Origin of the sequence: Oceanisphaera sp. W20_SRM_FM3 (genome assembly GCF_052119705.1) — a bacterium.
Lineage (GTDB): Bacteria > Pseudomonadota > Gammaproteobacteria > Enterobacterales > Aeromonadaceae > Oceanimonas.
Map to the genome: position 1 here is coordinate 115,344 of NZ_JBGQOP010000006.1, position 46,620 is coordinate 161,963.

At 50.0% G+C, this 46,620-nt stretch carries 45 protein-coding genes, 2 tRNA genes and 1 other annotated feature (1 of these 48 cut by a window edge); of the genes, 24 read left to right on the forward strand and 23 right to left on the reverse strand.

Going from position 1 to position 46,620, the window contains the following annotated elements; translation table 11 throughout:
• The 4 genes from hisC to ACEN2G_RS05355 form a co-directional block, all read right to left on the reverse strand.
• Nucleotides 1–231, reverse strand: the 5' end (the start) of a protein-coding gene (gene hisC, locus ACEN2G_RS05340) for a histidinol-phosphate transaminase (protein ID WP_442020439.1). 873 nt of this gene lie to the left of the window's left edge; 231 of the gene's 1,104 nt are visible here — the first part of the coding sequence; it begins with the start codon at nucleotides 229–231; the stop codon falls past the left edge of the window.
• Entirely contained in the window at nucleotides 228–1,535 is a 1,308-nt protein-coding gene (gene hisD, locus ACEN2G_RS05345; protein ID WP_442020440.1) for a histidinol dehydrogenase, read from the reverse strand. The genes hisC and hisD overlap by 4 nt, the downstream gene beginning before the upstream one ends.
• Nucleotides 1,536–1,537: 2 nt before the next feature.
• Nucleotides 1,538–2,440 carry an ATP phosphoribosyltransferase gene (hisG, locus tag ACEN2G_RS05350; protein WP_442020441.1) on the reverse strand — a complete coding sequence of 301 codons (903 nt, stop codon included), beginning with the start codon at nucleotides 2,438–2,440 and terminating at the stop codon, nucleotides 1,538–1,540.
• An 86-nt stretch (nucleotides 2,441–2,526) separates the two neighbouring features.
• Nucleotides 2,527–2,647, reverse strand: a sequence feature (His leader region).
• Between the two features lie 346 nt (nucleotides 2,648–2,993).
• Complete coding sequence (locus tag ACEN2G_RS05355) at nucleotides 2,994–4,037, reverse strand: TAXI family TRAP transporter solute-binding subunit (RefSeq protein ID WP_442020442.1); 1,044 nt, start codon at nucleotides 4,035–4,037, stop codon at nucleotides 2,994–2,996.
• Between the two features lie 314 nt (nucleotides 4,038–4,351).
• On the opposite strand from ACEN2G_RS05355, the gene ACEN2G_RS05360 reads away from it, so the two are divergent.
• A complete protein-coding gene (locus ACEN2G_RS05360) occupies nucleotides 4,352–5,068 on the forward strand; it encodes a ZIP family metal transporter (RefSeq protein ID WP_442020443.1) in 717 nt (238 codons plus the stop codon).
• A 140-nt stretch (nucleotides 5,069–5,208) separates the two neighbouring features.
• On the opposite strand, the gene ACEN2G_RS05365 is transcribed toward ACEN2G_RS05360, so the two are convergent.
• Nucleotides 5,209–7,050 (reverse strand): monovalent cation:proton antiporter-2 (CPA2) family protein, encoded by a 1,842-nt coding sequence (locus ACEN2G_RS05365; RefSeq protein ID WP_442020444.1) that lies wholly within the window; start codon nucleotides 7,048–7,050, stop codon nucleotides 5,209–5,211.
• A 255-nt stretch (nucleotides 7,051–7,305) separates the two neighbouring features.
• Between ACEN2G_RS05365 and ACEN2G_RS05370 the strand changes: the two genes are divergently transcribed.
• The 4 genes from ACEN2G_RS05370 (at nucleotide 7,306) to rnd (ending at nucleotide 13,158) form a co-directional block, all read left to right on the forward strand.
• Entirely contained in the window at nucleotides 7,306–9,216 is a 1,911-nt protein-coding gene (locus ACEN2G_RS05370) for an ATP-dependent DNA helicase (protein WP_442020485.1), read from the forward strand.
• Nucleotide 9,217: 1 nt separating this feature from the next.
• Nucleotides 9,218–9,943: a tRNA (adenosine(37)-N6)-threonylcarbamoyltransferase complex dimerization subunit type 1 TsaB gene (tsaB, locus tag ACEN2G_RS05375; RefSeq protein ID WP_442020445.1), complete on the forward strand. Its 726-nt coding sequence runs from the start codon at nucleotides 9,218–9,220 to the stop codon at nucleotides 9,941–9,943.
• Nucleotides 9,944–10,274: 331 nt separating this feature from the next.
• Nucleotides 10,275–11,996, forward strand: a complete 1,722-nt coding sequence (gene fadD, locus ACEN2G_RS05380; RefSeq protein WP_442020446.1) for a long-chain-fatty-acid--CoA ligase FadD — start codon at nucleotides 10,275–10,277, stop codon at nucleotides 11,994–11,996.
• Between the two features lie 67 nt (nucleotides 11,997–12,063).
• Entirely contained in the window at nucleotides 12,064–13,158 is a 1,095-nt protein-coding gene (gene rnd, locus ACEN2G_RS05385) for a ribonuclease D (RefSeq protein ID WP_442020447.1), read from the forward strand.
• Nucleotides 13,159–13,301: 143 nt separating this feature from the next.
• On the opposite strand, the gene minE is transcribed toward rnd, so the two are convergent.
• The 3 genes from minE to minC are packed head-to-tail and all read right to left on the reverse strand — an operon-like array spanning nucleotide 13,302 to nucleotide 15,118.
• Nucleotides 13,302–13,586 (reverse strand): cell division topological specificity factor MinE, encoded by a 285-nt coding sequence (minE, locus tag ACEN2G_RS05390; protein WP_442020448.1) that lies wholly within the window; start codon nucleotides 13,584–13,586, stop codon nucleotides 13,302–13,304.
• 3 nt (nucleotides 13,587–13,589) lie between these two features.
• Nucleotides 13,590–14,402 (reverse strand): septum site-determining protein MinD, encoded by an 813-nt coding sequence (gene minD / locus ACEN2G_RS05395; RefSeq protein ID WP_442020449.1) that lies wholly within the window; start codon nucleotides 14,400–14,402, stop codon nucleotides 13,590–13,592.
• A gap of 23 nt (nucleotides 14,403–14,425) precedes the next feature.
• The gene (gene minC / locus ACEN2G_RS05400; RefSeq protein ID WP_442020450.1) at nucleotides 14,426–15,118 is read right to left on the reverse strand and encodes a septum site-determining protein MinC; all 693 of its coding nucleotides are present in this window, start codon (nucleotides 15,116–15,118) and stop codon (nucleotides 14,426–14,428) included.
• A gap of 105 nt (nucleotides 15,119–15,223) precedes the next feature.
• On the opposite strand from minC, the gene ACEN2G_RS05405 reads away from it, so the two are divergent.
• The 3 genes from ACEN2G_RS05405 to ACEN2G_RS05415 all read left to right on the forward strand — a co-directional run bounded on the left by ACEN2G_RS05405 (nucleotide 15,224) and on the right by ACEN2G_RS05415 (nucleotide 16,833).
• Nucleotides 15,224–15,505: a YcgL domain-containing protein gene (locus ACEN2G_RS05405; RefSeq protein WP_442020451.1), complete on the forward strand. Its 282-nt coding sequence runs from the start codon at nucleotides 15,224–15,226 to the stop codon at nucleotides 15,503–15,505.
• Nucleotides 15,506–15,653: 148 nt separating this feature from the next.
• Nucleotides 15,654–16,313 carry a fumarylacetoacetate hydrolase family protein gene (locus tag ACEN2G_RS05410; protein ID WP_442020452.1) on the forward strand — a complete coding sequence of 220 codons (660 nt, stop codon included), beginning with the start codon at nucleotides 15,654–15,656 and terminating at the stop codon, nucleotides 16,311–16,313.
• A gap of 85 nt (nucleotides 16,314–16,398) precedes the next feature.
• A complete protein-coding gene (locus ACEN2G_RS05415; RefSeq protein ID WP_442020453.1) occupies nucleotides 16,399–16,833 on the forward strand; it encodes a YcgN family cysteine cluster protein in 435 nt (144 codons plus the stop codon).
• 161 nt (nucleotides 16,834–16,994) lie between these two features.
• On the opposite strand, the gene dsbB is transcribed toward ACEN2G_RS05415, so the two are convergent.
• Nucleotides 16,995–17,525 carry a disulfide bond formation protein DsbB gene (gene dsbB, locus ACEN2G_RS05420; RefSeq protein WP_442020454.1) on the reverse strand — a complete coding sequence of 177 codons (531 nt, stop codon included), beginning with the start codon at nucleotides 17,523–17,525 and terminating at the stop codon, nucleotides 16,995–16,997.
• A gap of 350 nt (nucleotides 17,526–17,875) precedes the next feature.
• On the opposite strand from dsbB, the gene fadR reads away from it, so the two are divergent.
• Complete coding sequence (gene fadR / locus ACEN2G_RS05425; RefSeq protein ID WP_442020455.1) at nucleotides 17,876–18,589, forward strand: fatty acid metabolism transcriptional regulator FadR; 714 nt, start codon at nucleotides 17,876–17,878, stop codon at nucleotides 18,587–18,589.
• Nucleotides 18,590–18,735: 146 nt separating this feature from the next.
• On the opposite strand, the gene ACEN2G_RS05430 is transcribed toward fadR, so the two are convergent.
• Genes ACEN2G_RS05430 through ACEN2G_RS05440 form a run of 3 tightly spaced genes read right to left on the reverse strand, consistent with a single transcriptional unit; the run spans nucleotide 18,736 to nucleotide 23,482 of the window.
• Nucleotides 18,736–20,262, reverse strand: a complete 1,527-nt coding sequence (locus ACEN2G_RS05430) for a SpoVR family protein (protein WP_442020456.1) — start codon at nucleotides 20,260–20,262, stop codon at nucleotides 18,736–18,738.
• Nucleotides 20,263–20,275: 13 nt separating this feature from the next.
• The gene (locus ACEN2G_RS05435) at nucleotides 20,276–21,544 is read right to left on the reverse strand and encodes a YeaH/YhbH family protein (protein ID WP_442020457.1); all 1,269 of its coding nucleotides are present in this window, start codon (nucleotides 21,542–21,544) and stop codon (nucleotides 20,276–20,278) included.
• A gap of 15 nt (nucleotides 21,545–21,559) precedes the next feature.
• Entirely contained in the window at nucleotides 21,560–23,482 is a 1,923-nt protein-coding gene (locus ACEN2G_RS05440; protein ID WP_442020458.1) for a PrkA family serine protein kinase, read from the reverse strand.
• A gap of 212 nt (nucleotides 23,483–23,694) precedes the next feature.
• Here ACEN2G_RS05440 and ACEN2G_RS05445 point away from each other — a divergent pair, with 212 nt between their 5' ends.
• The 3 genes from ACEN2G_RS05445 to ACEN2G_RS05455 all read left to right on the forward strand — a co-directional run bounded on the left by ACEN2G_RS05445 (nucleotide 23,695) and on the right by ACEN2G_RS05455 (nucleotide 26,867).
• On the forward strand, nucleotides 23,695–23,832 hold the full coding sequence (locus ACEN2G_RS05445) for a hypothetical protein (RefSeq protein ID WP_442020459.1): 138 nt from the start codon (nucleotides 23,695–23,697) through the stop codon (nucleotides 23,830–23,832).
• Between the two features lie 581 nt (nucleotides 23,833–24,413).
• Nucleotides 24,414–25,562, forward strand: a complete 1,149-nt coding sequence (locus ACEN2G_RS05450; RefSeq protein ID WP_442020460.1) for a CdaR family transcriptional regulator — start codon at nucleotides 24,414–24,416, stop codon at nucleotides 25,560–25,562.
• Between the two features lie 168 nt (nucleotides 25,563–25,730).
• Complete coding sequence (locus ACEN2G_RS05455) at nucleotides 25,731–26,867, forward strand: glycerate kinase (RefSeq protein ID WP_442020461.1); 1,137 nt, start codon at nucleotides 25,731–25,733, stop codon at nucleotides 26,865–26,867.
• A gap of 137 nt (nucleotides 26,868–27,004) precedes the next feature.
• On the opposite strand, the gene ACEN2G_RS05460 is transcribed toward ACEN2G_RS05455, so the two are convergent.
• From ACEN2G_RS05460 to ACEN2G_RS05475, 4 genes are all read right to left on the reverse strand, one after another.
• A tRNA-Val gene (locus ACEN2G_RS05460) sits at nucleotides 27,005–27,081 on the reverse strand.
• A 45-nt stretch (nucleotides 27,082–27,126) separates the two neighbouring features.
• Nucleotides 27,127–27,203, reverse strand: a tRNA-Val gene (locus ACEN2G_RS05465).
• 125 nt (nucleotides 27,204–27,328) lie between these two features.
• Nucleotides 27,329–28,393 carry a DUF3080 family protein gene (locus tag ACEN2G_RS05470; RefSeq protein WP_442020462.1) on the reverse strand — a complete coding sequence of 355 codons (1,065 nt, stop codon included), beginning with the start codon at nucleotides 28,391–28,393 and terminating at the stop codon, nucleotides 27,329–27,331.
• The gene (locus ACEN2G_RS05475) at nucleotides 28,338–29,726 is read right to left on the reverse strand and encodes an MATE family efflux transporter (RefSeq protein ID WP_442020463.1); all 1,389 of its coding nucleotides are present in this window, start codon (nucleotides 29,724–29,726) and stop codon (nucleotides 28,338–28,340) included. Before ACEN2G_RS05475 ends, ACEN2G_RS05470 begins: the two co-directional genes overlap by 56 nt.
• 129 nt (nucleotides 29,727–29,855) lie before the next feature.
• Between ACEN2G_RS05475 and ACEN2G_RS05480 the strand changes: the two genes are divergently transcribed.
• Nucleotides 29,856–30,461, forward strand: a complete 606-nt coding sequence (locus ACEN2G_RS05480; protein WP_442020464.1) for a riboflavin synthase subunit alpha — start codon at nucleotides 29,856–29,858, stop codon at nucleotides 30,459–30,461.
• Nucleotides 30,462–30,567: 106 nt separating this feature from the next.
• Here ACEN2G_RS05480 and ACEN2G_RS05485 read toward each other — a convergent pair whose 3' ends face one another.
• Nucleotides 30,568–30,771: a CPXCG motif-containing cysteine-rich protein gene (locus tag ACEN2G_RS05485; protein ID WP_442020465.1), complete on the reverse strand. Its 204-nt coding sequence runs from the start codon at nucleotides 30,769–30,771 to the stop codon at nucleotides 30,568–30,570.
• A gap of 116 nt (nucleotides 30,772–30,887) precedes the next feature.
• Complete coding sequence (locus ACEN2G_RS05490) at nucleotides 30,888–31,634, reverse strand: pteridine reductase (RefSeq protein WP_442020466.1); 747 nt, start codon at nucleotides 31,632–31,634, stop codon at nucleotides 30,888–30,890.
• 157 nt (nucleotides 31,635–31,791) lie between these two features.
• Between ACEN2G_RS05490 and ACEN2G_RS05495 the strand changes: the two genes are divergently transcribed.
• The 9 genes from ACEN2G_RS05495 (at nucleotide 31,792) to cobB (ending at nucleotide 40,337) form a co-directional block, all read left to right on the forward strand.
• A complete protein-coding gene (locus tag ACEN2G_RS05495) occupies nucleotides 31,792–32,235 on the forward strand; it encodes a TerB family tellurite resistance protein (protein WP_442020467.1) in 444 nt (147 codons plus the stop codon).
• A 222-nt stretch (nucleotides 32,236–32,457) separates the two neighbouring features.
• Nucleotides 32,458–34,392 (forward strand): threonine--tRNA ligase, encoded by a 1,935-nt coding sequence (thrS, locus tag ACEN2G_RS05500; protein WP_442020468.1) that lies wholly within the window; start codon nucleotides 32,458–32,460, stop codon nucleotides 34,390–34,392.
• Nucleotides 34,393–34,433: 41 nt separating this feature from the next.
• The gene (gene infC, locus ACEN2G_RS05505; protein ID WP_442020486.1) at nucleotides 34,434–34,931 is read left to right on the forward strand and encodes a translation initiation factor IF-3; all 498 of its coding nucleotides are present in this window, start codon (nucleotides 34,434–34,436) and stop codon (nucleotides 34,929–34,931) included.
• 72 nt (nucleotides 34,932–35,003) lie between these two features.
• A complete protein-coding gene (rpmI, locus tag ACEN2G_RS05510) occupies nucleotides 35,004–35,198 on the forward strand; it encodes a 50S ribosomal protein L35 (protein WP_442020469.1) in 195 nt (64 codons plus the stop codon).
• Between the two features lie 14 nt (nucleotides 35,199–35,212).
• A complete protein-coding gene (gene rplT / locus ACEN2G_RS05515; protein WP_442020470.1) occupies nucleotides 35,213–35,572 on the forward strand; it encodes a 50S ribosomal protein L20 in 360 nt (119 codons plus the stop codon).
• Between the two features lie 153 nt (nucleotides 35,573–35,725).
• Nucleotides 35,726–36,709, forward strand: a complete 984-nt coding sequence (gene pheS, locus ACEN2G_RS05520; RefSeq protein ID WP_442020471.1) for a phenylalanine--tRNA ligase subunit alpha — start codon at nucleotides 35,726–35,728, stop codon at nucleotides 36,707–36,709.
• A gap of 15 nt (nucleotides 36,710–36,724) precedes the next feature.
• A complete protein-coding gene (pheT, locus tag ACEN2G_RS05525) occupies nucleotides 36,725–39,112 on the forward strand; it encodes a phenylalanine--tRNA ligase subunit beta (RefSeq protein WP_442020472.1) in 2,388 nt (795 codons plus the stop codon).
• A gap of 1 nt (nucleotide 39,113) precedes the next feature.
• On the forward strand, nucleotides 39,114–39,431 hold the full coding sequence (gene ihfA / locus ACEN2G_RS05530; protein WP_442020473.1) for an integration host factor subunit alpha: 318 nt from the start codon (nucleotides 39,114–39,116) through the stop codon (nucleotides 39,429–39,431).
• Between the two features lie 192 nt (nucleotides 39,432–39,623).
• Nucleotides 39,624–40,337, forward strand: coding sequence for a Sir2 family NAD+-dependent deacetylase (gene cobB, locus ACEN2G_RS05535; RefSeq protein ID WP_442020487.1), 714 nt, complete (start codon nucleotides 39,624–39,626; stop codon nucleotides 40,335–40,337).
• 399 nt (nucleotides 40,338–40,736) lie between these two features.
• Here the strand turns inward: cobB and ACEN2G_RS05540 are convergent, their stop codons facing one another.
• Genes ACEN2G_RS05540 through potA form a run of 4 tightly spaced genes read right to left on the reverse strand, consistent with a single transcriptional unit; the run spans nucleotide 40,737 to nucleotide 44,568 of the window.
• On the reverse strand, nucleotides 40,737–41,801 hold the full coding sequence (locus ACEN2G_RS05540) for an extracellular solute-binding protein (protein ID WP_442020474.1): 1,065 nt from the start codon (nucleotides 41,799–41,801) through the stop codon (nucleotides 40,737–40,739).
• Complete coding sequence (gene potC, locus ACEN2G_RS05545; RefSeq protein ID WP_442020475.1) at nucleotides 41,801–42,568, reverse strand: spermidine/putrescine ABC transporter permease PotC; 768 nt, start codon at nucleotides 42,566–42,568, stop codon at nucleotides 41,801–41,803. Before potC ends, ACEN2G_RS05540 begins: the two co-directional genes overlap by 1 nt.
• A complete protein-coding gene (potB, locus tag ACEN2G_RS05550; RefSeq protein ID WP_442020476.1) occupies nucleotides 42,561–43,475 on the reverse strand; it encodes a spermidine/putrescine ABC transporter permease PotB in 915 nt (304 codons plus the stop codon). Before potB ends, potC begins: the two co-directional genes overlap by 8 nt.
• Nucleotides 43,462–44,568, reverse strand: coding sequence for a spermidine/putrescine ABC transporter ATP-binding protein PotA (gene potA, locus ACEN2G_RS05555; RefSeq protein ID WP_442020477.1), 1,107 nt, complete (start codon nucleotides 44,566–44,568; stop codon nucleotides 43,462–43,464). The genes potB and potA overlap by 14 nt, the downstream gene beginning before the upstream one ends.
• Nucleotides 44,569–44,803: 235 nt before the next feature.
• On the opposite strand from potA, the gene ACEN2G_RS05560 reads away from it, so the two are divergent.
• Both ACEN2G_RS05560 and ACEN2G_RS05565 read left to right on the forward strand, forming a co-directional pair.
• Nucleotides 44,804–45,568, forward strand: a complete 765-nt coding sequence (locus ACEN2G_RS05560) for a hypothetical protein (protein ID WP_442020478.1) — start codon at nucleotides 44,804–44,806, stop codon at nucleotides 45,566–45,568.
• Nucleotides 45,565–46,179, forward strand: a complete 615-nt coding sequence (locus tag ACEN2G_RS05565) for a DUF2987 domain-containing protein (protein ID WP_442020479.1) — start codon at nucleotides 45,565–45,567, stop codon at nucleotides 46,177–46,179. Before ACEN2G_RS05560 ends, ACEN2G_RS05565 begins: the two co-directional genes overlap by 4 nt.
• Before the next feature lie 174 nt (nucleotides 46,180–46,353).
• Here the strand turns inward: ACEN2G_RS05565 and ACEN2G_RS05570 are convergent.
• Nucleotides 46,354–46,620 (reverse strand): integrase core domain-containing protein (locus ACEN2G_RS05570; RefSeq protein WP_442020480.1); only part of this gene is annotated, 267 nt, incomplete at its 5' end.

The following is a 46,620-nucleotide window of genomic DNA, read 5'->3' on the forward strand; positions in this document are numbered from 1 at the left end:
ATCCACCACCTGCGGCGGCTGGCATTCTGGGTAGCGATTGAGGCGCGCGCAATCAAGCTGATATTCGCCGCTGGCTGCCGCTTCGTTGGCGTTGAGCCAAATATGGCCTTGGCCACCGATGCGCCGCGCCGATTGATAAGGCGTGAGCGCACGGACTTGCTTGCGGGCTAATTGGCTGATGCCTGTATCCGATTGGCTCAAGGCTGAATTAATTAAATCATTCTGGCTCATGCTTGTTTCTCCAGCGCTTGTTTATCTAGCTTGGCAAGCCGCAGGCTGACCGCATTTTTATGGGCATCCAAGGTTTCGGTGGCCGCCAGTAATTCCACTGCAGGTCCTATGGCGCGCAGACCCGCCGGCGTTAGCTCTTGCACGGTAAAACGGCGCTGATAATCAGCTAAACCTAGGCTTGAGTAGGTGCGCGAATAACCGTAGGTGGGCAAGGTGTGGTTGGTGCCACTGGCGTAATCGCCCACCGACTCTGGCGTCCAAGCACCTAAAAATATAGAGCCGGCGTTTTTCAAACTCGGTAGCAGCGCCCGTGGGTCTGCGGTCTGTACGATCAAGTGCTCAGGGGCATAGGCGTTCGAAATTTGGGTAGCTTGCGCGAGATCGGTACAGATAAAAGTACGGCTTTCGGCGAGTGCAAGGCGTGCGATATCGGCACGCGATAACTGGGCCAATTGCTCGTCTAGCGCCAGATTCACCTGGTCGGCGAAGGCCGTGCAGGGCGTGACTAATATCACCTGCGAGTCGGTGCCGTGCTCGGCCTGAGACAATAAGTCGGAGGCCACAAAGTCGGCGTCCGCATCTGCATCGGCAATCACCAACACTTCAGAGGGGCCGGCGGGCATATCGATGGCCGCACCGTCCACATCACCGGAGACTTGGCGCTTGGCTTCTGTGACCCAGGTATTGCCAGGGCCAAAAATCTTGTCCACCTTAGTGATGGTCTCACTGCCATACGCCATGGCCGCTACCGCCTGCGCGCCGCCCAAGGTATAGATGGCATCCACGCCACAGCGGCTGGCGGTGTAAATGATGGCGTCATTAATCGGCGGCGGTGAGCACAATACCACGCGCTCGCAACCGGCTAAACGAGCCGGAATGGCCAACATCATCACGGTGGACACTAAAGGCGCGGTGCCACCGGGCACATATAGGCCTACTTTTTCAATCGGCTGAAGGTGCAGCTCACAGTGCACACCTGGGCTGGTTTCTTGCACTATTGGCGTCGGCAACTGAGCACGGTGAAAGGTCTCAATATTGGTCATCGCCAAGCCGATGGCGGCTTTTAGCTCGTCACTGACGCGTGTTGATGCCGCATCTATCTCGGCCTGCGTTAATTGCAGCGTCTCGCGCTCTGCCTTGTCTAAGGTGCGCGTCAGCTCAATCAGGGCCGCATCGCCGCCTTGGCGGACCTTATCTATAATCTCAGCTACTTGGGCTTCACGGCCACCTTGGGCGAGCGCGGGGCGCCGTAACGCCTGTGCTTGCTCCGCCGTACTTAAGGCATTCCAATCCAGAATTTTCATGATTACTCCATCATCTTCTCGATGGGCAAGACTAAGATGGACGAGGCGCCCAACTCTTTTAAGCCTTCCATGGTTTCCCAGAACATGTCTTCGCTGCTCACCACGTGAATGGCCACTTGGTTGCTTTCACCGGCCAGCGCCATGATAGTGGGGCGCTCGACACCGGGTAGCAGGTCAATTACTTGTTCTAAGCGATCTTTTGGCGCGTGCAGCATTATGTATTTGCTTTCGCGGGCTTGCTGTAAGCCTTGAATACGTGGCAATAACTTATCGATCACCGCTTGTTTACTGGCAGATAACTCAACCGCACTTTGGATCAGCACGGCTTTAGAGCGAAAGATCACGTCCGCTTCCACTAAGCCGTTGGCTTCAAGTGTGGCACCGGTTGATACCAAGTCACAAATGGCATCGGCGACACCGGCGCGAGGCGCCACTTCTACCGAGCCGTTTAGCATCACGCTCTTAAATTTCACGCCTTGGTCGTCCATAAAACGCTTTAATAACCAAGGATAAGAGGTGGCGATGCGCTTGCCTTCGAGGCTTTTCACGCCGCTATAATTGGCATCTTGCGCCACGGCAAGGGATAAGCGGCAACCGCCAAAGTCTAAGCGCTTTAGCACGCTGTATTCGGCGGCTTCGCCTTGGGCTTGGCGATCCATCAGGGTTTCTTCTAATACGTTTTCGCCCACCACGCCCAAATCCACTACGCCATCCATCACCAAACCTGGAATATCGTCATCGCGCACTAACAATAAGTCGACGGGCATGTTTTCGGCGTGAGCGATCAAGCGCTGCTCACGAATGTTGAGTTTAACGCCACACCCTTTGAGCAGTTGCTGACATTCTTTGCTTAAACGGCCTGATTTTTGAATTGCGATACGTAGACGTGTGTTATCCGAAGTCATGATGCTGGTTTCCTTGTGTGTCACGTTAAATGCTAAAAAATAAAAGTGCCTGATTTGAAACAAAACGTTAAAACGAAAATAAAAAACGAAAAAAACCCCCGGAGCAAAGCTTCCGAGGGTCATTTTACAGTCCTGCTGGAAGCCGCCAAGCGTGTGGCCTTCCAGAATAATATTCTGAAAGCCTAGTCGAAGAAATGATGGTGATGATGCTTGGCGTCGAGCAGGAAGTTCATAAATAGTTGGCCTATGTGTTACTAAAATGCGTTGCTAAACTGTCTAGCTATTAGGGTCTGGGCCCACATTAGCAAGCTGAGCTGAGTTTGCCAACCCCAGAAAGCAAGAAAGTTCCCAGCTTGTTTATTTGTTTGCCTGTACCCCGGATCCGGTGCAGGCGTCGTGTTAGTTACTTATATTGCAATATATTAAACTGGCAGACTATTAAACTGTCATTGATCTGTCCGCCAGCCTTAAGGTGGCTGCTTTTGCTTAACGGCCATACATCACCTTAGTCGTGCTTATCTGCCATAAAAGGGCAGCTCATTGAAAGGACGCTTTATTGGCTGATGGGGATCTCACTGAAGGATGAAATAGGATTGCTAGCGCGGGTGATAATATGAAACACCTCTGGATACAGTTGGCCGATAAAGGCTGCGTTATCGACGGCTGTATTGGCAAAGTGGCCGGTGCCAGCTTGGGCGTCGAGTGCGCTGATATTAACCGTCATGCTTAAGTCTAATTTTCCTTCAGCAAGACTGCTTAAATTCTCTAATGACGCATCTGTGGCCACACTGGTGATATTAATGCTTGGAATAAACTGATTCCAGCGGCTGGCGAGCTCACCGCCGAGCGGGTAATAGGTGCCGCCTTGGCTCCCCGAACCCAGCATAAATTCCTGTTTATTGATGACCAGATTTAACTCGGCCACGGGTAAGTTGACGGTGAGGCCTTGCTCTTCATAAAAACGCTTTGCACCGGGATGAATACGCAGCCCCTCGGCACCCTCTAATGCATGCTCTAGCGCTAAAAAGGGCGCTTGAGAGTGGGCTATGCTGCTGCCTTGCTGATACATGACTTTGGCTAATTGGTAAGCCAGCTCATCGCTCACGGTTTGGGTGTTGGCCATGAGTACCGCGAAGGCCGCGAGCGTCGTTACGTCTTGTTCTAAAAATAGGTAGCTTTTTTTGGGGATAGTAAAGCGGCGATAACCGGTGTTTTTTTCAAAATCAGCCAAGACGGCATCAGACACACTCAATAAATTGAGATCGCCTGTGGCGGCCTGCAGGCTGTCGACATTACGACTGGGCAAGCCAAAAAAGCCCATGGCAATATCCGTGCTGCCAGTTTGAATGCCATTGAGTGCCTCTTCAAATCTACCTTCTTGGGCGCTAACGTCGTGTTCTGTGAGGTGATAAGCGTCTAACAGACGAAGGGAGACGTGGTGGCTGGCGCTATTCTCTGGGCCGAGCGCGATTCTGGCTTTGTGCTCGGCTGTATCGCAACCTGCGAGCGTAACCAACAGCAGTGGTGTGACCAGCGTAGCGAGTCGCTTTTTTACCGGCTTGGTAAAGTGTGCTCCAAGCAGTCCCCTAATTTTCATCCGTCTATCCGTCCTCATTGTCAAGCAAGCCGCCATATTAGCGCGAAATGGTAACAATGGCACTTTACGTCTTTGCGCAAAATCACATAACTGCGACCAGCGTCGTTAGCAAACGAAGTCGCAGCGCTTGTTCTCCATTGCAAGCGACTTACCGTGCGCTGATAGGTGTTTTTTGGGTGTCTTGATGTGTGAGCCCAGGGCAGGCAACATAGGGCATAAGTCGGCATAATCAGCGTCAAATGAGTAATAATTTTCAGGGCGTTATTTATCAGCCCCTAAAAAAGTGCTGTTTATAACGTGATAAGGAGAGGGGTATGCTGGAGATAGGGATTATTATCGGTTTGACCTTGCTTGCGGGTCTGGCCATGCCGTTGGGGGCTTTTGTTGGGAGTTATCAGCATCTGCGGCCAAACTGGCTAGAAAATGAATTACGCCACGGGATAGCGGCCTTTGGCGGCGGCGCTTTGCTGTCGGCGGTGGCCTTGGTATTGGTGCCCGAGGGCACGGCACACTTATCCTTGTGGGTCGCGGTACTGTGCTTTAGTGCGGGCGGTCTGACCTTTATGGCGCTGGATATGTTGCTGTATAAGTTCAATACACCGGCTAGCCAATTGGCGGCCATGTTATCTGATTTTATTCCGGAGTCGCTGGCGCTGGGTGCGGCCTTGGCGTTGGGCGGCTCAGGCAGTGCGCTGTTATTAGCGATACTGATGGCGCTGCAAAATATGCCTGAAGGCTTTAATGCGTTTCGGGAGCTTAAGGCGGCAGGTCGTTACAGCGGCAAGCGCATCATTATCACGTTTGCCGTGATGGCTTTGTTAGGACCGGTTGCGGGCTTGTCGGGTTATGTGTGGCTGGCCGACTCTCCCATGTTAGTGGCGGGTATTATGCTGTTTGCGGCGGGGGGGATTTTATATTCGGTGTTTCAAGATATAGCCCCACAAGCGGTACTCGATAAACACTGGGCACCGCCCATGGGGGCCGTGCTGGGTTTTGTATTGGGCGTAGCAGGGCATATGCTTACCCAATAACCATACGGGAGTGAAGGCGCGCGGTAACCTGCGCACCTTGGTCATTGCGAGCGTAGCGCGGCAATCCATGCTACAACGGCGCGGTACACAACTCTGGATTGCCGCGTCGCTACGCTCCTCGCAATGACAGCTGAGGGGCGCTAGTGTTTATTGTCGCGCTCAGTATTGGCTTCTTGTTGCAGCACTTTGGGCGCTTTTTCAATATGGTCTGCCTCAAACAAGGTTTCTAGCTCGGCGCGGGCTTGGCGCGCACTTTGAAATAGCGCCGCTTCATCGTCATACACCTTATGCTGCTCCATCAGTAGTTGTTCATCGTGCTCGCGAAAGCGATGTAAGCGCGCTTCAATTTGTTCTTCTTTTAGGCCTAAGCCTTGCATTACCCGCCGACACATTTCGAGGCTGGAATGAAAGGTCTCGCGCACCGGCATGGCCCCTAAATCCCATAGTTTGTGCACGTGCTGGCGGTTACGCGCTCGAGATACCACTTTCATATGCGGATAACGAGCACGAATGGCTTGAGTAATATGCAGATTGGTATCGGGATTGTCGGTGGCGACAATAAAAAACTCCGCCTGCTCGGCACCGGCACTGCGCAACACGCCGGGGCGCAATGGATCCCCGTAAAAGATGGCGATATTATCAATTTTGCGGGTAATGCTGATGGTGTCGACTTCGGTTTCAAAGGCCACAAAGGGAATGCGCTGTGCGCGCAACACCCGCGCCACAATTTGCCCCATGCGGCCCATGCCGACGATCACGGCACGGGGCTGATTATCAGTCACCTCGTGATATTCGGGCGGCACTGGGCGAATAGTGGCCGCTTGAGTCAGTATTTGAGATAAAGCCAGCAAGATGAGCGGCGTTAACGCCATCGATAAGGTGATGGTCAGCACTAAAATACTGTGCAGTTCACGGTCAAACAGGGCGTTATCACGGGCAAGACCAAACAATACGAAAGCAAACTCGCCACCGGCGGCCAGTAACAGGCCTAATTTAAGGGCGCTCATGCCATCGAGCTGGCCGATTTGGCGACCGACCAAGGCTAACAAAGGCAATTTTAGTGCCAGCAGTAATAGCGATAAGCCAATAATTAGCACAGGATGACCCAAAAGCAGACTTAAATCCGCACTCATGCCCACACCAATAAAGAACAAGCCCAGCAATAAGCCTTTAAAGGGCTCGATTTGCGACTCTAATTCGTGGCGATATTCAGAATCTGCCAACAGCATGCCGGCCAAGAAGGCACCGAGCGCCATGGACACATGGGCCCATTCCATTAAATAGGCGGTGCCCATGACCACTAATAAGGCGGTAGCCGTCGACACTTCTTGTAAGCCGGTTTTGGCGACGATGCGAAATACCGGTCGCAATAAGTAACGGCCGCCGATCACCACCAGACCTATGCTGGCGACCATTTGCAGTAATTGGACGCCTCCTGTGCCTGAGTTGGCTTGCGCCGCACCCAGCGCCGGAACCATGGCAATCAGTGGGATGGCGGCTATGTCTTGAAACAATAAGATGGCGAAGGCTTGGCGGCCATGGGGGCTGGTCATTTCCTTGCGCTCGGCTAGTAGCTGTAAGCCCATGGCCGTGGAAGAAAGCGCCAATCCAAAGCCGATGATGACGGCGGCTTTCCAACCTTGACCAAAACCTTGCCAAGCGATGATACCTAACACTAGTCCGGTGAGCAGCACCTGCGAGAGGCCGGCGCCAAACACGGCGCGGCGCATCACCCAAAGCCGTCGCGGCGATAACTCGAGGCCGATAATAAACATCAGCATCACCACGCCCAGCTCAGATAGCTGAGAGATGCTGTCGGGTTGGCTTATCAAGCCCAATACCGAGGGGCCGATTAACACGCCGCCCAGCAAATAGCCCAGCACGGCGCCCAGTTTTAGCCGCTTAGCGAGCGGTACCATTAACACTGCGGTTAATAGAAAGACAACGCTGGCATGCAGTAAGCCACCGGTTTCTTGCATCATAACTCCTAGCAATCGGAGGCGGTGCTTGAGGAGAGCACTCGCGAAAAAAACCAAAATAGTGTCGCACGGGCGTGTTAAAAACTAAATGTAAATGAAATATAAAAACGCAATGCTTAGGCATCGTCTTGCTAACGCTTTGGTGACCGCTTTTGTTATCATGACTTTTTATTAAATAGAGACTCACCGGTTTTGGATGATGACAGCACACGTATCGATGCTAACTTGACGGATCCTGCTGGGGATTTATCTGCGGATTTGTTGACGGGTCTCTTTGCGCCACAAGGCCCCTTGGTACAAGCGATAGCGGGCTTTCAGCCTAGAGCGGCGCAAATAGCCATGGCCGATGCCGTCACCCAAGCGCTGCACACTCAGCAACCGCTGGTGGTTGAGGCGGGCACTGGCACCGGCAAAACCTTCGCCTATTTGGCCCCTGTATTGGCGAGCGGTAAGAAAGTTATCCTCAGTACCGGCTCGCGCAATCTGCAAGAGCAGCTGTTTCATCGTGACTTGCCGACGCTGATGAAGGCCATGCACTATCATCATCCGGTGGCGCTACTTAAGGGGCGCGCCAACTATATCTGCATCGAACGCCTTAATTTACTGAACGACAGCGTGCCGCATTTGTCGCCGGAAGGCTTAGCCGACTTGCAAAGAGTGCGCCGCTTTATGCCCATGACCCACAGCGGGGATATTGGCGATATTCCGGGGTTGGCGGAGCGCAGTGACGTGTTGGCGCTGGTGACCAGCAATAACGACAACTGCTTAGGCCGAGAATGCGGCCATTATCAAGACTGCTTTCTGGTAAAGGCGCGCGCCAAGGCCATGGACGCACAGGTGGTGGTGGTGAATCATCATCTGTTTTTTGCCGACATGGCGGTGCGCGATACCGGCTTTGGCCAGCTTATTCCCGATGCCGACGCCTATATTCTCGATGAGGCTCATCAGCTGCCAGAGATTGCCGGCCAGTATTTTGGTCAGAGTCAGTCCAGTCGCCAATGGTTAGAATTAGCGCGTGACGTGCGGCTGGCGCAAAAAGTCGAAGCCAAAGACATGGCGCAAATTGCAAAGGCGGCAGATCAAATTGAGCGCCATGCCCAAGACTTGCGTCTTACCTTTGGTTACGACAGCTCGCGCGGCCAACTTAGGCCTATGTTGGCTAAGCCCGATGTGGGCCAAGCGCTGGTGCGCCTCAACGAAAGCGCCAGCTTCGCTTATGATGTTTTGAAGCTGGCGCTGGGGCGGGGCGAACAACTGGACCAAGGCTTTGAGCGCTTGGTGAGTATGCGCAGCCAATTAGAGTCGGTGACGCGCATCCAAGAAGACGGCTATTCCTATTGGTTTGAATGCACGCGCCTGCACATTAGTTTTCATAAGACGCCCTTATCGGTGGCAGAGCGCTTTTCGGCGGAGCTGGCTAAAGAGAAGGTCAGTTGGATTTTCACCTCGGCCACCTTGGCGGTGGGTGACAGCTTTGGCCACTTTTGTGCGGACATGGGCCTCAATGATTGCCGTACCCTGCAATTAGACAGCCCCTTCGATTACGCCCAGCAGTCACGTTTATGTGTACCGCGCTATTTACCCGCTACCAATGCCCTTAATCGCGGCAAGCAATTGGCGGAAAGTTTGCTGGAGACCTTAAGCTTGGTACCCGGCGGCAGCTTTTTTCTCTGCACCAGCTATAAGGTGATGAATGAGGTGGCGGAAATTTTGCGCCAGCAATTAGATCGCACCATATTAGTGCAGGGTGAAGATAACAAGGTGCGCTTGCTCGAACGATTTAGCCAAGATGGTCGAGCGGTGTTAGTGGCCACCAGCAGCTTTTGGGAAGGCATAGACGTACGTGGGCAGGCATTACGATGCGTGGTGATCGACAAATTGCCTTTTAGTGCGCCAGACGATCCACAACTGAGCGCGCGGCTCGAAGACTGTAAACGCCGCGGTGAAGACGGCTTTGTCAAGGTGCAATTACCCAAGGCCATTATCACCTTAAAACAGGGCGTGGGCCGTTTGATCCGCGATATTAGCGATCAAGGCGTACTGATTATTACCGATGATAGATTAGTCAACCGCGCCTATGGCGGCGATTTTCTCAATAGTTTACCGGCCATGCCGCGCACCCGAAGCCTGGCCGAGTTGAATGCTTTTTTATTAACGCTGGAGCAATAATATGACCCGCATTTCGGCCAAAATTTTGGCCATAGACACGGCCACCGAGGCCTGTTCAGCCGCCCTGTGGCAAGACGGCCGTTTACTTAGCCGTTATGAGGTCGCACCACGCGGTCATACGGACTTAATTTTGCCCATGGTGGCCGAGTTATTGGCAGAAAGTGAATTAACGCTTAACCAGCTGGATGCCATCGCCTTCGGCCGTGGTCCTGGCTCCTTTACGGGCGTGCGCATCACCTTGGGCGTGGCGCAAGGCCTAGCCTTTGGCGCCGATCTGCCCTTACTGGGCGTGTCTAATTTACAAGCGCTGGCGCAGGGCGCGTATCGAGTTTGCCGAGCCGAGTCGGCTTTAGCGGCGATAGATGCGCGCATGGGGGAGATTTACGTGGGCGGCTTTGCGCTACGTAATAATGATGGCGCTAGTGATGGTGAGGGCGATGGCCTGATGATCAGTACCGATCTCGAGCAAGTCCTCACACCGAGTGATTGGCTGGCAAGCACAGCGGGCCAAGGCTGGACTGTGGGTGTGGGCTCAGGCTTTGTCACCTATCCAGAGCTGAATGCCCGTTATGGTGAGCTATGCACGGCGTTGCCCTATCCCGAGGCGCAAGACTTATTGCCGCAGGCGTTAGCTATGTGGCAGCAAGGGCTAGGCGTGGCGGCAGCAGAGGCTGTGCCTGTCTATTTGCGAGACAAGGTCACCTGGCAAAAACTGCCAGGCCGCTAAGGAAATACCCATGGTTATATTTTCAATCAGGCAGCGTCTCGATAAGCAGTGCTTATTGTTTTACGCACAGCGCCCTTATCATCGCAGTTTGCAGTATCGATTGCGCCGACGACGTAATAATCTGCGCAGGACTCGCTTGTGGCATTTTAGGCAGCGTTAGTCACGTTATCATTCGCAATTTGTGTTATGTTTTAGTTACTTAATTGTGTTTAATTGTCGGTATTAGAACGAGAGGTTTAGGCAAACGGCGTTAAATTTAGTAAAGGGTGATCCGGTTACGCGCGCCTATTCAGCTTTGTCATCGCGTTATGTCCTGTACTAGGAGAACAATATGGAACATGTTCAAGCAGAACCGCAGCCGCTGTCTTTCACGGGCAAGCCCTGGCTAAACCGATATCCAGACGACGTACCCGACGAGATTGATGCCGATAAATTTAGCTCGTTAATGGAGATGTTTGAGCAGGGCGTTCGTGATTATGCCGATAAGCCGGCTTTTACTAACTTCGGTAAGACCATCAGCTATCGGGAGCTAGATACCTTGTCGCGGGACTTTGCGGCTTACTTACAAAGTAGCCTGCAGCTCAGCGTCGGCGATCGTATCGCCCTTATGATGCCTAACCTGTTGCAGTATCCGGTGTGTTTGTTTGGCGCCTTGCGGGCGGGACTGGTGGTGGTGAACGTTAACCCCTTATATACGGCCCGTGAATTAAAATTCCAGTTAAACGATGCTCAAGTAGACACTATCGTGATCGTGGAAAACTTCGCCCATACCTTGACCGAAGTCTTGTCTGATACAGCGGTCAAAAACGTGCTGTTAACTCGTATGGGAGATCACTTAGGGCGAGTAAAAGGCACAGTACTGAATTTAGTGGTGAAGTACGTAAAGAAGTTGATCCCCGCCTATCAGTTGCCCAGCGCCATCACGTATCAAGCCGCCATGGGCGCGGGTAGAAAATTACCGTATGCGCGGCCTACGCTTACCGGCGACAGCTTAGCTTTCTTACAATATACCGGCGGCACCACAGGGCGCTCAAAAGGCGCCATGTTAAGTCATCGTAATTTGCTGGCTAACGTTGAACAATGCGTGGGCGTATACGGACCTGTGCTAAAAGTGGGCAAGGAGAAAGTGGTCACGGCATTACCGCTTTATCATATATTTGCGCTCACTGCGAACGGCCTGTTGTTCTTTCGCTTAGGGTCGGAAAACTTATTAATCACCAATCCGCGGGATATTCCCCGCTTCGTGAAAGAGCTAGATAACGCGAATTTCACCTGCATTACTGGCGTGAATACCTTATTTAATGCGTTGATTAATAATGAAGATTTTCAAAAACTTAACTTTAGTAGTTTGAAGCTCACCATAGGGGGCGGCATGGCAGTGCAGCGGGTGGTGGCTGAGCACTGGCAGCGCATCACCGGCTGTCGATTGCTTGAAGGCTATGGACTCACCGAATGCTCACCCTTGGTAACCGTCTGCCCTTATGATATGCAGGCCTATAACGGATCCATCGGCTTGCCGGTGTGCGCCACCGATGTGCGTTTGGTGGACGATCATGATGAAGTGATTAGCTTGACACATACGCCGGGTGAAATGGAGGTAAAAGGGCCACAGGTGATGAGTGGTTACTGGCAGGCCGACCCCAATGAGGCTAAAGGTCCAGACAGCCCTTTTCATGATGGCTGGCTGCGTACCGGTGACATTGCCACCATGGATGAGCAAGGCTTCTTTACCATAGTGGATCGCAAGAAAGACATGATATTGGTGTCGGGCTTTAATGTGTTCCCCAATGAGATTGAAGAAGTCGCTATGCAGCATCCGAACGTCTTGGAAGCCGCCGCCGTGGGTGTACAACAAGCCGAAGGGGGTGAAATAGTGAAGCTAGTGGTGGTGAAAAAGCCCGGTACTCAATTGGATGAAAAGACTTTGAAGGATCACTGTCGCCAATATCTTACTGCCTATAAGGTGCCGAAAGTGGTAGAATTTCGCGACGAATTGCCCAAAACAAACGTCGGTAAAATACTGCGCCGAGAGCTCAGAGACACAGTGTCCTAGCTTAATTTTCGTTTGCGTTTAAACCCCGGGCCTCCGGGGTTTTTTATGACCGTTTAGACGAGTACCCATGACTTATACCTTGATCACCGATACCCCAGCCCTCGCCGATTTCTGCCAGACTCCCGCTCGCGTGCTGGCGCTGGATACGGAATTTATTCGCACTCGCACTTTTTATGCCAAGCCGGGTTTATATCAGCTGTTTGATGGCCAGCAGACGGTATTGATTGATCCTGTGGTCGTGCCTGACTTATCGCCTTTATGGCAGTTATTACAAGATCCCGCTCGTATCTGCGTGCTGCACGCGGGGGGAGAAGATTTAGAGTTATTACAGCATCAAAGTGGCGGCTTGCCGGCGCATATTCATGACACGCAATTGGCCGCCGCTTTCTTAGGCATAGGTGCCCAAATTGGCTTTGCGCCGCTGGTAGAAAACCTGCTCGGTGTACATTTAGATAAAGCCCATTCGCGCACCGATTGGCTGGCGCGCCCTTTATCGAGTGCACAACTGAATTATGCGGCGGACGATGTGATTTATCTGTATCCCATTTATCAGCAGCTAATGGAGCGTTTGGCCAAGAAAGGGCTGATGGACTGGTTTGAACAAGAGTGTGAGCGGGGCGTTAAACGTCGCAGTGAAAGTGTCGACCCGCAATTTGCCTACCTCGACATTAAAAACGCGTGGACACTGGACCGCCAAGCATTGGCGATTTTGCAGCATGTATGCGAATGGCGCTTAACCGAGGCGCGTCGTCGCGACTTAGCGGTGAACTTTGTGGTGAAAGAAGCGCACTTGTTGCGCGTGGCTGAACGTGCGCCCTTGACGCTTTCAGATTTGAACAAGTTAGACTTGGATCCCATGGAAATTCGTCGTCACGGTGACACCCTGCTCAAATTAGTGCAAGTGGCACTGGACAGCCCAGAGCGCTGGCCTGATCCGGTGCAGCGCTTGATTGACTTCCCTGATTACAAAAGCGAGCTAGCGCGCATTAAGGGCTTGATTGATATTGCCGGTGAGCAGGCCGAGATACCGACCGAGGTGATAGCGTCAAAGCGAGTGATCCATCAGTACTTAAGCTGGAAGTGGCGCTTGAGTGAGAGCCGAGACATGACGCCCACCTTGTTGCAGGGCTGGCGTGGCGAGCTGTTAGCGGGGCAGTTATAAGTGGCTGAGTCGTCAAACGTGAAGCGTAAGGAGTAACCTCCCTCGCTCATGCTGCAAAAAGCCCCAAGGCCAACATCTGTTGGCCTTGGGGCTTTTTTATTACTGATTTTTTATTACTGAGTGTGTGCGTTAGGCTTGGCTAATTATTCTGTTTTGCCGATCGCTTTTTCATCCACTTCAGGAAACATAATATTCAGCTCTAACACAGATAGGTTATCGCCTTTCTGATCCAGCTGTACCGAAATTTGATCGATATCTATATTCACATACTTACGGATCACCGCCAATATATCTTGTTGCATTTGCGGCAGATAATCCGGGGTATCCCGCCGGCTACGTTCGTGCGCAACTATGATCTGTAAGCGCTCTTTAGCAAGCTGGGCGCTATTTTGATTTTTTCGCGAACGGAAATAGTTCAGTAGAGACATGCCTTAACTCCCAAAAATTCGGCTGAAAAATCCCTTTTTCTCTTCATCGAGGAAGCGAAAAGGGCGCTCTTCACCTAACAGGCGAGCCACGGCATCGGCATACGCCAGACCCGCATCGGACTCTTCATCCAAGATAACTGGCTCACCGGCGTTAGAGGCTTTTAATACGGCTTGTGATTCTGGAATGACACCCAGCAGCGGAATGGCCAAAATTTCCTGAACGTCTTGCACCGCCAACATGTCGCCGCGATTCACGCGCTCAGGTGAATAACGAGTCAGCAATAGATGCTCCTTGATGGGCTCCATATTGTGCTCTGCACGCCACGACTTAGACGATAATATGCCCAGTACGCGATCAGAATCTCGAACCGAAGACACTTCAGGGTTAGTGGTAATAATGGCTTCATCGGCAAAATACAAGGCGATCAGGGCACCGGTTTCAATGCCGGCGGGCGAATCACAGATAATGTATTTAAAGTCCATGGCGGCCAAGTCTTTTAAGACCTTCTCTACGCCTTCTCGGGTGAGGGCGTCTTTATCGCGGGTTTGAGACGCGGGCAAGATATAGAGATTGTCGACCCGCTTATCGCGGATCAAGGCTTGGTTTAAGTTGGCATCGCCGTTGATGACGTTCACAAAGTCATACACAACGCGACGCTCACAGCCCATGATCAGGTCTAAGTTACGCAGGCCGATATCGAAGTCGATAACGGCCGTTTTGTGACCCAGCACGGCTAAACCGGTACCAATGGCCGCGCTAGAGGTTGTTTTACCCACTCCGCCCTTACCAGAGGTGACGACGATAATTCGAGCCATATTTGCTTCCTAAAATCGTAAAATTAGAGACGGTCGAGCGTTAATTGCTCGTCCACCAAAGAAATAGTGATCGCCTGTTCCCAGTGCTCACCCTGTAATCCTGCGCTGATTTGGTAATGGCCGGCGACCGAGACCAGCTCAGCCATCAGTTGCTGGCAATAAATGCGAGCCGACTCATTGCCTTTGGCTCCCGCCACGGCACGGCCGCGTAATTGGCCATAAATATGCACACTGTCATCGGCGATCACTTCCGCGCCATTACTGACCGAGCCCAGTACCACCAGTGAGCCATTAGGGGCATACACTTGTTGGCCGGATCTTACTGGGCCGCGATGCACCTTAGTATTGGGCAAGTTAAGCAGCTCAGTGGGCACGTCTTTGGGCTCGGTATAGGCAGGCGCGACCGCAGCTTTACCACTGCTGATCACCGCTAAACCTGCCGCTCGAGCCGCCGCTCGGGTCGCATCATCCTTAGCGCCGGTAATGCCTACCGGTACTAAATCGAGCTCTCTGAGTGCGTCCGCCAAGGCGTAGAAGTCTGGCGTATGCGGAAGCTTCTCAATATTAATGACTAAAGGGGCGGCGCGAAAAAAAGCCGGCGCAACTGCTATTTTTTCTGCTAACAACCGCTTTACTATATTTATATCCTGATCTGCGATGTGCACCACAGAAAGAGTAAAGCTGCTGCCTTTTAATTCAATACCTTGCTCCGCCATAAGCGGCTGTCCCCCGAGGATGTAATCCTTTTTGTTATTGGTCGCGCTGATGTTATAGTTTGCCGACCTCACTGGCAATAAAGCCGACGGATTATAGCAATTTCCATGTTATCTGTAGTATATAAAAGCCTTAAGAAGGCAGAAACTTATCTTTTTGTTGAAAGACGCGACGACTTTTCTCGCGTACCTGCGCCTTTATTGCAGACTTTCGGCACACCCAAACTGGCCATGATCATTAATTTGGCCACTAAAACCCATTTAGGCCAAGCAGATTTAGCCAAGGTCCGCGCCGCACTGATTACCCAAGGTTATTATTTACAATTGCCACCCCCGCCAGAGGACATGCTTAAGCAAATGCGTGAGCAACAAGCGGCGGAGCAAGGCTAGCCAATCGTTTGCAAATTGTCAGCTGCCAGCTAAGCCATGCACAACACGGCTTTTACTATAGTCGACTATTTGAAAACGGCCGCCTTTTGCTAACAAGCGTTAAGTGGGCAGGTTAGACTCATTCACTATCATCACGCACAGGAGCCTTATGTATCAACATCTGGACTTACACGGGCAGCCACTGCCTTATGGCGTGGGTAAAGTGGTGTGCGTGGGGCGCAGTTATGCGAGTCATGCCGCTGAGCTTAATAATCCCATCCCAAGTGAGCCGCTGTTATTCATTAAACCGGCAACCAGTTTAGTCGGATTAACGGCCCCCTTGGTGTTACCTAAAGGGCAGGGCGCGATTCACCACGAAGTGGAAGTGGCGCTCTTGATTGGGCGGCGCTTATGCCAAGCCGATGCCGTGCAAGCTATGTCCGCCATTGTGGGCATAGGGCTGGCGCTGGATTTAACGCTGCGTGATGTACAAGATACACTTAAAAAACAAGGCCACCCTTGGGAGCGAGCCAAAGCCTTTGATGGCAGTTGCCCCATGAGCCCCTTTGTGACACCCGATGCCTTAGCTGACTTACAGGCGTTGGACTTTTCACTCACCGTGAATGACCAGCTGCGCCAAACCGGCAATACCCGAGATTTAATGTGGCCGATTGGGGAGTTGCTGGCTTTTATGAGTCAGTGTTTTACCCTAGAGCCCGGTGACATAGTGCTGACCGGTACACCTCAAGGGGTGGCTGAGTTGCGGGCATTAGATTCACTTGAGCTGCAATTAAACGGACAGCTTGGTTTTAGTGCGACCGTATCTTAATAACTGAGTCTGAATAATTAGGCGACACAACTAAGCCTGCATAATTAAGACGGAAAAATAAAGCGTTATGACGCAGGAAAAAATAATGGAAAGCAATTTTTGGCATACCAAGACCTTAGACCAAATGTCGGATCAAGAATGGGAAGCCTTGTGTGATGGCTGCGGTAAATGCTGCCTCAATAAACTGATCGACGAAGACACGGATGAGCTGATCCACACCAATGTGTCTTGCGAGTTACTCAATACCCACAGCTGTGCCTGCAGTAACTACGAAAACCGGTTTGATATCGTGCCCGACTGCTTGAAGATCACTCGCGATAAGCTGGAAGATTACTTCTGGCTGCCTTCAACCTGCGCCTATCGCTTATTAGCGGAAGGTCAGTCGTTACCCTCTTGGCATCCGCTGCGTACCGGCTCTAAAAGCGCCATGCACAAAGCCGGACAGTCGGTACGTGGCAAGGTCGTGCCTGAGTCTAAAGCCGGCGCTTGGGAAGACCATATTATTATGTGGGCAAGCTGATTGTTGGTGAGGCGTGAGGGGTAAAGAGTGAGGGGAAAGATAAAAACCTCCACCACTCATGCTAACCACTACATAGTTATCAAAAAGCCGAACCCTAGGGTTCGGCTTTTTATTTAAACTCGCGTGATGAATTTGACTGTAATATCAGTGACGGTTTTTATTCACGCCTCACGCTTAATGGCACTCACCAATCGCACCATAATAAACAACAGTGCTAGGGCGGCTAGGACGGCAAATATTCCGAGTAGCCATTGCGGCATGCTAAAGCCTAACCAGCTCCAGCTGATATCGGCACAATCTCCACTAGGGTGAAACACGCTGGGTAGCCAGCTATCTAACGCCAACCAGCGGGGAAATTCGGCGGTGGTAGTGCACTTAGCAAAGGGTGAGGGATGAAACTGATAGTGAATGTGTTCTTTGGCCAGTAACACGCCTTTGCTGGCGGCGGCTAGCCAACCCAGCAGGGCCAGATTACTGAGTACAGGACAGCGAGGGCTCAGCCAGCCTAAGGCGCCGGCGAGCATTACCCCGACTAAGGCGGCTCTTTGGTAGACGCACATAACGCAGGGTGCCATGTCGAGCGCGTATTGAAAAAATAGCGCTATAGCCAGTAGCAAGGCCGAGCCTAAGGTAAGGCTTGCCCAAGCAAGTCGAGAGTGAGAAAACGCCTGTAATCTTGATACTGGTACCATCTTTACCTCTAATAAATAATTGCCGCTTATGTTGATGCTGATTGTTTATGGTAAGTGTTTATGGAAAGGCCCTAGCTTAAGGTTAATGCTTACTCGCTGAGAGCTTGTCGGTCACTGGTCTGCTCTGTTATTATCTTTGGCTTAATTACTTGGCTGTGGGGTTGGCCAAGCAACAAGTCAGATCCCAACAAGTTTGACTCCAACAAGTCAGATCCAGTCCTCAAAATTAATTCCATAAAACTTAATTCAATAAACCCTAATTCAACAAACAGAGTGATTTCATGGTTATTCCGGCGTCGAGTGCGATTAAAACAAGTGCGACAAAGACAAGTGTTATCAAGCCTCTGGGTGTGATTAAAGCACAGAGCCCGGCTAATTTTGCCGAGCAATATATCATAGAATCCATCTGGAACAGCCATTTTGCGCCGGGTTCTATTTTACCCGCCGAGCGCGAGTTATCTGAGCTGATTGGCGTGACGCGCACCACCTTGCGAGAAGTGCTGCAACGTCTGGCGCGCGATGGTTGGTTAACCATACAACATGGTAAGCCCACTAAAGTGAATAACTTTTGGGAAACCTCTAGCCTGAATATCCTCGAGACTTTAGCTCGTCTCGATGAAGATAAAATGCCGGCGCTGATCGAGCATTTGTTGTCGGCCCGTACTCACATTAGCTGCATCTTTATTCGGGCCGCCGTTAAAAACAATCCAGAACAAGTGGCTGCCACTACCTTAGGTTTAGAGGCGCTGGCAGATGATGCGGATGCATTTGCCGCCTTTGATTATGACTTGCATCATAAACTGGCCTTTGCCTCGGGCAATCCCATTTATGGCCTGATTTTAAACGGCTTTAAAGGCTTATATTGTCGAGTAGGGCGTTACTATTTTTCTTCAGCGGCGGCGCGCCAACTGGCCAGCGATTATTATCAGTCCTTGTCCAGCTTGGCCACTCAAGGCTGTGGACGTCAAATTGTTGAGCGGGTCCGAGAATACGGCAAAGCCTCCGGCCAACTGTGGGCTGAGATGCGTGAACAGCTGCCGGTGGGCTTTGTTAATCCCAGCTAATTGACAAGTCGGCTCCTCGCCTTATCTTGGTATGGCCAAGGGGGCGTGCCAAACATGAAAAGGTCGACCTTGTTATGAGGTCGACCTTTTTGTTATGACTAAGTGCTAAGTGCTAGGTGCTAAGTACTCGGTTTAGGCGTGCCCGTTTAGGTTTCTCGCTTAGGGCAGCGGCTAATAATGGTGGCGCTGCCCTCAGGCGTTTCTTGCTCTAATACCACATCAAAGCCCCATAAGCGGTGTACGTGCTTAAGCACTTCATGGCGCGAGTCAGACAGTGGTATGTTCTGGTGTGCCACATAGCGCAAGGTTAACGAGCGATCCCCCTTAAATTCCACGTTATAAACCTGAATATTAGGTTCAAGATTAGCTAAGTTATATTGGTCTGATAGCTGCTGCCTTAGCTTCTGGTAACCCAGTTCATCGTGAATAGCAGAAATCTGTAAAAAGTTTTTTGTTTCATCATCCACCACGCCAAATAAGCGCAAGTCTCGCATCACTTTAGGTGATAAAAACTGGCTGATAAAACTTTCGTCCTTAAAGTTTTCCATGGCAAAGTGCAGGGTTTTTACCCAGTCGGAGCCGGCTATACCCGGAAACCACGCTTTATCTTCGGCTGTGGGTTGCTCACAGATGCGGCGTAAGTCCATAAAAATGGCAAAGCCCAACGCATAGGGATTTATGCCGGAATAGTGTGGGCTGTTATAGGAGGGCTGATACACCACATTGGTGTGATTGTGTAATATCTCCATGATAAAGCTGTCTGTGACTAACCCCTCATCATACAGCTGCTGAGTAATGGTGTAGTGCCAAAAAGTAGCCCAGCCTTCGTTCATCACTTGGGTTTGTTTTTGCGGATAAAAATACTGACTGATCTTGCGCACTATGCGTACCAGCTCGCGTTGCCAAGGCTCCAGCAAGGGGGCGTGCTTTTCAATAAAATAGAGCAAGTTCTCTTCTGGCTCCGCTGGATAACGGCGTTTCTGCTCCGCTTGGGCATCTGTCATGCGCGGTAGGGTTTTCCACAGTTCGTTAACTTGCGTTTGCAGATAGCTTTCTCGGGCTTTTTGGCGACGTCGCTCTTCGGCCAGTGATAATTGCTGCGGGCGTTGATAACGGTCGACGCCGTAATTCATTAGCGCATGACAGCTGTCGAGGATAGCCTCTACTTGCGCTATGCCGTGCTTGTCTTCGCATTCACTGATGTAGTGCTTAGCAAATAGCAGGTAGTCGATAATCGACTCTGCATCTGTCCAAGCTTTAAACAGGTAGTTGTTTTTAAAAAACGAATTATGGCCATAACAAGCGTGGGCGATCACCAGCGCTTGCATCGGCAGGGTGTTTTCTTCCATTAAATAGGCGATACAGGGGCTGGAGTTGATTACTATTTCATAGGCCAGTCCCATTTGACCGCGTTTATAGTGCTGCTCGCTTTGAATGAATTTTTTACCGTAAGACCAATGGTGATAACCAATAGGCATGCCGATGCTGGAGTAGGCATCGAGCATTTGCTCGCCGGTAATAATCTCAATTTGGTTTGGATAGGTGCTTAATCCATAGCTGTTAGCGATGCGGGCAATTTCCTGATGATAGGCCTCCAATAACTCAAAGGTCCATTCAGGGCCGTCACTCAGTGGCTGAACGTGGGAATCTGTGTCAGTCATTGTCGTATTCATGGCCATAGTCACCTTATGCCGCTTGTTTTTTAAAGAGCTCACGAAACACTGGGTAAATATCTTCTACCGAGCGAATATGCTCCATGGCAAAATTAGGAAATGCCTCTACTAGCGTTTGGTATTCTTGCCACAGGCTTTGATGGGCCCGATTGGTGATTTCGATATAGGCGTAATAACGCAGCATAGACAGCAGACCTTCGCTAAGCAGTTGCTTACATAAAGGGGAGTCATCGGCCCAGTTGTCACCATCGGAGGCTTGGGCTGCATAAATGTTCCACTGCTCAGGCGGAAAGCGTGCCTCTATTACTTCTTTCATCATGCGCAAGGCACTAGAAACGATAGTGCCGCCTGTTTCTTGCGAGTAAAAAAATTCTTGTTCATCCACTTCCTTGGCTTGAGTGTGGTGACGAATAAACACCACCTCCACGTTCTTATACGTACGGGTGAGAAACATATACAGCAGCAGGTAAAAGCGCTTGGCCATGTCTTTGGTCGCTTGATCCATGGATCCCGACACATCCATTAAGCAAAACATCACAGCTTGAGTGGAAGGAATCGGCCTTTGTACGAAGTTATTAAAGCGCAAATCAAAGGTATCGATAAAGGGGACGCCAGCAATGCGTCGTTTAAGCTCGATAATCTGTGCTTCTAGCTCAAGAATGCGTGCGTAATTTTGTGTTGGGTGGCGGCTAAGTGCGACCAGCTCCTGCTCTAGCTCAGCCACGGATTTGCGCTTGCCCACTTGCAGCGCCATGCGCCGCGCCAAGGATTGGCGAAGCGAGCGCACTATATTGATGTTGGCCGGCACACCATCGGCGGCGTAGCCGGCGCGAAAGGTTTTCATTTCGCTGATCTTATTGAGCTTGTTTTTTTCCAGATTAGGCAGCTCAAGGCCATCGAATAATAACTCCAAGTATTCGTCTTTGGAGATATCAAACACAAAGTTGTCCTGCCCGTCGCCTTGTTTACTGGCGTCGCCACTGCCACTGCCGCCCGATCCCCCCCCTAAGGGACGGTCAATTTTATCGCCGGCAATAAATTGATCGTTGCCTGGATGTACCTGCTCCCTCAGGCCGCCCTTGCCTTGATGAAAAATAGGCTCAGAAATATCTCGCGCCGGAATAGAGACACTTTCGCCGTGCTCTATATCCTGAATACTGCGTTTAAGCACCGCATCAGACACCGCTTTTTTCAGTTGTTGTTGGTAGCGGCGGATAAAGCGCTGTCGGTTAACAGCGCTTTTGTTGCGGCCATTTAGTCGTCTGTCGATAAAATGCGCCATAGTTTCCCCCAACGCTTAAGTGGACTTGCGTACCCGCAGATACCACTCAGATAACAATCGCACCTGTTTACGGGTGTAGCCTTTTTCCATCATGCGCGCCACAAAGTCATCGTGCTTTTTCTGCTCGTCGCTGCTGGTTTTGGCATTAAACGAAATGACCGGCAATAGCTCTTCGGTATTCGAGAACATTTTCTTCTCGATAACGGTTCTAAGCTTCTCATAACTGGTCCAGTTGGGATTTTTACCGGCGTTGTTGGCGCGTGCCCGTAGCACGAAGTTGACGATTTCGTTACGGAAATCTTTAGGGTTACTGATGCCGGCGGGCTTTTCAATTTTCTCCAATTCGGCGTTGAGCGCGCCACGGTCAAAAAGTTGCCCAGTATCAGGATCGCGATACTCTTGGTCTTGGATCCAAAAGTCGGCGTAAATCACGTAACGGTCAAAGATATTTTGCCCGTACTCAGAGTAAGACTCTAAATAGGCGGTTTGGATTTCCTTGCCAATGAACTCCACATACTTAGGGATCAGGTAGCCTTTAATGAATTCTAAATAGCGGTCATGGGTTTCTTGAACAAACTGCTCGCGCTCAATTTGCTGCTCCAAAACATAGAACAAGTGCACAGGGTTGGCGGCCACTTCGGTGTGATCGAAGTTAAACACGCGCGACAATATCTTAAAGGCGAAACGCGTCGACAGACCGTTCATGCCTTCATCTACACCCGCATAATCGCGATACTCTTGATAGGACTTGGCCTTGGGATCCGTGTCTTTGAGGCTCTCACCGTTATAGACCCGCATCTTGGAATAGAGGTTAGAGTTCTCCGGCGCTTTTAAGCGTGACAGCACGGTAAATTGGGCTAATGCTTCCAGCGTACCAGGCGCGCACTTAGCGTTGGCCAGTTCACTGTTGATCAGCAGCTTTTGGTAAATGTCTATTTCTTCAGTTACCCGCAAGCAATAGGGGACTTTCACTATATAGACGCGGTCCAAGAAAGCTTCATTATTGCGGTTATGCTTAAAGTGCTGCCACTCTGACTCGTTTGAGTGCGCGAGTATGATGCCTTCGAAGGGCAGGGCAGACAAACCCTCGGTGCCGTTATAGTTACCCTCTTGAGTTGCGGTTAATAAGGGGTGTAGCACCTTGATTGGCGCCTTAAACATTTCCACGAATTCCATTAACCCTTGGTTAGCTTTACATAAGGCGCCGGAATAGGAGTAGGCATCCGCGTCATCTTGAGAAAAATGCTCTAATTGACGAATGTCGACCTTGCCTACTAAGGAGGAAATGTCTTGGTTGTTATCATCACCGGGTTCGGTTTTGGCGATGGCGATTTGATCCAAGATTGAAGGATATACTTTCTCTACCCGAAAACGGCTGATGTCGCCGCCGTATTCATGTAAACGCTTCACCGCCCACGGCGACATGATGGCGCGCAGATAGCGTTTTGGTATGCCGTACTCTTGCTCTAGTAGGCCACCGTCCTCAATTGCATCAAATAAACAGAAGGGATGATCGTTGACCGGTGAGCCTTTAATGCGATAAATCGGCATTTTTTGCATTAAAGCTTTAATACATTCGGCCAAGGAGGACTTACCACCGCCCACCGGACCCAATAAATAGAGGATCTGCTTCTTTTCTTCTAAGCCTTGTGCCGCGTGTTTTAAGTACGACACTATCAGCTCCACACTTTCCTCCATGCCATAAAACTCGGCAAAAGCTGGGTAGCGGGCCACCACTCTATTAGAAAATAAGCGACTTAATCTCGGCTCTTGAGCCGTGTCGATCATCTCAGGTTCACCGATAGCCATTAACAGCCGTTCGGAAGCGGAGGCATAGCAGGCTTTGTCTTCCCGACACAATTCGAGAAATTCTTGCAGGCTATACTCTTCTTCCTTGGCTTTTTCATAGCGCGATTGATAGTGCTCGAAAATTCCCATGTGTTTCCCCCTAAAGATCGAACTCAAGCCCAATTAATTGTTTTACGGGGTGGCTTAAGCCAAGCGCACTTCTTATTTCCCCTGCCAAAAGGTTAGACAGGATTTAGGCTTTACGCTTGTGTAACATCCAGAAATATCGACCATTTTGAGAAAGCGACCACAGTTTTGGCAGGCTAAGCGGCTAAGTATTTATAAGACTAGATTGAAGCTGCATGAAAAAATCAGGGCGCAGCCATGATAAATGGCCAACCGAGGTCGCTTTGCTTGCCGCTAACGTAAGTGTATTTGAGTTAATGATGTTGCTGGCGCAGTTGTCGGTGCAGATGATGGTTAGCGACAAGCTTGCCTAAGATAATCTTTATCCGTTGACTTCATATTTGTCAGCAGTTAGATTGGCTAGGCATCAGTGACACCGCTTGTTTAGCTTGAGTAAGTAAGCGAGGTTTGATGTGTAGCTCTGTTTAAGCACGTTTCCGTTTATTTTTGGCCCTCGCTTGCGAGGGTTTCTTTTTTTGTTTTTTGAAGTCACGTTAATTTCCGTTAACGTAATGGGTAAGGTTGTCGCTAATTGTGCTTTTGTTATTTTTATTTCAGATGAATTCACCTATCAGTTGAGTTTAAATCATACCTTGGTTGGCCAGATAGATACCCGACGGGTGATAGATACTGGTGATAGATAGTCCAGCTTGGTATCTTGGTGCTTTCTTGATGAGACCTCACCGCAATGAGAGGCTCGAATTTGCAAACTAGCATCTTTCCTATGCCAACATACATAATTCTAATTATCTACTCCTAAGTTAGCCTTATATTCACCCTTCATTTTTAGTCTACCAATAACCGAAAGAGCACCAAGGCTCGCGTTGAACGGGGAATAGCCCTAAAGTAAGCCACTAAATGACCTGTCTTACCCTTGCTTGTGGATCAAGAACGTATGATGGAAATTGAAGATATCATTGCCGAAAAGATCATTGCTCGCACCAAAGGCTTGATCCCCTACGACATCAATGTGATGAACAAGCAGGGCATAGTGGTGGCTTCAACCGATGCTAACCGCGTCGGACGCGAGCACCAAGGAGCGCGCTGGGTGATTGAACACCAAGAGTCGGTGACGGTAGACAATGCCAGTACCCGCTATTTAGCTGGCGCTAAGCCCGGGGTTAATCTGCCCATCGAGTATCAAGGTAACTGCATTGGTGTGGTGGGCATTACCGGTGATCCCGATAAGGTATGTGAGCTGGGTGCGCTTTTAAAAATGACGGCTGAACTGTTGGTCGAACAAAGCCGTGAAAAAGACGCGGCATTGCAACTGCGTATCGAAAAAGAACACTGCATCAAGCAATTATTGCGAGGCCAGCTGGATGAAACGCAAGCCTTAAGCGCGTTAAAAAAAGTGCAGCTCAGCATACGGCTACCGGCAGTGTGCGTAACCATTACACCCTCGCACCCAGCGCGCATGATGCAACAAAAGCTGGACCTAACCCCTAGCTTGGCGCTGCTCTTAAATGGCGTGTTTTGTTTTAACGCAGATGCGGGCTTGAGTTTTATCCTAGAGGGCGGCTCGAATACGGAGTCTCACCTTGCCGCTAAACTGGGCCAACTGGCTCGCTTGTTGGCTCAGCCCTTTAGTGTTGGCATTGGCTGTACCGTAGATACGTATCAAGCATTAGCCTTATCGCAAGCCACGGCCAGTGCCGCCTTGCAATTTGGCTTAGCCGAGCCTGCCAGCCCTGATTGCGTTCACAAGAGCAGCGTAAATAAGAGCTGCACATACGACAGTTACTACTACGACCACCATAAAGAAAAAATCATCATCAATACCGTCGCCAAAGGGTGGCATCTTTCAGAGCTGACCAAAGAATACCGAGCCCTGTGTGCCGTGGACGCTACTGGCTCGCTGCGCCACACCTTGCAAACCTTGATGTCTTCTTCCAACGACATGACGTCTTGCGCTCAGCAGCTGAATATTCACCGTAATACCTTGCGTAACCGGCTAGAAAAGATTCAAGACATTACCGATGTCGATTATAGAAAGCTCGATCAGTTGTTCCGCTTGTATCTGGGTAAAATTATCCTCGATTGAGCTAAGTCCTTCGCGGAGGGTAAGCATCGCTGAGATACGTTTAACTCCCGAAAGGGGCGTGTGTGCACAACAAATGGTATTAGCGACTGTGCATTTGCACATGGCCTTTCGTTGGCAAAACACAGATACTAAGGCCACTCGTTACACCTCAACATTTAAGGTACTGACATGAAAAAGATTGTTATTGCTCCTGATTCTTTTAAAGAAAGTCTGACCGCGCTTGAAGTAGCCGAAGCGATTAAAAATGGTTTTCAAACCGTGTACCCAAATGCGGAGTATGTGTTAGTCCCCATGGCTGATGGTGGTGAGGGCACGGTAGAAGCATTAGTCGCCGTAACTGACGGCAAAATCGTGCGCACTCAAGTGACAGGCCCGCTGGGTAATCAAGTGGATGCGCATTATGGTTTATTGGGCGATGGCAAAACGGCCGTGATTGAAATGGCCTCGGCCTCTGGTTTACACCACGTAGCGTTAGAAGAGCGTGACCCGTGCGTGGCCACGTCTCGCGGTACTGGTGAGCTGGTGCGCCATGCACTGGATGCCGGTGTGCGCCACATTATTGTCGGCCTTGGCGGCAGTGCCACCAACGATGCCGGTATTGGTATGTTGATGTCGTTGGGCGCGAAATTTAGCGATGCACAAGATAAGACTATTGGCGATGGTGGCGCGGCTCTAATCGATGTTAAAACCATAGATTTAAGTGAGCTTCACCCAGCTATGGCTGAGTGCACCTTTGAAGTGGCCTGTGACGTAGACAACCCCTTGTTAGGCGAGCGCGGTGCCACTGCTATCTTCGGCCCACAGAAGGGGGCCACCGAAGAGAAGCGCGTTATTTTAGAAAAAGCCATTACGCATTTGGCGGATGTTATCGTTGCCAATGGCTTTAGCGATCAGCGCAACACCAGTGGCGCGGGTGCGGCGGGCGGCATGGGCTTTGGCATGATGACCTTTATGAAGGCCACTTTTAAGCCGGGTATCGAAATCGTGGTCGAAGCGACTAATTTAAAGGAACTGGTGAAAGGTGCCGATCTGGTGATTACCGGTGAAGGTCGTCTCGACAGCCAAACTATCTTTGGCAAGACCCCAATTGGGGTGGCCAGAACCGCCAAGCTGTACGACATTCCGGTAATTGGTATTGCGGGTAGCCTGAGTGCCGACGTGGCCGTGGTATGCGATCATGGCATAGACGCCGTGTTCTCGATTATGCCGCGCGTGATGACACTGAAAGAAGCCTTTGCCGACGCCGAAGTAAACGTGACCTTCACCGCGCAGAATATCGCTACCGTAATGTCGATGCATAAGTGATGTAAGGCGTTAATCGGAAGGCGTGAGGGGTGAAACGTGGGGAGCCATGCGATAAGCTTGGCTCCTCGCACCTCACTATTTACCCCTCACAAGGGTTAAAGCAAAAAGCCCGCTCAATGAGCGGGCTTTTTAGTGTTTGGTGCGTCCTAGTGGATTCGAACCACCGACCCCTACCATGTCAAGGTAGTGCTCTAACCAACTGAGCTAAGGACGCAAATTTGTGTGCAGATCTTTTATTAATATAAAGAGTATTAATAAATGGTGCGTCCTAGTGGATTCGAACCACCGACCCCTACCATGTCAAGGTAGTGCTCTAACCAACTGAGCTAAGGACGCGCTACTGCTAAGCGAGCGCAATGTTAGCTAAGCCTATGGAGACTGGCAAGCCTTTTCTGTGGAAGCTCAAACAGTTGCACAACTTATGGCCTATTTATAGCTAATTTATGGCCTGAGCCTACTCATTATCCGCGCTTTGGTGAAAGCTCGCAGCGCTTTAGAAAATTTTGCCACACTTTAGCGTGTTGTAAGGTTAGCGCGCGATAACGCACATACCGCCCACTTTCGAGACCGAGAGCCACTTGTGCATTGTATGGGGCCATGAGGTCGGCTTTATCGGCAGGCGGCGCTAATGTAGCTTGTAACAGCGGTGCCAGTTGCACAAATTGACGATCCAGCTCGGTGAAGTAGGGTTGAATATCTTTAATGTAATAATGTTGCATCGCATTACGCAGGCGCTCGGCTTTAATGGCATTAGCGCCTTGGCAGTTGAAGTCGTGTAACTGATCTAAAAATGCGATGCTTTGCTCAAGATAAGCGGCGTTGGCAGCCAAGGAGTAAAATAGCTGGCCTAAATAGGGATTTTTATATAAGCCGCGCAGAGCTTGATTGAGCTCTTCATTCAGGTCTACAAAAGAATCTGTCGTTAAGGTAAAAGGCATGGCTGAATATTGACGAGCTTGGGCTTGTAAACGAGCAAGCAAGCTAAAAGCCTGCAGCGTGGCCTGATAATCGCCTGATGACTGAAAAGGTAAACTGCGTACCGCCGGCGTGAGAGCGGCGCGTACCTCAGGCTCTTCGACCATCAGGTTCCAAAAATAAATCGGCAACAAGGACGCCTTAAGCGGGCCAAGCTCGATCAGCCAAGCGCTGAGCTCAGCATCTGTTGTTTGGCTTAAGCATTGCGCCACACCCTGTTGAAATTGCAGATGATAGGCAAATTGGCCCGCCGCCGACCGACTTTTGCCGACCGGCGCATTGTGCTCCGCGACTAAACCCAATAAGTCACATTGGCCAAGTTTAAGCGCATCCAATAAGCCAGTGCTAATGCGTGGCGTCGTTAAGGTGAGATCACGCTGAGCAGGCAAGGGCGCTAATGTATACGGCGCTTGTAACGGAGGCGCCGGTACGGCTAATACATGGGCGACCCGAGTAAGATAAGTTTGAAAATGATCTTTTGCATCGTCTGCTGGGCTACATGCCATCAACCAAAGGCAAGTTAGCACGACGATTATTTTCCACTCGGCCATAAATCACCTTTAATCGCCATAATAACGCACTGGCCGCTATGGTTAAGCCCACTAGAAAGCCAATCCAAAAACCGTGGGGCCCCATGGCTGGCATCAGCCAGTCCGTTAAGCCTAAAACCATACCAATAGGCAGACCGAATAACCAAAAGGCCACCAGCGTAATATAAAAAATTATCTGCGTGTCTTTATAACCCCGTAAGGCAGCCGCCGCTATAACCTGCGCCGAGTCAGAAATTTGGTAGAAAGAAGCGAGCAGTAATAAACTCGCCGCCAGCTCCAGTACTTTGGCGTTATCCGTATACAAGCCGCCAATCCAATAGCGACCCACCACAGTGGCGAGGGCACAGCACAGGGCTATCAAACAACCTAAAGCGATACCGACCATGCTAATGCGTTTGGCTTGCTCGGCTTGGTTTTCTCCTAAACTATGGCCCACCCGTATGGTCATGGCCATACCTAGGCTTAGCGGTATCATAAAAATCAAACTGGAAAAGTTAATGGCAATTTGATGGCCGGCCACAATTTCTGCACCAAAGGGAGCCAACAATAAAGCCACCACAGTAAACAGGGTCACTTCGCAGAAAATCGCCATGGCGATAGGAAAGCCCAGCTTAAAGAGTCGACTAATTTGCGACCAATTTGGCGGTGTGATTGGGCTAAAAATGCTGAATTTCTTTAATACGGCTGAGCGGCGAGTATAAAAAATCATGCCGAATAACATCACCCAAAACACCAGTGCCGAAGCATAACCACAGCCCACGCCGCCCAAGGCAGGAAAGCCAAAATGTCCGTGAATTAATATATAGTTAGCGGGTACGTTGACCGCCAAGCCAATGAAGCCGATCACCATGGTTGGCAGAGTATGCGATAAGCCTTCGCTGAAGTTACGTAACACCTGATAGAGCGCATAGGCTGGCATGCCCCATAAAATGGCGTGCAAGTAGCCGGCGGTTTTGTGGGCCAATTCAGGCTCTACGTTCATCCAATGTAATGCTAATGGCGAATAGTACAAGGCCAACATGGCGGGCAGGGTAACTAAAATGGTGAGCCAAAAGCCTTGATGCACGGCACCGGCCACCTCACTGGTGCGGCGAGCCCCGTTTAATTGCGATATGATAGGCGTTAGCGCCATAATCACGCCTTGTACCAATAAAACTAGCGGCAACCAAAAGCTAGTGGCCACAGCTACCGCCGCCAAATCTGTAGCACTGACTTGGCCGGCCATTAGGGTATCTACGAAGCTCATCATGGTCTGGGCCATTTGCGCCACTAAGATAGGGCCGCATAAGCGTAATAAGCGGGGAATTTCTCTGAAATAGGGCATGACGACCATAAGTGAACTCTCGTTTATAGCTGGGGGTTAACTAGTCAAAAATAAGCATTTTTTATCTGTGGGTGGCAATATAGCCTTGTTTTCTGCTTTATCCCATATTCTTCATCTGAAATTAGCAAAGGAAACCTTATGTTCACAGGAATTGTTCAAGGCCAAGGGCAGGTGTTAGACATTGTAGAAAAGGCCAATTTTCGGACCCACGTGGTTGAGTTGCCCAGTGAGATGTTGCCGGGCTTAACACTTGGTGCTTCTGTGGCGCACAATGGGTGTTGTTTAACAGTGACCGCCATTGAAAACCAAACCGTGCATTTTGATCTAATGCAAGAAACCTTGCGAGTGACGAATCTTGGCCAGCTGAAGGCGGGGGACAAGGTGAATTTGGAGCGTGCGGCGCGCTTTGGTGATGATATAGGCGGCCATGCCATGTCGGGCCACATTATGGGCATGTCTGCGCTATTAGCGCGTAACGAAACCGAGACTAATACCACGCTGTGGTTTGGTCTACCGAGTGAGTTAGCCAAATACGTATTTACCAAAGGCTACATCGGCATAGATGGTATCAGCTTGACGGTAGGGCAGGTTCTAGCAGACCGCTTTGCGGTGCATTTGATACCTGAAACGCTAGCCCGTACCAATCTTGGCTACATTCAGCCTGGTTATCAGATTAACCTAGAGATAGATCCCCAAACCCAAGCGATAGTTGACACGGTAGAGCGTGTGTTGGCCAGTCGTTAGTGGCAAATAAGAACTGGGTAGCCAGCTCAGTTCTTATGGTCTTGTCTGTGCGGGCACTACTTATCGTTATGCCAACATACTAAGTTTGGATTAACCAATCCGCACATTAAAATATCTGCTCGTCATCCGCATCTACGCTCACTTGGATCTTGTCTAGTAACTCATTACGCGTGATCACCACGTGTATCGGATTACAGCAAGCACTGCAGTCCTCAAAGTATTCTTGACTACCTTGTGAGCCATCTATGATCAAATCAGTGTCAGTGCCACAATGCGGGCAGTTAACAGTACGTTGAAAAAAGTCACGCATGGCTTGCTCCTTAACCACCGTTGATAATCCGTCACGACTGAAAAATAGCAACGTCATAAATATAGCGCTAAACAGTGCATGTAAGCAGGGCGGCTTACACTTGCTACAGATAAATATTAGGCTTCTCTTAGACCCACAATAGAGCGCCCGCCGTCTAGGGTAATAATTTGTCCCGTTAAATAACCTGGGCCCTGTAATAAAAACGCCACAGTCTCGGCAATCTCTTGAGTTTCACCTAGGCGTTGCATGGGAATACTCGCCAAAACCTGCTGTTTTTGCTGCTCGCTTAAGGGATCTTCAGGCCACAAAATGGCGCCGGGCGCTATACCATTAACCCGCACCTTGGGCGCTAACTCGGCTGCAAGACCACGGGTGAGGGTAGCCAATGCATTTTTCGCCATGCTGTACATCAAGTGTTGGCCTAAGCCTTTTTCTGCATGAATATCGACCATGTTCACAATCGCGCCCTCACGCAAGGCTAACTGCGGTGTCAACGCTTGGCAGAGAAAGTAGGGCGCCGCCGCATTGGTGCTCATTAAGTCTTGCCATTGTGCTGGCGTGCCCTTGCCTAATGGGGTGGCATAAAAACTGGATGCATTATTCACTAAGCCATCGAGGCGACCAAAACAAGCGATCACCTGCTCCGCCATGGCCTCGATTTCATGCAACTGAGTCATGTCTTGGCAGACTAACAGCACGCTATCAGCGCGCAGTGCGTTAAGTTGTGCTTGTAGGGCAATTGCAGCCGTTTCGCTGCGATGATAATGCAGCACCAAGCGATACCCCAGCCCATGTAAGTATCGGCTGACATCGGCGCCAATTCGTTTGGCGGCACCGGTAATTAACACCACTTCAGACGACATTCGGCTTCCTTAAATAGGGTGACTAGTTTGGACATCCCTAATCGTTAGTTGGTAAATCGTAGTTTTTAGTTTGCAAACCATAGTTTGAGACTAAGGTTTACATCTGGATATACATGAGTAAACATAAACAAGCTAACAGCATTAATAAGGAAAGCATATGCTCGAACAACTCAAACGGTTACTGAACCTTGAGGCACAAAAGCATTCAAATGGCCCCAGTAAAGAAATGGCCATGGCTGCCTTGTTGGCCGAAGTGATGTTGGCCGATGGCGATGCCAGCGCCGAAGAACAAGCGCGCATGGCACAATTGCTGCAGCGCTTAACTCAGCAAACCTCAGCCCAAGTACAACAGTTATTAACCGAGAGTTTGGCGCAGCAGCAAGATGTAGTGTCTTTATATGCCTTTACCACCGAGCTAAAAAATTTACCTATTAGTGAGCGCGAGCAGCTGCTATCTGCACTGTGGCAGCTAGCCTTTACCGATGACTATTTGGATCCGGAAGAAGAAGGGGTGATCCGCCAAGTCGCCGACTTATTGTATATTCCGCACAGTCGTTTCATTTGGCTTAAAGAACAAGTCCGGCAAAAAACGGCCATTTAACGGCTAACTGGCATAGTCGATAGCGGCCCCGTCTGCTAAAATATCCGGCTTCAACCCATGCCATCTTAGTGTTAGTTGCTTTCAGCAACAGTCTCAGATGCGCCACGCTGACAGAGTACGTCAGGCGGTTGAGTCTCAATGAAGCTTGCTCATTCGACACAGGTTCATTTTCATATATTACACGTGCGCTTTGGTAGGGTGCACCACTGTTAAGGATTTTTCATGCCGATAATTACCCTTCCCGATGGCAGCCAACGCCATTTTGACCATGCCGTTTCCGTGATGGATGTAGCCTTCGATATCGGTCCGGGGTTAGCCAAAGCCTGTATTGCAGGGCGCATCGATGGTCAATTAGTCGATGCCTGTGAGCTAATCGAAGCAGATGCCAAGCTCGCCATCATTACCGCCAAAGATGACGAAGGTCTGGCTATATTACGCCACTCTTGTGCCCACCTATTAGGTCACGCTATTAAGCAGTTATGGCCCCAGACCAAGATGGCCATAGGCCCGGTTATCGACAACGGTTTCTATTATGACGTGGATCTTGACCACACCTTGACCGAAGACGATTTGGTGAAGTTAGAAACTCGCATGAAAGAGCTGGTGAAAAGCGATTATCAAGTGATCAAGAAGAAGGTCAGTTGGCAAGAAGCGCGCGACACCTTTGCCGCGCGCCATGAACCCTACAAGATTGAAATTCTGGATCAAAACGTCAGTCAAGATGACAGACCTGGCCTGTATCATCACGAAGAATACATCGACATGTGCCGTGGCCCACACGTGCCGAGCATGAAGTTTTGTCAACATTTTAAACTGCAAAAAACCTCAGGCGCTTACTGGCGCGGTGATTCCAAGAACAAGATGCTGCAGCGCATTTACGGCACGGCCTGGGCCGATAAGAAAGCCTTAAGTGGGTATTTATTGCAGTTAGAAGAAGCGGCCAAGCGTGACCACAGACGCATAGGCAAGCAGCTCGACTTGTATCATATGCAAGAAGAAGCGCCGGGCATGGTGTTTTGGCATCATGATGGCTGGACCATTTTCCGTGAGCTGGAGCAGTTTGTGCGCGACAAGCTACGGGAATATGACTACCAAGAAGTTAAAGGCCCATTAATGATGGACCGCGTGTTGTGGGAGCGCTCAGGCCACTGGGATAAATATGCTGATTACATGTTTACCACCCACTCCGAGAACCGCGACTACGCCATTAAGCCGATGAACTGCCCAGGACACGTGCAGATCTTTAACCAAGGGTTGAAATCGTACCGTGACTTGCCGCTGCGCATGGCGGAATTTGGCAGCTGTCACCGTAATGAACCGAGTGGCGCGCTGCACGGTTTAATGCGCGTACGCGGCTTTACCCAAGACGATGCGCACATCTTTTGTACCGAAGCGCAAATTCAGTCGGAAGTTTCTGATTGCATTAAGCTGGTGTTTGACACTTATAAGACCTTCGGTTTTACCGATATCGCAGTCAAGCTGTCTACCCGCCCTGAAGAGCGTATCGGCAGCGATGAAGCCTGGGACACAGCTGAGCTGGCGTTACAAGAAGCCTTGGCCGCGGCTAACATCGAATACGTGTTGCAGCCCGGTGAAGGCGCGTTTTATGGCCCTAAAATTGAATTTACCCTGTACGATTGTCTGAATCGTGCTTGGCAATGTGGTACCATACAGCTCGATTTTGCTTTGCCTGGTCGTTTAGGCGCCAGTTATGTAGGCGAAGATAACGAACGTCGCGTGCCGGTAATGATTCACCGTGCTATTCTAGGTTCGATCGAGCGTTTTATCGGTATTCTCATTGAAGAATACGCAGGTCTGTTCCCGACTTGGTTAGCTCCCACTCAGGTGGTGGTTCTCAATATTACCGATAATCAGGCAGATTACGCACTCAATCTCAGTAAAAGTCTGAATAATATTGGCATTAGAGCTAAAGCAGACTTGAGAAATGAGAAAATAGGCTTTAAAATCCGCGAACATACCTTGAAGCGGGTACCTTTTATGCTGGTTTGTGGCGACAAAGAAGTCGAAGCCGGCAAAGTAGCGGTTCGTACCCGAAAAGGACTGGATTTAGGCGTCTTCGATGTTGAAGAGCTGAGCTTGCTAATTAAGCAAGAAATCCAAACTCGCGGAAAGAAAACAGTGGAGGATAGGTTATAAAAGGCATTAAGAGAGGGAGCAAACCAGCTCCTCGCAATCGACTGAATGAAGAGATCCGACTACCAGAAGTTCGCTTAGTCGGCCTGGAAGGCGAGCCTATGGGCGTGGTCACTATTGCAGAGGCGCTAGAAATTTCGACCGCTGCAGGCGTTGACCTAGTTGAGATCAGTCCCAATGCCGAGCCACCCGTGTGTCGTTTGATGGACTACGGGAAGTTCCTCTACGAGAAGAGCAAGGCGACTAAAGAACAGAAGAAGAAGCAAAAGCAGGTTCAGGTTAAGGAAATGAAGTTCCGCCCTGGCACTGATGATGGCGATTACCAGGTAAAGCTACGCAACCTGGTTCGCTTTTTAGAAGAGGGCAACAAAGCCAAAATCACACTGCGCTTCCGTGGTCGTGAGATGGCGCACCAAGACCTAGGGTTCGATTTGCTAAACCGCATTAAAGCGGATTTAGAAGAGTTGGCCGTAGTGGAGGCATTCCCGAAAATGGAAGGTCGCCAAGCTGTCATGGTGCTAGCCCCAAAGAAAAAACAGTAAGGTCTACAAGCAGCTGAGCAATTCGCTCAGCTCACCTTAACTGTTTGTTGTTATTAACAATGCGGAGTTGTTATGCCGAAGATGAAGTCAAATAAAGGTGCTGCAAAGCGCTTTAAGAAAACCGCGAATGGTTTTAAGTGTAAACAATCACACACCAGCCATATCCTCACCAAGAAGAGCACCAAGCGTAAGCGTCAATTGCGCGGTACCAACTTAGTTGCGGCGTCTGACGTTGCACAAGTTCACTCAATGTTGCCCTACGCTTAAGAGGATTATAAAAAATGGCAAGAGTTAAACGTGGTGTGACCGCTCGCGCTCGTCACAAAAAAGTACTAAAACAAGCTAAAGGTTATTATGGCGCTCGTTCACGCGTATATCGCGTAGCGGTTCAAGCAGTAACTAAAGCCGGTCAATATGCATATCGTGACCGCCGTCAGAAAAAACGTCAGTTCCGTCAGCTGTGGATTGCGCGTATTAACGCAGCAAGCCGTCAGAACGGTCTTTCATACAGCCGTTTCATCAATGGTTTGAAAAAAGCCTCTGTTGAAATCGACCGTAAGATCCTGGCTGATATCGCCGTACACGATAAAACCACCTTCAGTGCTTTGGTTAACAAAGCAAAAGAAGCGTTGGCAGCATAAGTCGTTGAGTCGATAAATTAAAAAAGGAGGCCTCGGCCTCCTTTTTTGTTGCCTACGTTTAGTAGTACGGTAGCGAAAAAAGCATAAATCCTTTATTATCAAGCCCTTCAAATTATTTAGTGTCTGCTTTAGGCGGGCAAGTAAGAGGAATACATGGATCAGCTGCAAGACGTAATCGTCAAAGCACAGGCGCAGATCCTGGCTGTCGCCACTGCCGCCGAGCTGGATGACATCCGGGTGCATTACATGGGTAAAAAAGGCATTTTTACCGAACAGTCCAAGGCACTCGGCAAGTTATCCGCCGAAGAGCGGCCCGCTGCCGGTCAGGTGATAAACCAAGCCAAACAGGCGGTAAATGACGCACTTAACAGCAAGCGCGATGCGCTGCAGTTGGCCGAGCTGAATCAGAAATTAGCCTCAGAAACGCTGGACATCAGCTTGCCGGGCCGTCGCCAAGCGATCGGTGGTTTGCATCCGGTGAGCCGCACCATTAAACGCATAGAGTCGTTTTTTGGTGAATTGGGCTTTCAGGTAGCCGAAGGTCCAGAGATTGAAGATGACTTTCATAACTTCGATGCGTTGAATATTCCTGCTCATCACCCAGCGCGTGCCGATCACGACACTTTTTATTTTAATCCTAAGTTGATGCTGCGCACCCAAACCTCTGGTGTGCAAATTCGCACCATGGAGCACCAAGCGCCGCCGATCCGCATTATTTCACCGGGTCGAGTGTATCGTAATGATTACGATCAAACCCATACCCCCATGTTTCATCAAGTGGAAGGGCTGCTGGTGGATGAAAATGTCAGCTTCGCTCAGTTAAAAGGCGTGCTGCACGAGTTTTTGCATAACTTTTTCGAAGAAGACTTAGAAATTCGTTTCCGTCCTTCGCACTTTCCCTTTACCGAACCCAGCGCCGAAGTAGATGTGATGGGCAAAAACGGCAAATGGTTAGAAGTGCTGGGTTGCGGCATGGTGCATCCCAATGTATTGCGCTCGGTGGGCATAGATCCTGAACGCTACAGCGGTTTTGCCTTTGGTATGGGCGTGGAGCGTCTGACTATGCTGCGTTATGGCGTCAATGACTTGCGCGCCTTCTTCGAGAATGATCTGCGTTTTCTTAAGCAATTCGGTTAAGCAGCTGGAGCAAAAATGAAATTTTCAACAACTTGGCTGGACGAGTGGGTTAATACGGGTCTGAGCACAGAAGCACTTGCCGAACTCATTACCATGGCCGGCCTAGAAGTAGACGGCATTGAACCCGTCGCCGGTGATTTTAATCAGGTAGTCGTGGGTGAAGTCGTTGAGTGCGGCCCACATCCAGACGCAGACAAACTGCAAGTGACTAAGGTCAATGTGGGTGGGGAAGAGTTACTCGACATCGTCTGTGGAGCCCCTAACTGTCGCACTGGGTTAAAAGTGGCGGTAGCCGTAGTCGGCGCCGTCTTACCCGGTGATTTTAAGATTAAAAAAGCCAAGCTGCGCGGCCAAGCCTCAAATGGCATGCTGTGTTCTTATGGCGAGCTGGGTATCGAGCTCGACTCCAGCGGCATTATTGAATTGCCCGCAGATGCACCTATTGGCGCTTGCGTGCGTGAGTATTTACAGCTCAACGACACTATCGTAGAAATTGACCTCACACCAAACCGCGCCGATTGCTTAAGCATGGCCGGTGTGGCGCGTGAAGTGGGCGTATTAAAGCAAACTAGCGTTAACTGGCCTGAAATTGCTGAGGTGCCTGCCACTATCGACGATAACGTCACAGTGAGCTTAACGGCTGCCGATGCTTGCCCGCGTTATTTGTCGCGCGTAGTGAAAAACATCGACGTGACTGCCACCACACCGTTATGGATGCAAGAAAAGCTGCGCCGCAGTGGACTTCGCTCCATAGACCCGGTAGTTGATGTCACTAACTTCGTGCTGATCGAATGGGGCCAGCCGATGCATGCCTTCGACCTTGGCACACTCAATGGCGCCATTAAGGTGCGCTTGGCGAAGCAGGGTGAAAAGCTCACCTTGTTAGATGGCAACGAGGTGAGCTTAAACAGCGACACCTTAGTGATTGCCGATGAGCAGAAAGCCATCGCCATGGCCGGTATTTTTGGTGGTAAAGACACGGGCGTGACTCAAAATACCCAAGATGTATTGTTAGAGTGCGCCTTCTTTAGCCCGTTGGCTATTACTGGCCGTGCACGCAGCTACGGTTTGCACACCGACTCCTCCCATCGTTTCGAGCGGGGCGTGGATTATCAGCTGCAACACAAAGTGCTGCAGCGTGCCACGGCCTTGCTGCTCGACATTTGTGGTGGTGAAGCTGGCCCTGTGGTTGAAGCTGTATCTGAGTCACATTTACCGACCGCCAATACAGTAACTTTGCGCCACGCTAAGCTCAATCGCACTATCGGCATTGAAATCGACGCCGACCAAGTGACTGATATGCTGACCCGTTTAGGTTTAAGCGTAACGAAAACCGCAGACGGTTGGCAGGCAGTGGTGCCTAGCTATCGTTTCGACATCAGCATCGAAGAAGACTTGGTGGAAGAAGTAGCCCGCGTGTATGGCTACAACAATATTCCTAATCAAGCGCCGATTGCGGGATTAACCATGTCGCAGCACTGCGAAGCTAAGCTGCCACTTAATCGCTTAAAAGATGCCTTAGTGGACTTAGGCTATCAAGAAGCCATCACCTACAGCTTCGTGGATCCTAAGCAACAAGCCTTGCTGTTCCCTGATGCCAAGACTATGGTGTTGCCAAATCCGATTGCCGCCGACATGTCAGAAATGCGCGTGTCCTTATGGCCAGGCCTTATTCAAGCCGCTGTCTATAACCAAAATCGGCAACAGCCACGTTTGCGCTTATTTGAACAAGGCTTGACCTTTATTCCCGATGAAACCGCCGAGAATGGCGTACAGCAAACGGCAAAGCTTGCCGGTTTACTGCTGGGCACGGTTCATGCTGAGCATTGGGACATGGCGGAGAAGGGCGCCGACTTCTTTGATATTAAAGGTGATTTAGAAACGCTACTGGCATTAAGCGGCCATGAGCTGGACTTTAACTTTGCGCGTACCGACATTAATGCTCTGCATCCGGGGCAGTCTGCTGCCGTCTTATACCAAGGACAGCAAGTCGGCTTAATTGGTGCCGTGCATCCGAGTTTGCTAAAAAAGTTAGGCTTGAAATCATCAGCCTATGTCTTTGAAGTAGATGTTACGGCGCTGACCCAACACCATGTGCCAGAAGCGGGTGAAATATCGCGTTTCCCTGCTAACCGTCGAGATTTAGCCTTGGTGGTTGACTGTGAAGTTTCTGCCGGCGATATCCTTGATTTAGTTAGGAAAGTTGGCGGAAATCAATTGGTTGGATTAAACTTGTTTGATGTATACCAAGGTGCGGGCATCAGCGACGACAAGAAGAGCTTAGCGCTTAGCTTGGTGTTGCAAGATACTCATCGCACCTTGGAAGAAAAAGAAATTGCCGATACGGTGGCACGTATTGTAACGGCACTTTCGGATGAGTTTAGTGCATCCTTGAGGGATTAATATGGCCTTAACAAAAGCCGACTTAGCTGAGCACCTGTTTACCGATCTGGGTTTGTCTAAGCGTGACGCCAAAGAAATGGTTGAATCTTTCTTTGAGGAAATTCGTCTCGCCCTAGAGCAAGGTGAACAGGTAAAAATTTCTGGTTTCGGTAACTTTGAATTGCGCAATAAAGGCGAGCGGCCAGGGCGTAATCCAAAAACCGGTGAAGACATTCCGATCTCGGCACGCCGTGTGGTGACCTTCAGACCAGGGCAGAAGCTAAAAGCGAGAGTAGAAAGTATCGCCCCGCCGGACACATCCGAGTCAGCCGATAAATAACCGTAAGCCAGGCCATGAGCCTGGCTTTTTCTTGTTTTGAAAATGTGAGATGTAAAGGGGGAGGAGTGAGGTGTATATCGCCTCACGATTCACGCCTCACTCCTCACGTCTAAATAAGACTAAGGCCGTATTGGCGCTTGGTGTTGCTTGCTGTTAGCCTGTTAGTCAAAGATCAGTTTATAAATGAGAGGTATGCGGCCTGTGCGCAAAGGTAATATAGTGATCCTCACCGGCGCTGGCATCTCGGCCGAGTCAGGTATTAGAACATTTAGAGCCAGTGATGGCTTGTGGGAAGAACACCAGATTGAAGATGTGGCCACACCCGAAGGCTATGCGCGTGACCCTAAATTAGTGCATCGCTTTTATAATGCCCGCCGTGAGCTACTACAAACGGTTGCGCCTAATGCGGCGCACTTTGCCTTGGCGAAATTAGAAGCCGAGTGGCCGGGTACCGTCACCCTAGTCACACAAAATATTGATGACTTGCATGAACGGGCCGGCAGTAAAAATGTGTTGCATATGCACGGCGAGCTACTCAAAGCGCGCTGCCCACACACGAATCAAACCATTGATTGGCGTGAGCCCTTGCACAACAGTGACGTCTGCCAATGTTGTCAGTTTCCTCAGCCACTGCGGCCTCATGTGGTTTGGTTTGGCGAAATGCCCTTATTGCTGGATAGAATTTATCACGCCTTGAGTGAGGCCAGTTTATTTATATCTATTGGTACCTCGGGCAATGTGTACCCGGCGGCCGGATTGGTACACGAAGCCAGCATGCACAACGCCCACACCCTAGAGCTAAACTTAGAACCCAGCCACGGCAAGAGTCACTTTGCCGAACACAGATACGGGCCTGCAACGGTTGAGGTGGTGAGATACGTGGATGAGTTACTTAAGGGCGCGTGAGGGGTGAGGGGTGAGGCAAAGAATACGACTCTGTCTTGGTAGGGGCCAACTTATTCGGCTCGGTTTTATTTGCGCTTAACAAAAAGCCCGCAATCGCGGGCTTTTTGTTATAACTAAATAACTCTATATCAAATAACTACCTGATTACTTATGAACCTCAGCCAGTATGCTGCCTTATTTAAGTTTTTGTAGCTGCCAACTTGTTCGGCAGGCCAGCTTTGCTGGCAATTTTTAAATAAAAACATAAAACCGTGGCGAACAAGTTGCCACCTACGTTGTAACCTACGTTGTAACCTACGTTGTAACCCATTGAATCTATTGATGCTGAAGTCACTGAAACATAGCTGAACTTTGTGGGTAATCAGGAATAACTATGTATCAAATAACAAGGGTATGAGTTTATTGAGATCGCAGCTTTACCCAGTAATCTTCATAGATAGCCAGCACCTCATCGCCTAAGTCATCTTGAAAGTGACCTTGCTCGATAAGCTCAGCGCTTGGGAACAGCACTTGGTTTTCTGCAACCTCACTCGGCAGCAAGGCCTTAGCGCCTTTGTTAGGCACGGCAATACCTAACTCTTGAATAGTTTGTGCCGCGATTTCTGGGCGCATCAAGAAGTCTAAAAACTGATGGGCGGCGCTCACTGATTTAGCGTTGGCCGGAATAACCGCACTGTCTACCCAAAAAATGGCACCTTCGGTGGGATATACGTATTCGAGTGCTATGCCATCTTGCTGAGTTTTATAAGCTTGATCGCTCCACAATAAACCCAATGATGTTTCGCCGGTCACATAGGGCAGGCGTGGGTTATCTGAGTTATAGAGCAGCACGTTTTCTTGCAGCAGGATCAGCTTCTCATAGGCGGCTTTGATTTCACCAGGATCCTTGCTGTTCGCAGAATAGCCCAGCGTTAATAATGACATCTGAAAACTCTCACGAATATCATCCGTGAGCATCAGCTGGCTTTCCCACTGCTTATCCCACAGATCCTGCCAAGAGGTCATCTTAGTATCAGGTAGGTCGTCACGATTAATAGCAATGCCGGTGCTACCAAAAGAGTAGGGCATGCTGTATTTATTTTTTGGATCAAAATCCTTGTCCAGCATGCTGTCATCTAATTGCGTAAAGTGTGGCAGCTGGGCTTTGTCTAATGGCTGTAACATACCTTCGCGGGCCATTTTACTGACCATGTAGCTAGACGGGAAAATCACATCGTAGCTTTCTTTCGCTTTGCTGGTTTGCAATAGCTTTAACTTGGCGTACAAGGCTTCATTAGAGTCGAATGTGCCGTAATCCACCTTAATGCCGGTTTCCTTGGTGAAGGCTTGCAACACCGCATCGGGCAAGTATTCGGCCCAAGCATAAACAGATAACCGCTCTTGTGCGTTAGCCATGAATGGAAAACTGGCGGCAATGGCCAATGCTAAAGGCGCTAAGGTGCGCGTTGGGATTGCTAATTTCATCAATTTTTCTTCCTTAATAACAGTTGCGAGACTATCACCAACACTAGGGATAGGCCGAGCATTAACGTGGCTAAGGCATTCACCTCAGGCGACACGCCTACCTTAACCATGGAATAAATTTTTAACGGTAACACTTCATAACTGGGGCCGGTGACAAAGGAACTGACAATCACATCATCCAGTGACAACGTAAAGCTTAGCAGCCAACCGGCGGCAATGGCCGGCATGGCCAACGGCAAAAGAATGCGCCGAAAAATGACAGCTTCACTGGCGCCTAAGTCTTTGGCCGCTTCTAGCATACGCACATCAAAACCTTTCAGCCGTGAATAAACCGTGATCACCACAAACGGTAAACAAAAGGTAATGTGCGCAAACAGCAAAGACCAAAAGCCTAATGCGATACCGACAGTCACAAACAGCGCCAGCAAAGAGATGGCCATCACTATGTCTGGCGACATTAACACCACAAACAACATGCCGCCGACGAATTTTTTACCGCGAAAACGATAGCGATATAGCGCCACCGCCGCCAAGGTGCCAATTAATGCCGCAGCCGAGGCCGAGAGCAGGGCAATACTCAGCGAGTGGCGCGCCGCTTCCATCAGGCTGGCATTATTGGCTAAGCGAGTAAACCATTCCAGCGTAAAGCCTTCCCAACGAATGCCAAACTTAGAACGGTTAAAGGCGTTGGCTATCAAAACCCCAATGGGAATATAGAGATAGGCAAACACCAACAGTAAGAAGCCGCCTTTGAGCCAATTAATCATCGAGTGTCACCTTCTTATGCAGCAACTGAGTGGCGCGATAATACAAATACATCATGCCTGCCATCAGTAGGGTGAGCGTCACGCTGGTGGCGGCGCCAAACGGCCAGTCACGAATATTCAAAAACTGCGTCTTAATGATATTGCCAATCAGCAGGTTTTTCGCCCCACCCAATAAGTCAGAAATATAAAACATACCTAACGCAGGCAAGAACACCAGCAAGCAACCGGCCACTATGCCCGACAAGGTCAGTGGCAATATGATGCGAAAGAAACGCGCCATGGTACCTGCACCTAGATCACGAGCCGCCTCCAGCAAACGACCATCGAGCTTTTCGATGGCCGCATACAAGGGCAGCACCATAAAGGGCAGCAAGATATAGACCAAGCCAATTACCACCGCGATTTCGGTAAACATGATGCGCAGCGGTTGTTCAATTAAGCCGACGCTTAACAGCGCCGTATTTAGTAAGCCCTTGGTACCCAATACGATTTTTAGCGCATAAGTGCGGATCAAGGAATTGGTCCAAAAGGGCACTATCACTAAAAAAAGCATGATTGGCCGCCAGCCCTTAGGCAACTTGGCGATGATAAAGGCAAACGGATAGCCAATCACCAAGCACAAGGCGGTGGCGAGACCCGCCATAAATAATGAATGGCCTAATACATGGACATACAAGGGATCAAACAAGCGCCGATAACTGTCGGTGCTAAACACCAGACTCACCAGACTGGCGTGATCGCGGGTCATAAAGCTGGTGGCGATGATCATCAAGTTAGGCAAAAACACAAACAGCAATAGCCAGCCGACAATCACGCTTACGGCCATATTGCGAAAAGCATTGCTTTTAAACTTAGCCAGTCGTGACTGCGAGGAGACTGGCTGCGTCTTCAGCTCAGTGTTGTTCATAAGGCAACACCACCTCCCAGCTGTCTACCCACGTCAGATTAACCTGCTCGCCGATGCGATAATCAAAGTCGGGATCGTCTTCATCGAAAAATTCCGATACTAAGATATGCTGACCTGAGCTGAGCTCAACGCGAGACTCTAACGTCGCACCTTTATACAGGCGCTCTACAATCCGGCCCGCTACGCTTGGCGTGGTGTCGTCTGGGCTCACACTCATGCGCAAATCTTCGGGGCGCAGCAGCACGCACACCTTATCACCGGCATTAAAATCGAGCTTGCTGTGGACGATACAATCCCGCCCCTCCACCTTGGCGTGCCAAGCGTCGTTTGCTTGAGCTGATGCCAATAACACCCCGTCTAAGACGTTGATCTCGCCAATAAAGCGGGCCACAAATAGGTTAGCGGGTGATTCATAAACCTCTCGCGGTGTACCATCTTGTACCACTTTGCCGCCGTGCATAACTAAAATGCGATCCGACATCGACAAGGCTTCTTCTTGATCGTGGGTGACAAACACGAAGGTGATGCCTAAGCGACGCTGCAATTGCTTGAGCTCACTTTGCATTTGCTTGCGCAGTTTGTAATCCAGTGCACTCAAGGATTCGTCGAGCAATAACACCTTAGGGCGATTAACCACGGCGCGGGCGATGGCCACGCGCTGTTGCTGACCACCGGACAACTGATGTGGAAAGCGATCAGCCATGGACTCGAGTTGCACCATTTTCAAGGCTTCAAGTACCCGCGGCTTAATATCGGCCTTAGGCAATTTTTGCATGCGCAAGCCAAAGGCGACATTGTCAAACAAGGTCATATGCGGGAACAGGGCGTAGCTTTGAAAGACAGTGTTCACATTTCTGTGTTCGGCGGATATATGGGTAATATCCTCACCATTCAAGTTAATGTGCCCTTCGTCGGCTTGCTCTAAGCCGGCGATCAGGCGCAGTACCGTCGTTTTGCCACAGCCAGAAGGGCCGAGAAGAGTGAGAAATTCGCCGTCATAAATAGATAGGTCTAAATTGTCTATGATGGCTTTGCCGTCGAATGCTTTACTGATACCCGTCAGAGAGACAAGTGGAATATTTTGTTCCGCCATGTACCCTTATCCACCTCGATGAAAACGCATGCGTTTAATATAAAAAGAGCGCGCAGTTTAGTCAGCGCTGCCCCCAAAGCCAAGCGAATATTTGTACCCGCGAACAACATATTAACTGTTTAAGCTCCATAGAAGGGAATTTTAAAATTTCCTTATGTTAATAATGGCTTGCGCCTGCAGCCAGCGCACACTTACTTGGGTATAATGGCGCCATCTTAAGTAAGAGAAGCATTAGATGAACGAACCGCGTTTTGCTCGACTGCAACAGTCATTACAACATGGCTTTAGCTTGGATCTGAAGGCTATTTTTCAAGAGGCGTGGACACGCATTCATGGTGCCAAGCTGCCGCTTATCATGGCCGCCTTAGGTGTTGCTGGCTGTTGGCTGGCACTCAGTCAAGTGTCGGCTCAGCTAGTGCCCAATCCAGATGAAGCCTCTTGGCAACTCAGTTTATTGAGCTTACTGATTTCTATGGGCCTGGCTCCTATGACGGCAGCGCTCGATATGATGGGTATTTTTCGGGCAGTGGATAGACCGATACGGTCCAATCAAATTTTTAATTACTTTAGTTTTTTGTTGCCGCTCGCGGTGGCCAGCTTATTGATGGGACTATTAAGTGCGGGCTTGATGGCCGTGATCCAAGTGTTGGGCTTGCCGACGGTGTTAAGCATGCTGCCCATGTTGCTGTTAAGTGTGGCCTTGATGTTTACCTTCCCGCTAATACTGGAAAAGGGCTTTACGCCACTGCAAGCCATCATGACCTCACTCAAGCTGTTTGCTCGCCAATGGCTGCAATTATTGGCCATTCAAGTGTGCTTCGTGTTGCTGTTTATGGTGGCGATTTTAAGCTTGGGCATAGCGCTGATTTGGGTAGCACCTTTGTTTATGGTGGCAAAAGGCATTATCTATCGCGAGGTGTGTGGTGTTGAGGGTGAACAGCCCAATAGCAACACGGATGGCTCTGCACTCAATATCAACAAGGATCATTTTCAAGCATGAACACTCGTCAACTTTTTGTATTATGTGCGGCGCTTAGCGTAACGCTCACCGCACCTATGGTTCAGGCTCAAACTTTAGAATTGGATTACAGCGGCTTTTATAAGTACATGGCTAAGGTGAAAAAAGCCAAAGTCGATAACGCCGAGTTGGGCTTTTATTTAAGTCAACATGATGGCAAAGGGCTTTGCACCATAGAATCCGGGGTGGTGCGTGTGGATGACGAAGTGCGCGGCCAAGTGACTGTTTTGCCCCATGGCCAATTTACCTTACCCGAAGACAAAGAGCTGGACTTAGACAAGGCCAAGGTCGTACTAGAAGTGCTGGAAGAGTCGCAGTGTAATATCTCCATTCAAATTCAGTCGAATCTGGCGGCCGGCGACATAAAGATGAGCGAGCTGCGCTTGGTGGAGGATGATATGTATCGCTTGCTGCAAAAAATGGCCGGTTGGCCGGGCAAGTATTTTGTGCCTGAGTTAGAAGGCATCAAGCTTAATCCGGCAGCGCCCAACGGCTCAGTTCAAGGCCAAGCACAGTTAAAGCTTAGCCAAGCAGAACTGGCTGAAGATAAGACCTTGAACTTGCCTGCGCTACGTATTACGCCTTGGTTTTAATGCGTGAGGCGTGAGGCGTGAGGCGTGAGGCGTGAGGCAAAATTATCTAGTGCCGAACCAAAACTCGGCAATAAAAAACACCAAGTCCGCAAAGACTTGGTGTTTTGCTATAAGCGTGAGGAGTAAAGCGTGAAGGGAGAGGTGTGGAATGGCCCGACTAAAGTAGACACCAGTTTAAGCAGCATTAAGTTGCTGCGCATATGCGTTGGGGGTTAATCCACCCAGCGCAGTGTGTTGTCTTACTTTGTGGTAATACTGCGTGATGTAGAAGTGTATTTCTTCTGCCATCTCTTTACGAGTTAAAAGCCCTAAACGGCGGGTCCATTCCTTTTTTAGTAAAGCAAAAAAGCTTTCTGAACATGCATTATCCCAGCAGTTTCCCCGACGAGACATGCTGATGGTCACTTTACGCTTATTCAACCACGCCATGGTCGCCATGCA

What these genes read in the sequence shown, in the direction of transcription:
- ACEN2G_RS05475 (WP_442020463.1), bottom strand. Translation starts at nt 29,726, where the DNA reads ATGGTCGTCATGCCCTATTTCAGAGAAATTCCCCGCTTATTACGCTTA.
- hisG (WP_442020441.1), bottom strand. Translation starts at nt 2,440, where the DNA reads ATGACTTCGGATAACACACGTCTACGTATCGCAATTCAAAAATCAGGC.
- ACEN2G_RS05435 (WP_442020457.1), bottom strand. Translation starts at nt 21,544, where the DNA reads ATGGCGCATTTTATCGACAGACGACTAAATGGCCGCAACAAAAGCGCT.
- cobB (WP_442020487.1), top strand. Translation starts at nt 39,624, where the DNA reads ATGCGGCCTGTGCGCAAAGGTAATATAGTGATCCTCACCGGCGCTGGC.
- minE (WP_442020448.1), bottom strand. Translation starts at nt 13,586, where the DNA reads ATGTCTCTACTGAACTATTTCCGTTCGCGAAAAAATCAAAATAGCGCC.
- potB (WP_442020476.1), bottom strand. Translation starts at nt 43,475, where the DNA reads ATGAACAACACTGAGCTGAAGACGCAGCCAGTCTCCTCGCAGTCACGA.
- ACEN2G_RS05455 (WP_442020461.1), top strand. Translation starts at nt 25,731, where the DNA reads ATGAAAAAGATTGTTATTGCTCCTGATTCTTTTAAAGAAAGTCTGACC.
- ACEN2G_RS05565 (WP_442020479.1), top strand. Translation starts at nt 45,565, where the DNA reads ATGAACACTCGTCAACTTTTTGTATTATGTGCGGCGCTTAGCGTAACG.
- ACEN2G_RS05445 (WP_442020459.1), top strand. Translation starts at nt 23,695, where the DNA reads ATGAAAAAATCAGGGCGCAGCCATGATAAATGGCCAACCGAGGTCGCT.
- dsbB (WP_442020454.1), bottom strand. Translation starts at nt 17,525, where the DNA reads ATGGTACCAGTATCAAGATTACAGGCGTTTTCTCACTCTCGACTTGCT.
- ACEN2G_RS05495 (WP_442020467.1), top strand. Translation starts at nt 31,792, where the DNA reads ATGCTCGAACAACTCAAACGGTTACTGAACCTTGAGGCACAAAAGCAT.
- ACEN2G_RS05470 (WP_442020462.1), bottom strand. Translation starts at nt 28,393, where the DNA reads ATGGCCGAGTGGAAAATAATCGTCGTGCTAACTTGCCTTTGGTTGATG.
- ACEN2G_RS05540 (WP_442020474.1), bottom strand. Translation starts at nt 41,801, where the DNA reads ATGAAATTAGCAATCCCAACGCGCACCTTAGCGCCTTTAGCATTGGCC.
- potA (WP_442020477.1), bottom strand. Translation starts at nt 44,568, where the DNA reads ATGGCGGAACAAAATATTCCACTTGTCTCTCTGACGGGTATCAGTAAA.
- ACEN2G_RS05365 (WP_442020444.1), bottom strand. Translation starts at nt 7,050, where the DNA reads ATGATGCAAGAAACCGGTGGCTTACTGCATGCCAGCGTTGTCTTTCTA.
- rplT (WP_442020470.1), top strand. Translation starts at nt 35,213, where the DNA reads ATGGCAAGAGTTAAACGTGGTGTGACCGCTCGCGCTCGTCACAAAAAA.
- ACEN2G_RS05415 (WP_442020453.1), top strand. Translation starts at nt 16,399, where the DNA reads ATGGAAAGCAATTTTTGGCATACCAAGACCTTAGACCAAATGTCGGAT.
- ACEN2G_RS05560 (WP_442020478.1), top strand. Translation starts at nt 44,804, where the DNA reads ATGAACGAACCGCGTTTTGCTCGACTGCAACAGTCATTACAACATGGC.
- hisD (WP_442020440.1), bottom strand. Translation starts at nt 1,535, where the DNA reads ATGAAAATTCTGGATTGGAATGCCTTAAGTACGGCGGAGCAAGCACAG.
- ACEN2G_RS05360 (WP_442020443.1), top strand. Translation starts at nt 4,352, where the DNA reads ATGCTGGAGATAGGGATTATTATCGGTTTGACCTTGCTTGCGGGTCTG.
- fadD (WP_442020446.1), top strand. Translation starts at nt 10,275, where the DNA reads ATGGAACATGTTCAAGCAGAACCGCAGCCGCTGTCTTTCACGGGCAAG.
- pheT (WP_442020472.1), top strand. Translation starts at nt 36,725, where the DNA reads ATGAAATTTTCAACAACTTGGCTGGACGAGTGGGTTAATACGGGTCTG.
- thrS (WP_442020468.1), top strand. Translation starts at nt 32,458, where the DNA reads ATGCCGATAATTACCCTTCCCGATGGCAGCCAACGCCATTTTGACCAT.
- ACEN2G_RS05355 (WP_442020442.1), bottom strand. Translation starts at nt 4,037, where the DNA reads ATGAAAATTAGGGGACTGCTTGGAGCACACTTTACCAAGCCGGTAAAA.
- ACEN2G_RS05430 (WP_442020456.1), bottom strand. Translation starts at nt 20,262, where the DNA reads ATGAATACGACAATGACTGACACAGATTCCCACGTTCAGCCACTGAGT.
- ACEN2G_RS05450 (WP_442020460.1), top strand. Translation starts at nt 24,414, where the DNA reads ATGATGGAAATTGAAGATATCATTGCCGAAAAGATCATTGCTCGCACC.
- potC (WP_442020475.1), bottom strand. Translation starts at nt 42,568, where the DNA reads ATGATTAATTGGCTCAAAGGCGGCTTCTTACTGTTGGTGTTTGCCTAT.
- ACEN2G_RS05440 (WP_442020458.1), bottom strand. Translation starts at nt 23,482, where the DNA reads ATGGGAATTTTCGAGCACTATCAATCGCGCTATGAAAAAGCCAAGGAA.
- rpmI (WP_442020469.1), top strand. Translation starts at nt 35,004, where the DNA reads ATGCCGAAGATGAAGTCAAATAAAGGTGCTGCAAAGCGCTTTAAGAAA.
- minC (WP_442020450.1), bottom strand. Translation starts at nt 15,118, where the DNA reads ATGGCGGAGCAAGGTATTGAATTAAAAGGCAGCAGCTTTACTCTTTCT.
- rnd (WP_442020447.1), top strand. Translation starts at nt 12,064, where the DNA reads ATGACTTATACCTTGATCACCGATACCCCAGCCCTCGCCGATTTCTGC.
- minD (WP_442020449.1), bottom strand. Translation starts at nt 14,402, where the DNA reads ATGGCTCGAATTATCGTCGTCACCTCTGGTAAGGGCGGAGTGGGTAAA.
- ACEN2G_RS05410 (WP_442020452.1), top strand. Translation starts at nt 15,654, where the DNA reads ATGTATCAACATCTGGACTTACACGGGCAGCCACTGCCTTATGGCGTG.
- ACEN2G_RS05480 (WP_442020464.1), top strand. Translation starts at nt 29,856, where the DNA reads ATGTTCACAGGAATTGTTCAAGGCCAAGGGCAGGTGTTAGACATTGTA.
- ihfA (WP_442020473.1), top strand. Translation starts at nt 39,114, where the DNA reads ATGGCCTTAACAAAAGCCGACTTAGCTGAGCACCTGTTTACCGATCTG.
- tsaB (WP_442020445.1), top strand. Translation starts at nt 9,218, where the DNA reads ATGACCCGCATTTCGGCCAAAATTTTGGCCATAGACACGGCCACCGAG.
- ACEN2G_RS05490 (WP_442020466.1), bottom strand. Translation starts at nt 31,634, where the DNA reads ATGTCGTCTGAAGTGGTGTTAATTACCGGTGCCGCCAAACGAATTGGC.
- ACEN2G_RS05405 (WP_442020451.1), top strand. Translation starts at nt 15,224, where the DNA reads ATGTTATCTGTAGTATATAAAAGCCTTAAGAAGGCAGAAACTTATCTT.
- pheS (WP_442020471.1), top strand. Translation starts at nt 35,726, where the DNA reads ATGGATCAGCTGCAAGACGTAATCGTCAAAGCACAGGCGCAGATCCTG.
- ACEN2G_RS05485 (WP_442020465.1), bottom strand. Translation starts at nt 30,771, where the DNA reads ATGCGTGACTTTTTTCAACGTACTGTTAACTGCCCGCATTGTGGCACT.